This window comes from Alteromonas sp. BMJM2, assembly GCF_027257845.1.
Taxonomy (GTDB): Bacteria; Pseudomonadota; Gammaproteobacteria; order Enterobacterales; family Alteromonadaceae; genus Alteromonas.
In genome coordinates this window covers 1-57,671 of the sequence record NZ_JAPVOT010000016.1, presented here as the reverse complement: position 1 = coordinate 57,671, position 57,671 = coordinate 1, and the positions used below count along the sequence as shown (strand labels likewise).

Annotated in this window: 44 protein-coding genes (1 of these 44 running past the window's edge); 18 read left to right on the top strand and 26 right to left on the bottom strand. The window is 45.0% G+C overall.

What is annotated here, in order from left to right:
- Positions 1-792, top strand: the 3' portion of a protein-coding gene (locus O9X84_RS15250) for a GGDEF/EAL domain-containing response regulator (RefSeq protein ID WP_269520557.1). The gene continues 489 nt to the left of window position 1, outside the view; 792 of the gene's 1,281 nt are visible here — the last part of the coding sequence; the start codon falls outside the window, past its left edge; its stop codon occupies positions 790-792.
- 9 nt (positions 793-801) lie between these two features.
- Positions 802-2,022, top strand: coding sequence for an HDOD domain-containing protein (locus O9X84_RS15245; RefSeq protein ID WP_269520556.1), 1,221 nt, complete (start codon positions 802-804; stop codon positions 2,020-2,022).
- A 190-nt stretch (positions 2,023-2,212) separates the two neighbouring features.
- Here O9X84_RS15245 and O9X84_RS15240 read toward each other — a convergent pair whose 3' ends face one another.
- Positions 2,213-3,454 carry a lytic murein transglycosylase gene (locus O9X84_RS15240; protein WP_269520574.1) on the bottom strand — a complete coding sequence of 414 codons (1,242 nt, stop codon included), beginning with the start codon at positions 3,452-3,454 and terminating at the stop codon, positions 2,213-2,215.
- A 249-nt stretch (positions 3,455-3,703) separates the two neighbouring features.
- Here O9X84_RS15240 and mrcB point away from each other — a divergent pair, with 249 nt between their 5' ends.
- A complete protein-coding gene (mrcB, locus tag O9X84_RS15235; protein ID WP_269520555.1) occupies positions 3,704-6,064 on the top strand; it encodes a penicillin-binding protein 1B in 2,361 nt (786 codons plus the stop codon).
- Positions 6,065-6,337: 273 nt separating this feature from the next.
- Here the strand turns inward: mrcB and O9X84_RS15230 are convergent, their stop codons facing one another.
- The 3 genes from O9X84_RS15230 to O9X84_RS15220 all read right to left on the bottom strand — a co-directional run bounded on the left by O9X84_RS15230 (position 6,338) and on the right by O9X84_RS15220 (position 9,141).
- The gene (locus O9X84_RS15230) at positions 6,338-6,658 is read right to left on the bottom strand and encodes a hypothetical protein (RefSeq protein ID WP_269520554.1); all 321 of its coding nucleotides are present in this window, start codon (positions 6,656-6,658) and stop codon (positions 6,338-6,340) included.
- 574 nt (positions 6,659-7,232) lie between these two features.
- Entirely contained in the window at positions 7,233-8,153 is a 921-nt protein-coding gene (locus tag O9X84_RS15225) for a DUF808 domain-containing protein (protein ID WP_269520553.1), read from the bottom strand.
- Between the two features lie 115 nt (positions 8,154-8,268).
- Complete coding sequence (locus O9X84_RS15220; RefSeq protein ID WP_269520552.1) at positions 8,269-9,141, bottom strand: hypothetical protein; 873 nt, start codon at positions 9,139-9,141, stop codon at positions 8,269-8,271.
- Positions 9,142-9,545: 404 nt separating this feature from the next.
- Between O9X84_RS15220 and glnK the strand changes: the two genes are divergently transcribed.
- The 4 genes from glnK to O9X84_RS15200 all read left to right on the top strand — a co-directional run bounded on the left by glnK (position 9,546) and on the right by O9X84_RS15200 (position 14,218).
- Positions 9,546-9,884 (top strand): P-II family nitrogen regulator, encoded by a 339-nt coding sequence (gene glnK / locus O9X84_RS15215; RefSeq protein ID WP_032095165.1) that lies wholly within the window; start codon positions 9,546-9,548, stop codon positions 9,882-9,884.
- Between the two features lie 32 nt (positions 9,885-9,916).
- Positions 9,917-11,164, top strand: a complete 1,248-nt coding sequence (locus tag O9X84_RS15210; protein ID WP_032095166.1) for an ammonium transporter — start codon at positions 9,917-9,919, stop codon at positions 11,162-11,164.
- A 290-nt stretch (positions 11,165-11,454) separates the two neighbouring features.
- Complete coding sequence (gene ggt, locus O9X84_RS15205) at positions 11,455-13,137, top strand: gamma-glutamyltransferase (RefSeq protein ID WP_269520573.1); 1,683 nt, start codon at positions 11,455-11,457, stop codon at positions 13,135-13,137.
- Positions 13,138-13,285: 148 nt separating this feature from the next.
- Entirely contained in the window at positions 13,286-14,218 is a 933-nt protein-coding gene (locus O9X84_RS15200) for a Dyp-type peroxidase (protein ID WP_269520551.1), read from the top strand.
- A 62-nt stretch (positions 14,219-14,280) separates the two neighbouring features.
- On the opposite strand, the gene O9X84_RS15195 is transcribed toward O9X84_RS15200, so the two are convergent.
- From O9X84_RS15195 to O9X84_RS15180, 4 genes are all read right to left on the bottom strand, one after another.
- On the bottom strand, positions 14,281-15,363 hold the full coding sequence (locus tag O9X84_RS15195; RefSeq protein WP_442864547.1) for an adenylate/guanylate cyclase domain-containing protein: 1,083 nt from the start codon (positions 15,361-15,363) through the stop codon (positions 14,281-14,283).
- Positions 15,364-15,639: 276 nt separating this feature from the next.
- On the bottom strand, positions 15,640-16,920 hold the full coding sequence (gene hemL / locus O9X84_RS15190; RefSeq protein ID WP_269520550.1) for a glutamate-1-semialdehyde 2,1-aminomutase: 1,281 nt from the start codon (positions 16,918-16,920) through the stop codon (positions 15,640-15,642).
- A gap of 4 nt (positions 16,921-16,924) precedes the next feature.
- Positions 16,925-17,938, bottom strand: a complete 1,014-nt coding sequence (locus O9X84_RS15185; RefSeq protein WP_269520549.1) for an aspartate carbamoyltransferase — start codon at positions 17,936-17,938, stop codon at positions 16,925-16,927.
- Between the two features lie 130 nt (positions 17,939-18,068).
- A complete protein-coding gene (locus O9X84_RS15180; RefSeq protein WP_269520548.1) occupies positions 18,069-18,713 on the bottom strand; it encodes a TetR/AcrR family transcriptional regulator in 645 nt (214 codons plus the stop codon).
- Positions 18,714-18,832: 119 nt separating this feature from the next.
- Between O9X84_RS15180 and O9X84_RS15175 the strand changes: the two genes are divergently transcribed.
- The 3 genes from O9X84_RS15175 to O9X84_RS15165 all read left to right on the top strand — a co-directional run bounded on the left by O9X84_RS15175 (position 18,833) and on the right by O9X84_RS15165 (position 24,231).
- Positions 18,833-20,083: an efflux RND transporter periplasmic adaptor subunit gene (locus tag O9X84_RS15175; protein ID WP_269520547.1), complete on the top strand. Its 1,251-nt coding sequence runs from the start codon at positions 18,833-18,835 to the stop codon at positions 20,081-20,083.
- A complete protein-coding gene (locus O9X84_RS15170) occupies positions 20,083-23,235 on the top strand; it encodes an efflux RND transporter permease subunit (protein ID WP_269520546.1) in 3,153 nt (1,050 codons plus the stop codon). The genes O9X84_RS15175 and O9X84_RS15170 overlap by 1 nt, the downstream gene beginning before the upstream one ends.
- 297 nt (positions 23,236-23,532) lie before the next feature.
- The gene (locus tag O9X84_RS15165) at positions 23,533-24,231 is read left to right on the top strand and encodes a DUF2982 domain-containing protein (RefSeq protein ID WP_032095172.1); all 699 of its coding nucleotides are present in this window, start codon (positions 23,533-23,535) and stop codon (positions 24,229-24,231) included.
- Positions 24,232-24,304: 73 nt separating this feature from the next.
- On the opposite strand, the gene O9X84_RS15160 is transcribed toward O9X84_RS15165, so the two are convergent.
- A complete protein-coding gene (locus O9X84_RS15160; protein ID WP_269520545.1) occupies positions 24,305-27,442 on the bottom strand; it encodes a hybrid sensor histidine kinase/response regulator in 3,138 nt (1,045 codons plus the stop codon).
- A 263-nt stretch (positions 27,443-27,705) separates the two neighbouring features.
- Between O9X84_RS15160 and parC the strand changes: the two genes are divergently transcribed.
- The 3 genes from parC (at position 27,706) to O9X84_RS15145 (ending at position 32,760) form a co-directional block, all read left to right on the top strand.
- Positions 27,706-29,991 (top strand): DNA topoisomerase IV subunit A, encoded by a 2,286-nt coding sequence (parC, locus tag O9X84_RS15155; RefSeq protein WP_269520544.1) that lies wholly within the window; start codon positions 27,706-27,708, stop codon positions 29,989-29,991.
- A 61-nt stretch (positions 29,992-30,052) separates the two neighbouring features.
- Entirely contained in the window at positions 30,053-30,592 is a 540-nt protein-coding gene (locus O9X84_RS15150; protein ID WP_269520543.1) for a heme NO-binding domain-containing protein, read from the top strand.
- An 8-nt stretch (positions 30,593-30,600) separates the two neighbouring features.
- Positions 30,601-32,760 (top strand): putative bifunctional diguanylate cyclase/phosphodiesterase, encoded by a 2,160-nt coding sequence (locus O9X84_RS15145; RefSeq protein ID WP_269520542.1) that lies wholly within the window; start codon positions 30,601-30,603, stop codon positions 32,758-32,760.
- 221 nt (positions 32,761-32,981) lie between these two features.
- Here the strand turns inward: O9X84_RS15145 and O9X84_RS15140 are convergent, their stop codons facing one another.
- The 8 genes from O9X84_RS15140 to rpe form a co-directional block, all read right to left on the bottom strand.
- Positions 32,982-33,788 carry a DUF1338 domain-containing protein gene (locus tag O9X84_RS15140; protein ID WP_269520541.1) on the bottom strand — a complete coding sequence of 269 codons (807 nt, stop codon included), beginning with the start codon at positions 33,786-33,788 and terminating at the stop codon, positions 32,982-32,984.
- Positions 33,789-33,809: 21 nt separating this feature from the next.
- Positions 33,810-35,279 (bottom strand): succinylglutamate-semialdehyde dehydrogenase, encoded by a 1,470-nt coding sequence (gene astD / locus O9X84_RS15135; RefSeq protein ID WP_269520540.1) that lies wholly within the window; start codon positions 35,277-35,279, stop codon positions 33,810-33,812.
- Between the two features lie 14 nt (positions 35,280-35,293).
- Positions 35,294-36,331 (bottom strand): arginine N-succinyltransferase, encoded by a 1,038-nt coding sequence (gene astA / locus O9X84_RS15130; RefSeq protein ID WP_269520539.1) that lies wholly within the window; start codon positions 36,329-36,331, stop codon positions 35,294-35,296.
- Positions 36,332-36,354: 23 nt separating this feature from the next.
- On the bottom strand, positions 36,355-37,560 hold the full coding sequence (locus tag O9X84_RS15125) for an aspartate aminotransferase family protein (protein WP_269520538.1): 1,206 nt from the start codon (positions 37,558-37,560) through the stop codon (positions 36,355-36,357).
- A gap of 336 nt (positions 37,561-37,896) precedes the next feature.
- Positions 37,897-39,063, bottom strand: a complete 1,167-nt coding sequence (locus O9X84_RS15120; protein ID WP_269520537.1) for an HDOD domain-containing protein — start codon at positions 39,061-39,063, stop codon at positions 37,897-37,899.
- A 273-nt stretch (positions 39,064-39,336) separates the two neighbouring features.
- Positions 39,337-39,930 carry an anthranilate synthase component II gene (locus O9X84_RS15115; RefSeq protein ID WP_269520536.1) on the bottom strand — a complete coding sequence of 198 codons (594 nt, stop codon included), beginning with the start codon at positions 39,928-39,930 and terminating at the stop codon, positions 39,337-39,339.
- A 158-nt stretch (positions 39,931-40,088) separates the two neighbouring features.
- Positions 40,089-41,096, bottom strand: coding sequence for a tryptophan--tRNA ligase (gene trpS, locus O9X84_RS15110; protein WP_032095181.1), 1,008 nt, complete (start codon positions 41,094-41,096; stop codon positions 40,089-40,091).
- Between the two features lie 29 nt (positions 41,097-41,125).
- Positions 41,126-41,803, bottom strand: a complete 678-nt coding sequence (gene rpe / locus O9X84_RS15105; protein WP_269520535.1) for a ribulose-phosphate 3-epimerase — start codon at positions 41,801-41,803, stop codon at positions 41,126-41,128.
- A gap of 399 nt (positions 41,804-42,202) precedes the next feature.
- Here rpe and O9X84_RS15100 point away from each other — a divergent pair, with 399 nt between their 5' ends.
- The 3 genes from O9X84_RS15100 to O9X84_RS15090 all read left to right on the top strand — a co-directional run bounded on the left by O9X84_RS15100 (position 42,203) and on the right by O9X84_RS15090 (position 43,622).
- On the top strand, positions 42,203-42,928 hold the full coding sequence (locus O9X84_RS15100; protein WP_269520534.1) for a TorF family putative porin: 726 nt from the start codon (positions 42,203-42,205) through the stop codon (positions 42,926-42,928).
- A gap of 182 nt (positions 42,929-43,110) precedes the next feature.
- Positions 43,111-43,422 carry a hypothetical protein gene (locus O9X84_RS15095; RefSeq protein ID WP_032095184.1) on the top strand — a complete coding sequence of 104 codons (312 nt, stop codon included), beginning with the start codon at positions 43,111-43,113 and terminating at the stop codon, positions 43,420-43,422.
- A complete protein-coding gene (locus O9X84_RS15090; RefSeq protein WP_269520533.1) occupies positions 43,422-43,622 on the top strand; it encodes a DUF2970 domain-containing protein in 201 nt (66 codons plus the stop codon). Before O9X84_RS15095 ends, O9X84_RS15090 begins: the two co-directional genes overlap by 1 nt.
- A 101-nt stretch (positions 43,623-43,723) precedes the next feature.
- On the opposite strand, the gene O9X84_RS15085 is transcribed toward O9X84_RS15090, so the two are convergent.
- The 9 genes from O9X84_RS15085 to pilM all read right to left on the bottom strand — a co-directional run bounded on the left by O9X84_RS15085 (position 43,724) and on the right by pilM (position 52,930).
- Positions 43,724-44,626 carry a Dam family site-specific DNA-(adenine-N6)-methyltransferase gene (locus O9X84_RS15085; RefSeq protein ID WP_269520532.1) on the bottom strand — a complete coding sequence of 301 codons (903 nt, stop codon included), beginning with the start codon at positions 44,624-44,626 and terminating at the stop codon, positions 43,724-43,726.
- A 205-nt stretch (positions 44,627-44,831) separates the two neighbouring features.
- Complete coding sequence (locus O9X84_RS15080; protein ID WP_269520531.1) at positions 44,832-46,406, bottom strand: SPOR domain-containing protein; 1,575 nt, start codon at positions 46,404-46,406, stop codon at positions 44,832-44,834.
- A 91-nt stretch (positions 46,407-46,497) separates the two neighbouring features.
- On the bottom strand, positions 46,498-47,565 hold the full coding sequence (gene aroB / locus O9X84_RS15075) for a 3-dehydroquinate synthase (RefSeq protein WP_269520530.1): 1,068 nt from the start codon (positions 47,563-47,565) through the stop codon (positions 46,498-46,500).
- Between the two features lie 31 nt (positions 47,566-47,596).
- Positions 47,597-48,112 (bottom strand): shikimate kinase AroK, encoded by a 516-nt coding sequence (gene aroK, locus O9X84_RS15070; protein WP_269520529.1) that lies wholly within the window; start codon positions 48,110-48,112, stop codon positions 47,597-47,599.
- Between the two features lie 271 nt (positions 48,113-48,383).
- A complete protein-coding gene (locus tag O9X84_RS15065; RefSeq protein WP_269520528.1) occupies positions 48,384-50,156 on the bottom strand; it encodes a type IV pilus secretin PilQ in 1,773 nt (590 codons plus the stop codon).
- 2 nt (positions 50,157-50,158) lie between these two features.
- A complete protein-coding gene (locus tag O9X84_RS15060) occupies positions 50,159-50,683 on the bottom strand; it encodes a pilus assembly protein PilP (protein ID WP_269520527.1) in 525 nt (174 codons plus the stop codon).
- A complete protein-coding gene (locus O9X84_RS15055; RefSeq protein ID WP_269520526.1) occupies positions 50,683-51,294 on the bottom strand; it encodes a type 4a pilus biogenesis protein PilO in 612 nt (203 codons plus the stop codon). The genes O9X84_RS15060 and O9X84_RS15055 overlap by 1 nt, the downstream gene beginning before the upstream one ends.
- Positions 51,295-51,296: 2 nt before the next feature.
- On the bottom strand, positions 51,297-51,875 hold the full coding sequence (locus O9X84_RS15050; protein WP_269520525.1) for a PilN domain-containing protein: 579 nt from the start codon (positions 51,873-51,875) through the stop codon (positions 51,297-51,299).
- Positions 51,863-52,930 (bottom strand): type IV pilus assembly protein PilM, encoded by a 1,068-nt coding sequence (pilM, locus tag O9X84_RS15045; protein ID WP_269520524.1) that lies wholly within the window; start codon positions 52,928-52,930, stop codon positions 51,863-51,865. The genes O9X84_RS15050 and pilM overlap by 13 nt, the downstream gene beginning before the upstream one ends.
- 136 nt (positions 52,931-53,066) lie before the next feature.
- Here pilM and O9X84_RS15040 point away from each other — a divergent pair, with 136 nt between their 5' ends.
- Both O9X84_RS15040 and O9X84_RS15035 read left to right on the top strand, forming a co-directional pair.
- Positions 53,067-55,727: a penicillin-binding protein 1A gene (locus tag O9X84_RS15040; protein ID WP_269520523.1), complete on the top strand. Its 2,661-nt coding sequence runs from the start codon at positions 53,067-53,069 to the stop codon at positions 55,725-55,727.
- Between the two features lie 78 nt (positions 55,728-55,805).
- Positions 55,806-57,497, top strand: coding sequence for an NAD-dependent malic enzyme (locus tag O9X84_RS15035; RefSeq protein ID WP_032095195.1), 1,692 nt, complete (start codon positions 55,806-55,808; stop codon positions 57,495-57,497).
- The last annotated feature ends 174 nt before the right edge of the window (positions 57,498-57,671 follow it).

The following is a 57,671-nucleotide window of genomic DNA, read 5'->3' as shown; positions in this document are numbered from 1 at the left end:
CACTCCAGTCAAAATAGCGAGCTACTAGAACGACTAAAGTCTGCCATTTTTGAAGATGAATTTAGTTTAGTTTACCAGCCAAAAGTATGCGCAAAAACGGGAAGAATTGTCGGGTTAGAAAGTTTACTGCGCTGGAAGAGTGAGGGTTACGGCTCAGTATCACCAGAGATTTTTATTCCAGTCGCCGAAGAGGGAGATTTTATTCAAGAGATCGGCGAATGGGTGTTAAGAGAAACGGCACGGTTTCAAATACGATGGCAAGCATTTACTTTGCTAGATGGGTTTAAGCTTGCTTTCAATGTATCGCCAAAGCAGTTACACGATGATAAATTTGTCGATGTTGTAAAGGCCTTAATAGCTGAGGGAAACCTAGTTCCAGAAAATTTGTGTGTGGAAATAACGGAGTCAGCCGCTATCGAAGACTTCGATGGCTGCTGTAAACAGCTTAAGAGGTTAGAAAAGTTAGGTATTGATGTTGCCATTGACGATTTTGGTACCGGACATACTGCTATCAATTACCTTCTTAATTTGCCGGCTCAAGTGGTTAAGATAGATCGGAGTTTAATTGCCGGTGTAGATAGTGAAGAAAAGTGCTACAACGTGGTAAAAAATTTAGTGTCAATGGCCCAGTCAATTGGCATGAAAGTGGTTGCCGAAGGTATAGAAGTATCTCAGCACGCGTTGTGTTTACGGGATATGGGGTGTGAAGAATTGCAGGGCTATCTTTATAGTAAGCCGCTCGCAGAAGAGCCCTTGTTGAAAGTGCTGGCACAACAGCCCTATTTAATCTGAGGAGATAGGATGTCGAGTAATCAGGTTGTCATTGTTGATGATGAAGAGCTGATCCTTAAATCGTTGAAAAGAGCGCTGAGACGATTAGCGCCCTCATGGTCAGTCCACCTCTTTGATTCCCCAAAAGAAGCCCTTGATAAACTACAGCAGGGTGAAATAAAACCAGACCTCGTTATGTGCGATAGACTTATGCCAGGCACACGAGGTGACGACGTTTTGCTTGAGTGCAGAACTCACAACCCAGAGGCTATTCGTCTATTAATGACCGGTGACACTCGGGTTGATATGAAGGAGATAGTCGCCTCAAACGTGCATATTTTCATTTCGAAACCCTTTGAACACGACGATATTAGCGACGTACTTAATCGAGTGATGCGCATAAAAGCACTTCCCTTAACGCATTCACTAAGGCAGGCCCTTGGAAGGTTAAAAGGGTTGCCCGTACTTAATGAAACCTATCAAAAGTTAAACAAGCTTCTTAAGTGTAAGGACGCCGAACTTGATGAAGTGGCCAGGGTAGTAGGAAAAGATCCAACGCTGGTGGCAAATGTACTTCAAGCCGCAAACTCTCCTTTTCTTGGGTTTCGCGGACAGGTCTCCTCTGTAGATAAGGCAGTGAAACGACTGGGTCTGAATACTATTGCATCTATAGCGGTTGCCTCTAGCTTGAGTCAAACCTATAGCATTGACAGCAAAATGCACCGAGATGTCGTGGTAAGTGCACTTTCGTCTGCCTATATTGCAACTCGACTGATGCAGTTGCGAGGCTTTTCGCGAGAGCAGGCAGAGTATTCATTTTCGATGTGTTTACTTGCTTCTATTGGCGAACTGTATTTGGTGGATGCGCCTGAAACGGCAAATGATGTGGGGCTGCAGTCATCAACGAAGCCCATTAGTGCACTTATCACCTACTATCTTCTTACCGTATGGGGCATAGAGGAGCGATTGGTGGAAGATATTCTTTCGGCGTCATGTGAGGTGGCGAGTACTTTGCGCCCTCGTAAGGGTGCAGAACCGTCGGAAGAGCCAGACGATTCAGTAGAGGCAAAAGAAGCAGAAGGGCTATTAGCATCTCAAGTGTTTTATCTCGCCCGCCGCTTGGCGTGCGAAAATTTTGATGAGGCGCTGACGGATGTACTTAATATGGGAGATTTTGCCCAATGGTACCCAGCGCTTAATGCGCTTAAAGAAAACCCGCCTGAAGACATTAACTTAGCTGCGCCTCAGTAATCACTGACAATCGAGCCTATCGTGTTGAGGTGAGGCTGAGATAACACGCATTATAAATAGAACTGAGCAGCCATGGTAAATGCAAAATACGGGTTAATCCGAGGTATTGGTTAACCCGAAATACTGGCTATTTCAAAATAGTACCGATGGCTACTAGCGTTTATGCTGTCTAATTTATCATCTGTACAAATCAAGAGTGCTTATCAAGCGTGACATCAAGAGCGCTCATTACGTCTAGCCCTGGAAACCCATCAGCAATCATACTATTCGCTATTTGATAATTGCGAATACCTTCGCGGGTGGCGGGACCTATAATTCCGTCGGGCTTACCTACATCGAAGCCCAGAGTATTGAGCTTGCTTTGTAGCGCAATGATGTCCTTTCGGCTGTAAGCAGGAAGGTCTGGCAATGTGGCTTTTATGCCTGAGGCTCCGGTGATCTTATCAGCTAAAACACCGACTGCGATGGCGTAAAACTCAGAATTGTTCCAACGCATGATCACTCTAAAGTTTTTATAGGCGATAAATGCAGGCCCTTCGTGACCGGCAGGTACGATGACATAGGCAGAGGTATCTGCATTACCCAGTTCGCCGCCGTCTGCTCGCATTACCCCAAGTGCGTTCCATTCGCTAAGAGGCTGACGGTTTTTGTAGCCAGAAAGTCGATAGTCAAAGTTCTCAGGTAGCGTAATTTCCCGCCCCCAACGAAAGCCGGCATCCCACCCCAAGCTTGCAAGAAAGTTAGCAGCAGAAGACAGTGCATCTTCTTCACTGGCCCATAGGTTAATTTGACCGTCGCCATCACCATCTATGGCGTAATGAGTATATGCCGAGGGCATAAACTGAGTGTGCCCCATGGCGCCTGCCCAAGAGCCTACCATTTCTTCCCGTTCTAGCTTTTCTCTTTCAAACAGCTTAACCGCTACTAAAAACTCTTTTGTAAAATACGTGCTGCGGCGCTTATCGCAGGCTAATGTGGCCAGTGAATCGAGTACCGGCATCTTGCCTTTATAGTTACCAAAGTTTGTCTCTAATCCCCAGAATGCCAGCAGATAATGTGGCGGCACGCCATACTCGTCACTTAACTTGTGCAGTAAGGTTTTGTGCTTCGCGTACATTTCTTTACCTTTGTTCGTACGCCACTCGGTAACGCGCTTACTGAAGTAACCTGGAAATGTCTGCACGAACTCGGGCTGACTTCTGTCATACTTAATTACGTTATCTTGGTGTACCAATGTAGGAAATATGGCATCAATGGTTTGTTGGCTAACACCTTGTTGCATCGCTTTTCTTTCGAGGTCTTCCGTGCAGGACGCAAAGTTTTCGTTCGCACTGGCAGATGAAATAGAAAAGCTGGTAAACAACACGGCTAAAGAGACAGATGCAATTATCCGTGTTGCTGAAAACGCAGAGCGACTCGCCACAAATGGCATTGTCGAATGAAAAATAGATGAAGAAAAAACTGAACGCATAGTAAATTTCCTTTGTTACTTGCTTGCATGCTATCGCATTGTGACTGCAAAGTGCGAGCTAAATTCCACTGTAGGTCAGGGTTTCGAGTAGGTGCTTGCTATTTAGGTGTTGTTTAGCTGTTGTTGCATCAAGGGTGCAGTGGTAATGTTCACTGCATAAATTTAAGGGACGGTAAGCGGTACGCGCTTACCTTTTTATGGCGCTTCCTCGTGGCAAAAAGACAATCAAGTAACAGCTCAACAGCAAAAAATACAGCAAGAAAAAGCAATTTAAACACAAAGCAAAAAACCAAAGGGAGTTGGGTATTCGGTGCATTCTGGCGACTATCATTAGTTGCGCTTGTGGTACTTGGTGCATACGCATTCTATCTCGATGCACAAATCAAAAAAGGCTTTTCAGGCAATAAGTGGGAAGTGCCTGCACAAATTTTTGCGCGTCCGCTAAGCCTGAGTAAAGGCGAAGAAATCACACCCTCAGAGGTAATTGATGAGTTAGACCTTTTAGGCTATCGAAAAGTGGCGTTTGCCAATAAAAGTGGTGAATACAGCTATCAAAACCGAGTGTTAACGGTACAGCGCCGGGCATTTCAGTTTCCAGAAGGAGCAGAGCCACTAAGGCATCTGATTGTCACCTGGGAAGGGGCAAGGGTGTCTGAAATTTACGATAAAACTGAAGAGCGTCAGTTTGGCACAATCAGGCTAGAGCCATGGCTAGTAACTCGTATGACAAGTGGTTCTAGTGAAGATCGCATGCTGGTGTCACTCGATACCATTCCAGAACTACTACCTAAAACTCTGACGTTGGTAGAAGACCGTAATTTTTATAATCACCACGGGGTAGCGCCGCTTTCAATCGTGCGTGCCTTGGCGGCAAATATCGCCGCCGGAAGAACCGTACAAGGCGGCAGTACGTTAACGCAACAGCTAGTTAAGAATATGTTTTTAACCCGAGAGCGATCGCTAGTTAGAAAAGCGAAAGAAGCAATAATGGCGGTGATTATCGACGCTCGATATAGCAAATCTGAGATAATTGAAGCCTATTTAAACGAGGTCTTTTTAGGCCAAAACGGCAGTATGGCCGTGCATGGTTTCGGCTTGGCAAGCTACTTTTACTTTGACAGACCCGCCAATGAATTAAGCGTTCCTGAAATTGCGACCTTAGTGGCTATAATCAAAGGGCCGTCTTATTACAACCCTCGAAAATATGCACAGCGCACTAAAGAGCGAAGAGACTTGGTTTTGCGCATGTTGTTTGATGAGAATGAAATTAATCGCGATGAGTACGAGCGCTACATAAATATGCCGCTTGGTTTGGCCAGTGGAGCGAGTTTAGCCAGTGGAAAGCACCCTGCGTTTATGGAGCAAGTGCGAAGAGAGCTGAACGAAATATTAGCAGAGCCCAGCTTAAGAGATTCAGGGGTTAAAGTATTTACTACCCTTGATATTGTTGCACAGCGTCGTGCGGAGCGGGCTCTGTCCACTACCTTAGATGGACTTCAAAAAGACAGAAAGGCTGAACTACAGGGCGCAATGGTGGTAACCGATAGCGCAACAGGTGAAGTAAGGGCGATCATCGGTGATAAGAACGCAGCGTACAAAGGGTTCAATCGAGCGTTAGACGCCAAGCGCCCTATAGGATCGTTAGTGAAACCTGCGGTATATCTTACGGCTCTCGAAGATCCCACTCAGTATAATCTGGCAACACCGATAGAAGATAAGCCCATTACTCTTGAGAGTAAAAACGGTAAACCGTGGTCGCCACAAAACTACGATAAAGAATTTAGAGGGCAAGTGCCATTATTGCAGGGACTCACCGAGTCACTCAACATTCCCACAGTGAACTTAGGAATGCAGGTGGGCTTAACGACGCTAGCCGATACCATAGAGCGCCTTGGGGTAACCACTCCACTAGATAAAGTGCCTTCAATGACACTCGGGGCGTTTGAATTAACGCCATTTGCGACTAACCAAATGTATCAAACTTTATCTAACGGCGGGCGCTATATTCCACTGCACACGGTGACCTCGGTAGTGACATCAGAAAACGCGCTGCTGTGGAAGAAAGCGGAGTTTTACTCTCAACGAGTAGATGAAGCGGCGACTTATCTTCTCAATTACGCGCTATATAAAGTGACTACGCAGGGAACAGCAAAGCGAATAGGGGCCACCTTTGGCAGCGTCAATATGGCGGGTAAAACGGGGACGACGGACGATTATCGCGACAGTTGGTTTAGCGGTTTTGATAGAAATCATGTAGTGACAGTTTGGGTAGGAAATGATGATAACCAATCAGTTAATTTAACCGGCGCTGGCGGTGCACTGCCGGTGTTTGTTAACTACATGAAGTCACAAGCGCCTAAATCACTTTCCAGAAGATTCCCCAGAGGTTTAGGTATTGCGCACTTTGATGCAAAAACGGGAGCCGTGGTCGTTGCAGGTTGCGCGGGAAGCTTAAGTGTTCCTGCCATACTAGATGTACTTCCTGAACCAGAACAAGACTGCAGCGGGCGTCCGGTAGACGATGCCAAAGACGGTAAGAAGAAAAGCTGGTGGGAACGTATATTTGGATAAAAAAATGCTCCAGTAAGAAGATAGAAAGCAAATATTTACACTAGGGTTCTTTATTCCCTAAGGAGATTCCCTAAGGAGGGCCAATACCTGTTGCGTAATGTCTATCTTCTACCGGAGCTAAAAGCCCAGGGAGGCTTGGGGAACAAAAATGGTTAATGTCCTTTTTGAAAAAACAGGCGCGCGGTTGAAAAAGCGATAGCGCTAACTGCGAAAGCAATGAAAGGACCAAGTACTAACATCAGTAAGGTACTGGCAGCAATCATGACTGTCTCCTTACGCATCGTTATCGTCAGAAGCTTCAGGTGAATCCTCTGAAGCTAGCTGCGACATTGGCGTACTCAATATATCCACAACTTGTATATCCGCAATCAATGTCGTTGACTCGTCTGCGTCAGGCTCGAAGGTGTGGCTTGCCGTCATAACGTCAAACGTAATACGTGTTGAAGTTTCTTGTCTCACTTCGTTAATGGCGCTTGCCACTAAATAATCGGTATGCGACTGCAGCGCAGACACATTGTCGTTAGCCATTAATGATGCGCTGAAAGTACCAGAAGTCAGTAGTAATGCAGTGATAAGGTTGCGACGCGTAAACATAATATTTTCCTATTAATAAAAGTTGAACACTGCACTGATACATACTGCGTGGCAGCTTTCGATATTGTTAAAACTTGTGATGCTTAACGTAGAGCACGTTTGTTTCTCATTACCATTAACGTATTGCGAGTGTTGTGCCACTTTTATTATTCAATTTAACTATATGATTTTATTGATTTAGTTTGGTTTGGCGTAAAAGGCGATGAACGAGAGAAGAATAGTGGAAGACTAAAAAATAGTGTTTTTGACACTGACTTGATGAAATTCGCCAATCTTAAATTGGCCATTTGAATCTACTCAATGAAATGTGGTCTATGGCCTATTCATTACGATCTATTACATAGAGCCTATTAACTATGTCGACTAAACTTGGCCTACTAGTTTTGCCTTTTGGATTTATTCTATTGGATTGACTCTACCAAAATAAGATAAGAAGTAAGGTAAGAAGTAAGGAAAAAAATAAGGTTAGAAATAAGGTAGAGACGGAATACCACAGTGAGGTACGAGAGAAGGTTAGCCTTCCTTGCCACAAGGCTAACGATCAGCAGGATTATAAATTCGGTTGCAGTAAAAGCTACGATGAAGCTTTAAGCTTAGCAATGGCTGCTACCGCAAAAGCAATAATAGCTCCCGCCACCACGCCAACTACCCCATCGGCTAAAATAGACATAGCAAAGTCAGCACTGGGCACTAGCTCTGTTGCCCACACGGTTACGTGATGCAAAAAACCAATACTGTGAGTGAGGATGCCGCCGCCCACCAGGAACATGGCTATGGTGCCTACCACCGCAAGGGTTTTCATAATAGCCGGAGCTGCTACAAGAAGAGTTCGTCCAATTAAGCGCTGCATTGTGTTCATAGTGCCGGTGAGCGATTTGCGCAGCATATAAAGCCCCACATCGTCCATTTTTACCAAGCCTGCTACCAGTCCATACACACCAACCGTTATGGCTAAGCTCAAAGCAATTAAAACGCCCACTTGGGTTATTAATGTTGCGTCGCTAACGGTGCCTAAGGCAATCACTATAATTTCAGCTGACAGGATAAAATCGGTGCGTATTGCGCCCTTTATCTTTTTTTGCTCGAAGGCCACCATATCAACATTTTCATGAGCAATGGCTTCTATTCGCGCTTCCCGCTCCTGAATTTGATCTTCGTGAGGGAGATATTTATGCAACAGTTTTTCAGCCCCTTCAAAGCATAAATACAGCCCGCCTAATACTAACAGTACGGTAATCAGCGAAGGGACAAAAGCGCTAATGGCTAGGGCTGCAGGCACCAATATGGCCTTATTCAGTAACGACCCTTTTGCCACCGCCCACACAACAGGCAATTCTCTGTCTGCCTTGATGCCTTGCACTTGGTCTGCGTTTACCGCCAAGTCGTCACCCAAAACGCCAGCGGTTTTTTGGGCCGCTACTTTTGACATGGTGGCAATGTCGTCCATTAAGGTGGCAATATCGTCAAGTAAGGCAAGTAGATTAGCTCCAGCCACAGATTATTCCTTTTTAATGAGAGAGTTATTAAATTATTGGGCTACCAGATTATTAGATAGGCAGAATACGCTCTAACGCCAATGTTTGGCAACACAACATTACTCAAGCGATGCGTTAATTGGTTTGCTCGTCGTTTTCAGGTTTCTTATTTATACGAGCATCGATAAACCGTTTGTGCTCATTTCTTTTCGAGCACCTTAGGGTGCCTCCAGCCATTGTGCTAAGCGCAGCAAAAAGTGTATTAGTTGTGCCCGTGCAGTTCACGATTTTTACTGGACGCTGATTGTATAATTTCTCATCTCTATCTTCGCCTTTTCTGGGGTCGATAATGTTTGGGCTTCTTTTTTTTGCTGCATATGAAGAGGCAGCATTAGCAGATTCTTCGCCAATGCGGGCTTGATTATAGCTGTCTAAATAGTCGGTCGCGGCCTGTGCGCTAGACACATTTAAACGACCGGCTTTGCGGTTGATGAGGGGCTTCGAAACTTCTGAAGGTGCTTTTTTTGAAAGTGCCTCTTTTAGCTGTGGTGGGTGAGCGTCTGGCAAGGGCTTAGTTTCTGAAGGTTGCTTGGGCTCAGCGTTTGGCTTGTCCAGAATGTCAGCCGTGCTAGAAGTCTGTATTTCGCTGTCTGCTGATTCCTCCTCGCTTGCATCTACATTGACTACCTCTGACTTTTGCTTGCCTACCTCTTCCTTGTCGACCGTTTCTTTGTTTTCTGCTTCTTTGTTTAATAAAAGGCTAGGCTCAACAGTTTTTTTTGCGGGTGGCTGAAACAGCACGGCCTGTATTGTGGGGGCAGGGGAAAGCTCAGTAATAGCCGCTTTCTTTTTTTCAATACCATACTGGCTTACTACAACAACTGTGATGATTGCCCCAGCATGAATAAGCAGTGACGCCAATGCGGTACGCCATGCATAACGCTGTTTGCGTGCATGGTCTTGTAAGGGGCGCTCCGGCGCGAAAAACATCGCTGTATTTGTGCTCATTAGAACTAACAGACCCAGTAACCTAATGATAGTTCCGCTTCAGCGAGCTTTTGTACGCTGCGACGTTATGCTCTTTTTCTCCTTCGATAAACGGACTCGATTTTGTGCATCAACATTAAACAATTCGCGTTACCTGAAAAGCCCTTAAGCGTTGATAACAGGATATGAAATGGTCAATAGACGCTTCTACTCGTCTTAATTTATGGTGAATTGACCTTGTGCGCGTCATTGTTGGGCATTCCTTCCGCGCTGCACCTTAATGGTGCGTTGTTTTTGATTTATCTTCCTCTGATTTCGATTATCTATATGATTTTAATGCATAATTATTTGTGGCATGGCTCTTGGTATAGTAATCGTCAAGTACGCATTTTTGCAGAATAATCACAATAAACTGGGAGCATCACATGAAATTAGTCACTGCTATCATCAAGCCTTTTAAGCTAGATGATGTTCGTGAAGCCATTTCAGAAATCGGGATTGACGGTTTAACCGTTACCGAAGTAAAAGGCTTTGGACGTCAAAAAGGTCACACCGAACTCTATCGCGGCGCGGAATATCAGGTAGATTTTTTACCCAAAGTAAAATTGGAAATTGCCGTACAGGACGATCAGGTAGAGCGTTTGGTCGAGGCCATCGTTGGTGCTGCTAAAACAGGCAAAATTGGTGACGGTAAGGTCTTTGTGTACGACCTAGAACATGCCGTTCGTATTCGAACTGGTGAGTCGGATACCGACGCGCTGTAAGCCACAACGATATATTTGCGGAGAAAACCATAATGGAAATCACTTTTGAACTTGGGTATGCGCTAGATACCTTTTACTTCTTAATTTGCGGCGCGCTAGTTATGTGGATGGCTGCAGGTTTTGCAATGCTTGAAGCCGGCCTAGTTAGAGCCAAAAATACCACTGAAATTTTGACTAAAAACATCTCATTATTCGCCATTGCCTGCACCATGTATATGGTTTGTGGCTACGGAATCATGTACGGCGGTGGCGACTGGGGTCCTTTCCTTAGCGGCATCCTAAGCGACGGCGCAACGGGTGTTTCAGAAGACCCAGCAACTTATGCGCCTTCTGCAGACTTCTTCTTCCAAGTCGTCTTCGTGGCAACGGCTATGTCTATCGTGTCTGGTGCGGTTGCTGAGCGTATGAAACTTTGGGCTTTCTTAGCGTTCACCGTAGTAATGACTGGTTTCATCTACCCGATGGAAGGTGCATGGACTTGGGGCGGTGAAGCGGTATTTGGACTGTACACGCTAGGCGATTTAGGTTTCTCAGATTTTGCAGGCTCGGGTATTGTTCACATGGCGGGTGCAGCAGCTGCACTGGCGGGTGTGTTAATTCTTGGTGCTCGTAAAGGTAAATATACTGCAGATGGTAAAGTCAATGCTATTCCAGGTGCTAACCTGCCTCTAGCAACGCTAGGTACATTTATCTTGTGGATGGGTTGGTTCGGGTTCAACGGCGGTTCGGTACTAGCTACTGCAACAGTTGAGAGTGCAAACTCTGTTGCCATCGTATTTATGAACACTAACGCCGCTGCAGCTGGTGGTACTATTGCTGCGCTTATCGTGGCGCGTATCTTATTCGGTAAAGCTGACTTAACAATGGCACTAAACGGTGCGTTAGCAGGTTTGGTTGCTATTACAGCTGAGCCGTCTACGCCTAGCCCATTAGAAGCAACCTTATTCGGTGGTCTTGGTGGGATCTTAGTAGTACTTAGCATTGTTGGTCTTGATAAGCTTAAGATTGATGATCCAGTAGGTGCTATCTCAGTTCACGGTGTTGTTGGTTTACTTGGACTTCTACTTGTTCCAATTACTAACGACGGTTCAAGCTTCTCTGGTCAGCTTATTGGTGCGGCAACTATCTTTGTTTGGGTATTCGTAGCCAGCTTAGTAGTATGGTTAGCGCTTAAAGCAACGATGGGTATCCGTGTTACTGAAGAAGAAGAGTTTGACGGTGTAGACATGAGTGAATGTGGTTTGGAAGCATACCCAGACTTCACCAGCGGACGCTCATAAACACACGTATCAATTTACATTGATGTAGGCAGCGACAAAAACACAATAATGCCTAACTACCATCACTTAAGCCTCGCATTTGCGAGGCTTTTTTCGTTCTGCGATAAACCTAGGCGTATTGCGCCTTAAACGCTACACTAGAAATGGAAGTTCAAAGAGGTTTCAACACGAAACTGCCAATGGCTAACGTAAGCACACTAACATTGTTTATAAAAAACGTGCGTTGAATCAAAAAGAGAAACGACGGGATTACTGAGATGAGAGCTAAACTAATACACTCACTTTTCGCGATGACGTTCGCAATTACACTATGCAGCACGCTTTGTATATCGTCTTCACAGGCTTACGACAGAGTAACAGGCAAGCCATTCGCCAGCCGGTCGGAGGTTATAGCGCAGCATGGCATGGCGGCAACCAGTCAACCCTTAGCAACGCAGGTCGCTCTGGATGTGCTTAAGCAAGGTGGAAGTGCTGTCGATGCGGCTATTGCAGCAAATGCTATGCTTGGCCTAGTAGAGCCTACAGGGAGTGGTATAGGAGGAGACTTATTCGCCATTGTATGGGATGCCAGTGAACAAAAGCTAGTTGGTTTAAATGCATCAGGTCGTTCTCCCCGTTCACTGACTAAAGCGGTGTTTGCAGAGCGCGGATTAAATAAGATCCCCAAGTTTGGTCCTTTACCTGTATCTGTTCCTGGTGCGGTAGACGGTTGGTTTGAGTTACATGAAAAGTTCGGCAAGTTACCCATGTCTACTCTTCTTACTCCTGCTATCGAATACGCGAAAAATGGCTTCCCAGTTTCAGAATTAATCGCGTATTACTGGCAAATGAATAAAGACAGAATAGGCCACTACGATGGATTTGCAGAAACCTACCTTGTTAACGGCAATGTGCCTAAAAAAGGCGACATATTTAAGAATCCTGGGCTTGCGGTTACCTATGAAAAAATAGCGACCGGTGGCCGTGATGCGTTTTACAAAGGAGATATTGCTCGCGCCATTGATGCGTATATGGAAGCTCAGGGCGGATTTCTTTCTTATCAAGATTTAGCGTCTCATACATCACAATGGGTTGAGCCAGTATCAGCAAATTATCGTGGTTACGATGTGTGGGAACTGCCTCCAAACGGACAAGGTATTGCTGCACTGCAGATCCTCAATGTACTCGAACGCTATGATATAGAGGGCATGGGGTTTAATTCTGCCGATTATATTCACACCTTTGTAGAAGCAAAAAAGCTGGCATTTGAAGATAGAGCAAAGTTTTATGCTGACCCAGACTTCAATGACATACCTGTAGACTGGCTAATTTCCAAAGAGTATGCCAAAAAGCGACAAGCGCTCATTGATATGGAAAAAGCAGCGTCCCGGGTAGATGCAGGTATTTATGAGGGCGATACTATTTACCTAACTGTGGCAGACAAAGACGGCAATATGGTGTCGCTAATTCAAAGTAATTATCGCGGAATGGGGTCGGGTATGACGCCGCCGGGTTTAGGTTTTGTACTGCAAAATAGAGGTGAAATGTTTACGCTAGAAGAGGGGCACTACAACGAGTATCGCCCCGGCAAACGTCCCTTTCATACCATTATTCCGGCTTTTGTTACCCGAAACGGTCGCCCTGTGATGAGCTTTGGGGTAATGGGCGGTGGCACACAGCCTCAAATGCACGCACAAATTATTGTGAATATTCTGGATTTTGGGATGAATTTGCAAGAAGCAGGTGATGCACCACGGATTCTCCACAGTGGCTCAAGCAGTCCAACGGGTGAATTAATGTTAGACGGCGGCTATGTAAGCTTAGAGTCAGGGTTTGATGAGGCGGTGCAGCGCGAGCTTATGGAGAGAGGCCATAAGCTGCAGCGTGTAGTCGGTGCATTTGGCGGCTATCAAGCCATTGCTTGGGATGCCAAAAAAGGGGTGTATTTTGGCGCCTCTGAAAGCAGAAAAGATGGACAAGCTGCGGGGTATTAAGCACACTGATAGCGCTCATCACAGCAAGGGATTTAACCGCTTTTAGCAGAAGTTGTATTACGCTTGTCAAAGCGGTTAATAAGCGCTGTTTGAATGAGTAGTTTTTATAAGTGCTTTAAGAAAACTTCAAATAATAACAAGAGCTGCAATGACACAACCACAAAAAGGCATATGCGCAGAGCCAAATTTGCATGCGCAATATTTGATGCTCAATGTTGTCGACGAAGACAGCGAAGCCGTAAGAGCAAAATTAGCGAGAGTGCTCGATATTTTCGAACATTTTGAAAATGAGCATTACGAAGCCATGATTACCGGTGTGATTGCGGTGGGCACCAGCTATTGGGCCGATGTATATCCCGGGCTAATTCCCGTTGAGCTTGCTCCTTTTCCCGATATGCAGTGTGAAGACAGAAGCGCCCCAACTACCCCTTGCGACTTATTTATTCAGATTAGAGCAGACCGGCTTGATATTTGCCACGCCGTTGGTATTGAGGTGATGGACCTACTGCGCATCCACGTTGAGTTGGTAGAGCAGGTGCGGGGTTTTCGCTACCTCGACGGTCGCGACCTCAACGGCTTTCTTTACGCTACTGATAATCCTAGAGGAATGGCTCGCAGAAAGGTCGCTATCATTAGCGAAGAGGACGACCCCGATTTTCAAGGGGGAAGTTATTTACACGTGCAGCGTTATCGTCATGATCTCAGGCGCTGGAATAGCTTGTCTGAGCGACAAAAAGAACAGGCGATGGGAACCACTCAGCAGCACAATTTGCCTAGTGTTGAACAGTCTCAGTCGTCCCATTGCCTTCGCGCGACAAACTCATCTCATGAAGACGAAAGCCCTAAACTTATGAAACAGGGAATGCCCTACGGGGATATGGCATCTCAAGGTTTATTCTTTGTGAGTTGTAGCGCAAGTGCTCGGCCTTTTAAGCACATGCTGCAAAGCCAAATTTACGGAAATGGAGAAGGGGATTATGACCGCTGGCTAGACTTTACCAGTGCAGAAACCGGCGCTGCATTTTTCGCACCCTCAGTTAACTTTATAAAAGCGCAGGCGATGCTATCCAAAGATGGTTGAGCGGGTAAGCAAATTAGAAAAACAGTAACGGCTAGGGCGTGTTGGTCTTTATTGCCCTACGTTTATTGAAGAACGAGTGCACCGTCCCAGTCATCATCTAAGTCTATATTTCGATATATACGGCATACGTCAATATGATGTTGAGCGAGGCTATCGTTTGGGTTTTCGTCTAACGCCTTTTCAAAGTAAGTAATCGCTTCGTCCCACTGTTTATTGATACGACATGCAAGCCCTGCAGCAATTTTGGATTGAACCGAGTATCGAACTTCTTGTTCCGCGTCGCTAAGGTGACTCAATACCTCATAGATTTCAATTGGCGCCTGTCTGCCTTTCACGCGTACCCAATCAAGCAAGCGTGTTTTAATGGGGTAGCCTGCCCCCAAGGTTTGAAGCACCTGTGCACTCACAATGATATCTGCTTTATATTTTGGTGTTAGCGCCTCAAGGCGTGAAGCTATATTAACACTATCACCGATAACGGTGGTATCCATGCGATCCTCAGACCCCACTGTTCCCATAATGACGGTGCCAAAATGTATCCCTATACCCATGTTCACGGCGGCATAGTCACTGTTTTTTCTATGTCCATTATAAATAGTCAGTGCTTTCCTTAAGTCTATTGCCGCATTTAATGAATCGATAGCTTTGTCTCTTGCCGTACCCCCCGGATGGTCGAATAAGGCCATAATTCCATCGCCCATGAACTTGTCAATAAAGCCGCTGTTTTGATGGATAGGATCGTTCATACGGGTAAAATATGAATTCAAAAAGTTCATCAATTCTTGAGGTGTTACGCGCTCAGAAAAGCCGGTAAATCCTCTAATGTCGCAAAACATGATAGCGACTTCATTTTCGGAGGCGTAGCCTAAACCAAGGTTTTCTACATCGGAATTGGCCATGTGTTCAACAAACTGTTTGGGAACAAACTTTTGGAAGGTCTGGTTTAATCGCATGGCCTCATCAGCAGCCTCTTGAAAACGCATTTCTTTTTCAATATCCAAGTCAGTACTGCGCCTGTCCTTTTTATACTGGGCTACCCTTCGCGCAAATCGTCGGCTGCGTTTAATAAGCAGTATTGTTATAACGGCGCTATAAATGAGGACTAAAACTATCCCTATTCCTAAAAACCATTCCATAGATGACATTAGCTAATCTTATTTTAAGTGACTTTCACGGTGAAAACGATTGCGTCTAAACAACATAATACGAAACTATTTGGATTGTACGACTTCATTTCTTGCACTAAGGTAAACGTATATCCCAGTGAAATTCAAGTGAACAATTGTTGAAAAAAGAGATCGATACAAAAGGATTGCTGCGACAAAGAGTTCGAGTCGTATTAGTCTTTTCATTTTTTTGTCAATTAAAGAGCACAACATTTGAGGTGCTCTTTACGTCAACACATTTAGTGTAAACAGGCTTTACAGCGTGGCAAATACCTTATCTGCCGCCGCGAGTGTTTTTTCAATAACACTTGCGTCGTGAGCTTTAGATACAAAGCCTGCCTCATAAGAGGCTGGGGCTAGGTATACCCCCTCGTTCAGCATGCCGTGATAAAACTTATTAAATTGCTCGGTGTTGCAATTAATGGCCTGTTTATAGTTCGTCACCTTCTGAACGTCGGTGAAGAATATCCCAAACATACTGCCTGCAACATTAGTAGTTAGACTAATATTGTGCTTGTCGGCCAGTGCCTGCATGCCATCTACCAGCGCCTGCGTATTCTCAAAGATTGAGTCATAGAGGTCTTCTTGCTGCAGTTGCTCCATAGCGGCAAGGCCTGCGGCCATCGCCACTGGGTTGCCCGAGAGCGTTCCTGCTTGATATACAGGACCAGTGGGAGCTATATGAGTAATAATATCTTTTCTGCCGCCAAAGCAGCCTACCGGCATGCCGCCGCCGATAACTTTGCCAAGGCACGTGAGGTCGGGTTTAACACCGTATCTCTCTTGTGCACCGCCACGAGAAACACGGAAGCCCGTCATGACTTCGTCAAAAATCAGTACGCTCTCGTACTCATCGCATACCGCCCGAAGGCCTTCAAGAAAGCCATCTACCGGTGGAATACAGTTCATGTTGCCAGCAACTGGCTCTACAATAATACAGGCAATGTCGTCGCCATGAGCCTTGAAGATCTCTTTAACCGATTCGATATTATTGTATTCAACGGTGAGCGTGTGCTCCGCCACATTCGCAGGTACGCCAGGGGAGCTTGGTACGCCCAGTGTCAGCGCACCTGACCCCGCTTTTACTAACAATGAATCGGCATGCCCGTGATAGCAGCCTTCAAATTTTACAATTTTGTTGCGACCTGTATAGCCTCGAGCTAGTCGTATTGCCGACATTGTTGCCTCGGTGCCAGAGTTTACCATGCGCACCATCTCCATGGACGGCACCATTTTACTCACGGTTTCAGCCATAATAACTTCGGCTTCAGTAGGCGCGCCAAACGATAAACCGCTGTAAGAAGCCTCTATGACAGCCTCTCTTATCTTGGGATTATTGTGCCCGAGCACCATTGGGCCCCATGACTGAATGTAGTCAATGTACTGTTTGCCGTCTACATCCCACATGTATGCACCATCTGCTTTAGTAATAAAGCGAGGTGTTCCACCTACTGCTTTAAAAGCGCGCACGGGTGAGTTTACACCACCTGGTATGGTAATTTGAGCTCGGGCAAATAGTGTTTCAGATTTTGTCATGTAATTACTTACTCTTATTGCTGTACCAAACGACGTCACGTTCGTATTTTGTGACCAAATGCTCTACACCAAGAGTGAGGGCAAATAAGGCCATTCTTACCAACACACCATTATCGGTTTGTCGGAAAATGGCTAGGTTTGGATTAAGGTTTAAATCGTTGTCTAGCTCGTTGGCTTCCATACGAGAATCTCGAGGAAGTGGATGCATAATAACGGTCTTAGACTGAAAGTGCCGTGTGTAAATCGATTGATTTAACCGAAACTTTCCGCGGTATTTGTTGGCTTCATCTTGTGAAGGAAATCGCTCTTCTTGAATACGGGTTTGATAACAAATATCTGCATCCATATTGCCCTCTAGAGTATCGGTAATAGTGAGCTGGTGACCTGCCTGCTCAATAGCATCAATAACCGGCTGTGGCATGGCTAATTCTTGCGGCGATATTAAGGTAAAACGAACGTTATTAAATAAACACAGTAAGCGGGACAATGAATGGACGGTTCGGCCGTAGCGCAAATCGCCTATCATGGCGATATGAAGACCGTCGATACCTTGACCGTTGTATTCTAACTCGCGTTTAATAGTAAATAGGTCTAATAGAGCTTGAGTAGGGTGCTCGTTTGCACCGTCGCCGCCATTAATAACTGGAACCCGGCTACCTTCAGCAAACTCTGCTACAGAGCCCGCAGCTGGATGACGCATGGCAATAATATCAGAATAACCGCTCAACACTCTTGCTGTATCGTAAAGAGATTCGCCCTTTGCCAGCGCTGAACTCGACATTCCTGTGGTTTCTCGCACTTCACCGCCTAATAAATTAAAAGCGGTACCAAAACTCACTCGAGTTCGGGTGCTAGGTTCAAAAAAAAGATTACCAAGAATGGCACCTTCTAACACCGTAGTGCGCTTTTCTCGTCTTGCATAAGGTTGCATGGAATCGGCTACTGAGAATACCTTCTCAATGGCCTCCCGATCAAATTGATTAACCGAAAGAATATGGTTACCCGTAAAGTCAGACATGAGCCACTCAATCATTAACGAAAACGTCGCTAGTGTATAACAAACCGCGGAATAAGTAATCTTTCAAGGGTAAACACTAACCATATTACGGGAATGTAATTGACTCACTTGTTGCAGCTCATCGTGAGCATTATTTATTGCGATAATAGGCAAGCAAAACGGCTATTTTTTCTGCGGCTAAGCTTACGTGTTCATGAATATGTGCATCATTCATCACCGAGTGAATTCCGCACAATAACATGGTGTGAAATTCACCTTTCAGTAATGCGCAATAATCGATGGCAAGTTGATTTGCTTGCTCTGACGTTAAATCACCTTTGCCTAATTGCCAAATTGTATGACCAAGAGCGTCTAGTGAGCGTTTCGGACCGGCTTGATAAAATAGCGACGCCACGTGAGCGTTATTAACAGCCTCGGCAATGATTACCCTAAATATACCCACGGTCTCGGGGTCTTGAATAAGACGTATATATTGTCTGCCAATCTTATGAAGACACTCTGTAATGCTCGGCTCGTGTTGTGCTGACTCAAAAACTTCAGGGGTATCGAGCTGGTATGCCCGGCACTTAGACGATATCGCTGATTGAAATAGAACGTCTTTATTTTCAAAATGAGAGTAAACCGTTTGCTTTGAAACGCCAGAGGCTTTAGCAATACCGTCCATAGACGTCTTAGTAAAGCCATCCTTCAAAAAAAGTCGCGATGCAGCCTGTAAGATAAGCCGAGATTTCTCTTCACTTTTCGGTCTTCCTTGTTTTCTTATTTGCGACACCATGATCCTCGCTTGTGAAATAAAAGAATATAACGAATAAATAATATCATACTGGACGGTCTAGTATTTATATACTAGCATCGCACTATGCATTTGCAAACATCATCACTGAGTGTAAAAACATGAATATGAATTCTGCTGATACCTCGTCAACGGCAAGTAAAGCATCCTTATACGTTGCAATCGTCGTTTTTACTGCCGCGCTGGTGCTGCTGTTGGTAGCAGCTGGAATAGGTAATGCCGCGCAGAAACCTCAGGCGAGAGCGCCCCTGTCTGTCGTTACCGGCACAGTAAAGGTGCAACAGCAATTTGAAACACCCATCAATGTTTTTGGTTTAGTGGAATCTCCAAAATCAACCTCATTGTCATTCGACACTGGCGGTCAACTGGAGGAGGTGCTGGTTGAAGAGGGTGATGTGGTGTCTAAAGGGGATGTTGTCGCTCGGCTAGATACTCAGCGCTTAAAAGCACAGCAAGAGGAACTAAACGCCTCTTTAGTGCGAGTTAAAGCAGATTTGAACTTAGCCAAGATTAATAACGATAGAACACAATCATTGGTAGACCGAAAGTTAGAGTCTGCACAGCGACTGGATGAAACAAATGCTTCCCTTAGTGTGGCCAATGCCAGAGTAGACGAAATTGAAGCATCCCTTAATTCGATGAATGTGGCACTTGATAGAGCCGTACTTTATGCGCCATTCGACGGTCAAGTAAATCAACGCTTCTTTGATGAGGGAAGTGTTGTCAACGCCGGGATGGCGGTCATTGGTATTACGAGTAACGAGCAATTTCAAGCTCGCTTTGCAGTGCCAGCAGATATTATTGACCAGTTTGATATTGGTGAATCTGTCACTCTTCGAATTGGTGAGCAAAATGCAGCGGGCGTAGTCACTCAACGCCTTGCTGTGAGAAATATACAAACCAGAACCGTTGATATTCTGGTAACCCTGAACAGCAATGACAAAGTACGACCTGGTGATATGGCTATTTTGTTTGGTGCGCGCTTGCACAATGAACAAGGTAGCTGGCTACCTGTGACAGCATTAAGCAACGGGCTACGTGGCCTATGGCGAGTATTTGTATTAGGCGATGCAGATCAAACTGAGAGCGGCACAGCGCTTGAAGCAAGAGTGGTGGAGGTGGTTTACACCGACGGGAACAACGCCTTCGTCCGTGGGGCGTTAAAAGAAGGCGACCGCTATATCGTAGACGGTACCCACAAGCTGTCACCTGGACAGCGGGTATCCGCAGCCAGTGCGTCAACTCAAACGCAGACACAAACAGAGCGTAAACCTTACTCTGTGCGCAGTTCCCTAGAAAGCGGCGGTCAAAGCGGCGCTCAAAACAGCGCGCAATACGCTGGAGCGCAGTAATGAAAACCCCTCACGTTGGTGTAAGTAAAGACTACCCATGGTATACGCTTTTTTATCGTCGGGGACATCTGCTGGTATTAAGTTTGGTGATCATCATTGTCGCCGGTCTATCAGCGCTAGGCTCGTTACCACGTATTGAAGACCCTAGGATCGATACGCGCAATGCGCTAATTATCACCCAGTATCCAGGGGCGTCGGCAGAGCGTGTAGAAGCGCTTGTCAGTGATGTTTTAGAGGACAGGCTGCGAGAAATATTTGAAATCAAAGAGGTAAAATCTACATCTCGGGCGGGGATTTCAGTCATATTAATAGAAACCCAAGATTGGGTTGATAACAGCACTAACGAAGAGCTATTCAGCGAGATTCGAGATGCCATTGGGGCTGCGTCAGCGCTTTTCCCTGAAGGTGCCTTAGACCCTGTCTTTGATGAAAAGCGCGGGGCAACCGCCTTTACGCTGCTACTTTCCCTTCGTGCCGAGTATCCGGACACAACGCCTGTTACAGTCACGTCTCGCCTTGCTGAGGAGCTTACCGATCGTCTTCGAAACGTTAACGGCACTGAATTAGTTAGGGTATATGGTGAGCCTAACGAAGAAGTGAGCGTTAGCGTAGACCCCATTAAGTTAGCGGCTACAGGTTTAACGCTGCAGCAGGTTAGCACTATTATTCGCAATGCCGATCCTAAGCTGCCCGCAGGCATGTTAAACACGCAACAGAGCAACTTACGCTTTAGTGTGGGCGAGGGGCTCACCGGCGTTGATATGATTGCATCGGTCCCATTAGTCAATCGCGACGGTCGCTACTTACGCGTTGAAGACATTGCGAGCGTCACTCGTAGTTACAGTACGCCACGCAGTGAAATTGCATTTTTAGATGGCGAAGAATCTATTTTTGTTGCGGCTAGAATGCAGCCCTCATTACGTTCTGATGTGTGGACTCAAAATGCACTTGCAGAAGTCGAGCAGTTTAATCGCGATTTTGGCGGTACGCTTACCGCGTCAGTCGCTTTTGAGCAAAACGAATACACGGCCACCCGTTTAGCCGATTTATCAATGAATTTGTTGATGGGTTGTGCGGTGGTGATGTTGGTTATTTTGCTATTCATGGGCTTTAGGGCTGCATGGATTGTGGGCTTAGCGCTTCCGCTATGCGCATCTTTCACGTTGTTCTCGCTGAGTTTTTATAACGAACAAATTCATCAGATGTCCATTTTTGGCATGATCATCGCCATCGGTCTTCTCATTGATAACGCTATCGTTATAACAGATGAGATTCGACTCAATTTACAAGACCCTCAGCTTACCCGAGTAGGGGCAATGGCGAAAAGTGTGGCGCATTTATTCGCGCCGCTACTCGCCTCAACTCTCACAACGGTGTTGGGTTTCATGCCAATATTTTTGCTGAATGGGAACATTGGCGACTTTATTGGGCCTATCGCTATTAGCGTGGTAATGGCCCTAATTGGCTCCTTGTTTATCTCTCTTACCATTATTGCTGCGCTGGCAGCGCGCTTTTTACCGAAAAATGACGGCGTTTCATTGGATACCACGAAAGCTGCTGGCTCCCCGTGGTGGCAGGTGGGCATTCAGGCACCGGCGTTAACGTTAGCTTTCAGCCGCCAGCTAGGACGCTGGATAAAACAGCCGAAGCTCGTTATTTCAGTTATTTGCATACTTTGCTTATCAGGGTTTGCCTTGTCTACACGCTTAGCGAATGTGTTTTTCCCCAGTGCCGACAGAGACCAGTTTGAAGTGTATCTGTGGACGAAAGAAGGCAGCAGTATTAACAATACTACAGACTATGCGTTGAACGTGGATGCCAAAATTCGCCAGTATGAAGGCGTGAATCAAGTCACCTGGCTAGTGGGCGGTTCCGCGCCCTCGGTATATTACAATCAAACCATGACACGAGATAACATGCCGTACTTTGCCAATGCGGTGATAACCACCAACACTGTTGAAGGGGCCTCATCGCTCGTCGGCAAGCTGCAGCAAGATTTAGATAGCGCATACCCAGAAATTCAAATTGTGGTGAAAGGGTTTGGGCAGGGGCCGCCCATTGCTGCGCCGGTGGAAGTCGAGATATTTGGGCCTGACCTAAACGTATTGAACGAGTTAGGGGAGCAGGTAAGAGCGCTGATGTCAGAGGTTGACGGCATTTCTCAATCAATAGCCAGCATTTCTATGGGCGAGCCAGAACTTAACGTTGTTACAGATAGCGATAGCTTGTCGTATTTAGGGATATCTTTGGCCGATCTTGCTGCGCAGATGCAAATCAACTTCTCTGGGATCACCGGTGGATCAGTATTAGAAAGTACTGAGGAGGTCCCCGTCAGAGTGAGGTTGGCAGAGTCATTTAGACAAGATGTCTCCGATGTCGACGCTATGCCCATACCTGTGGCTAATGATAGCGTTCTCTCATGGTCACCTTTGGCGGCGGTGACATCGCTTTCGCTAAAGCCGGCTACTAGCAGTATTACCCGTATTAACGGCGAGCGCCTTAATCGTATTCAAGCATTTTTATTACCCGATGTACCGGCAATAGATGCGAGCAATACGTTGAGAGAGAAGCTCAATGAGCATTTGGTGTTACCCCAAGGCTATCGAATTCATTTAGCAGGGGATGCCGATGAACAGCAACAAGCGTTAGGTCAGCTTGGGACCTACGCGCCTGTATTGTTGGTATTAATGATTACAACGCTTATTCTCACTTTCTCAAGCTTAAGAATGGCAGGGGTGATTGTGCTAGTCGCAATGTTATCCGTTGGTCTTGGTATGTTCAGTTTGTGGCTTTCCGGACTCCCCATAGGCTTTAATCCGCTGCTTGGCTGCGCCGGACTTATCGGGGTTGCTATCAATGGTTCTATCGTGGTGATAGCGGCAATTAATGCTAACCCGCAAGCGAAGCAAGGTGATACGAAAGCCATAGTGGAAGAAACAATGAGCTGTAGCCGACACATATTATCGACTACATTTACAACGGTGGGTGGACTCATACCGCTATTGTTATTCAGTGAGGGAAGTTTCTGGCCTCCACTTGCTGTTGTTATTGCGGGCGGCGTGGGTTTCTCGGTCATTCTATCTCTGGTATTTACCCCAACCATTGTGGCCGCATTTAAGCGTAATCAGCACAAAAGGTTAGTGAGTGAATAATACAACGCCACAGGCTGATTGGTTTAGATAGCAACGGATTTAAGCAGTAATGTGTTTAAGTAGTCATGAGCTTAGGTAAACTATCTGTTTTTAAATCGCGTATATAGAGATTATCTTAACGTCAGCACGTCAGCACGTGAGACGTGATGGGATTGTACATTTTGTCATAGGAAGCGTCGGCACATATGCAAAAAAAGCCTTTTCTTTTTTTCCGCTGGTGGAAGACCGATTGTGCTAAGTGCAAGCGTGTACGTTTATACCTTCTTTGGGCCGTTATTATGTTGGTAGTGTATTTTTATGTCTGGCAGTAGTGCAGAACCCATTTATATTAGAGCCGCTTCTAAAAGCAATGGTTTAACGAGCATTGTGATTGGCTGCGTGGGGTTAGTTGTGTCTGCCCTGTGGCTTAGCTTTCTTCCGGAATGGCTGTTTTTGGCGGGTATTTTCATGACCAGCGCAGCACTGGTGTGCTTACTTATCGGTTACTTTAAAATACGCGAACCTAACTACAGCTTAGAAATTGCCAAAGACTACATCACCTACCGACACCGGTTAGGCAGCTGGCGTATTCATTGGGATAATTTACAGCGAGCTGATTGTCCACGTATTCGCCATGGACTTGATCAGGTGGCGCTTGAAACCGTGGGTTTTAAGGTGAAAAGTTATACCGACTTTTTGAAAACCATTTCACCGCGCTTGGCCACTCACTTGCTCATGGAGCAACGTCCTTTGCTGCTGCATAACTCGGACAGTAACTGTGCGACGGGAAGCTGTTACGAACAATCTATGTTCGACGACAAGCACTTTGTTTTAGAAGATGGCACGCCTATCACCGGTATCAAAGCAATGTTGGCTCACCGTATGGTAGAGCTTAGAAAACGTTTGGGCTACGATATCTTCATAGCAAGCTCTGAACTTGATAGAGAAGCCGTAGATTTCGCTGCATTAATTGTTCAGTGTCAGCACGCACGCTCTGCTCCTGTTGAAGAAAGCTGAGGCTCTCGTTGAAAAGAGCTGAGGCTCCTAGAGAGAAAAGCAAAAGTCTCTGACTTGGTAAAGCGCCCTAGGGTTAATGCAAGGCGTTAACGTTGTTTTCCTCAATGATTTTTTGCGCCTCTTTAACCAATGCCGGCAATAACTCTTCTACCAAATCTGTATGATTCAGTTTAAGGGCTATTTCCAGTTCTTTGGCTAGGTTTTGTAGCCGTGGCAAACCGGTATAGCAGCAGGCTCCATGAAGTTTATGCACTTCAGCAGAAAGCTCGTCAAATGCGAGCCTTTCCATTTGCGACTCTAGGGCATGTAGGGTATCTGGCAGCATTGCAATGAAGTCGTTTAATAACTCTTTTGCCGCGGCTTGGTTTTGATTTGCACGCTTTAAAGCCAACTGCCAATCTACCGAAGGGAAGGTAAGCTCGCCTGGCTCTATGTCATGACACCACGACTTGATTAGAGTGAGTAACGACTCAACGTCAATAGGTTTAGATAGGTAATCATCCATCCCAGATGCAAGTAACTTTTCCTGCTCCTCTTTTAACGCATGAGCTGTAACGGCCACAATCGGTGTCCCCATATTTATCGGCGACTGACGAATTTCACGAGTAGCGTGTACACCATCCATTCCCGGCATCTGAATATCCATCAAAATCAGGTCAAACTCTTGGGTTTGACATTTATTGACCGCATCTTGGCCGCTTATTGTGGTCGTCAATTCAATAGCTGAGTCGTCAAGCCATGTATGGAGAAGTTTCAAATTCATTTCAATATCATCAACTGCAAGCAACCTCGCCTTCGGTAAAGTATCTATTTTTTCTTTCAAAGGATTAGCGGCTGAAATAACTTGCTCTTTCATTAAACTGCCTAGCTTAGTGATCGTCATAGGCATGCGAACTTGGCAGTGGAAATGCTGGTATAAGTTGGGGTATTTCATGAATGGGTCCGGCCCCGAATACCAAAGCACTCTATTTTTAGCAGGAAACTCGACGAACTGACGTAAATGATTAAGCCTTGAGTCTAGATGACTGACAGGTACGGTAGCCATGATGTAATCATATTGTCCCTTCAGACCACTAAGGTACTCGATAGATTCGGCGCAGGTAATTTCTGCACCCAACAGTTTGAGTATTTTCGCACTGGCCTGGCGTGTTGAGGGAATAGGATCGAAAATAACCACTTTTTTACCCTGCCAGTCGGGATTGGAAGACAGTGCATATTTTTGGCTAAGTTGATTCATCCGCAATGATACGTTAAATATCGACCCTTGCCCGGGAGTGCTTTTCAGCGTCAGCGTGCCGTCCATCATATTGACTAATTCACGACTAATCACAAGCCCAAGACCCGTGCCTTGATAGTTCCTATTTAACGCATCGTCCACTTGTGAAAATGCGCTAAATAATTTTTTCTGATCTTGTCGGCTTATACCAATACCTGTATCGCGAATCACAATATTGACTTCGTGAATGCCGTGGTCGAGTGAACGGCCGCTAACGGATAGGGTAATACTTCCTGTTGATGTAAATTTCAGGGCATTACTGAGCAGGTTATTCAGTATTTGTTTAATTCTAAATACATCACCTAACAGCTTTTCAGGTAGAGGAGCGAGTTCAAAAACAAACTCAATGCGTTTGCTATGCGATGACTTGGCCATAATTGCCACCATTTCTTCAAATAGCTTATTTGGCGAAAAAGGTTGGCTATTTAAACTCAGCTTACCGGCTTCTATTTTTGAAAAATCGAGCACGTCGTTAACAATGGTGAGCAAACTATCAGCAGCAGTATTGACAATTCTTACCTGCTCTTGCTGGTCAGGGGGAAGCGATGCGTTGTTCAATTCTTTACTAAAACCTAAAATGGAGTTTAGCGGGGTTCTTATCTCGTGACTCATATTGGCTAGAAACTGAGATTTAACATGGCTGGCTTTTATGGCGTCTTTGCGAGCAATATCTAAACGAACGTTTTGCTCTTCAATTAACTCCATATTGTTGTGCAAGTCGTTGGTAGCCTGTTCTACATCATATTCCAACTGCCCACGACTTTTCTCCATCAATGCAATGGAGAACAAGCTTGCTTCTAGGAATACTCCAACTTGAAAACAGTAGGTGGTGAATTCGTTCACAGGCGCAACGCCTAATAAACTCAGCATACCAATAGTGGCACCAGTAGCTAATAGCCCCCAAGCAAAAATAAAGTACCTAGCAGGTTTAAACCTGTTGAAGTAAGCCTCAAAGCCTGCAGATATATAACTTAATATTGAAACCAACCCCACACCATACACCAAGTTGTTTTTCCACATTGGCGGCAAAAGATTAGCAAAGCAGACAATACCAATTATAGTTTGCGTAACCAGCATAAGCTGTAAGATGGAATGTAGGGTTGGTGCATGTTTTTCGCTTTCTAAAAACGTAATGGTAAACAGGCCAGAGGTAATGCCAATAAGAACAAAAATAAGCTCAGTATGCCCTACTAACCACGCCGGAATGCCGTGAGCAAAAATAAAATGCGTGTGCCCACCCCAGACTACCTGCCAGAGAATAACGGTGAAGATATAGCCAACGTAGGTTAAAACACTTTTCTCCCTAACAGCGAAGTAAAGAACGAGGTTGTAAATAGCGAGAATTAATAAGCCGCCATAAAATACACCCCATAACAGACTATCAATCTGAAAATAACGGCTGTGTTTTTCTGCTGACTGGGCGCGCAAGGGGACAATAATACTGGAAGACTGACTTTCAACTCGAATGTAGAGGTCGACGGGGCTTGCTGATTCTATTCGAGTGGACAGTGTGGGTATGCGAAAGCGCTGCTCTTTTTGTAATTTGCCCTGATGGCTTTGCGCGATGACGTTGCCATCTTGGATAAGGTAAAAATCAACTTTATCCAACTGGCTAAAATTAATAGAAAATACCCAGTCGGATTCATTAGATACGTTGGTTACCGACTTAAGGAGCCAAACCGCGTTATCTTGAAATCCAAAATTAGGGTTTTTGCCCGAGTGCACTAGAAAATCATTCTTACGCCTGGCAATGTCACGAATGCTTAATTGATAGTTAGTTTCGTATAGATAGTACAATGAATCGGAGAGCTCGTGTGTGGAATTCTCATCATACAACTGCTCAATATGCTGGGCACGAGCAATAGAACTGAATAAACAACCGAGGGCGACGCTCACAATACAAAAAGTCAAAAGCAAAGCGCGAAAAAAAGGCATGACTATATATTCGTTTTTAATTTTATAATATTAAACCACTGTTTTCTCTGTATAACAAAGGATCGCGAGTAAAACTAATAGTGATAAGCCCCGAGCTTTTTTATCATTTCATTTATTCGTATTATTTGCACCGACAAGCGGTTTACCCCACAATGAAGTAATACGCTCTTGTACTTACCCAAAAAAGGCGTGCTATCTCACTTTTACAGCGACCTCGCAAAAAACAAGCGCATTGGTATTAATAACAAAACGAAAAAATTATCATGAGTGACGAGATCATTATTAGTAACGACGGTGTGGAACAGCTCCCAATGAGGCGTTTCGCGGAAGATGCTTATCTTAACTATTCCATGTATGTAATTATGGATAGGGCGCTTCCTCATATTTCTGATGGTTTAAAGCCTGTTCAGCGGCGTATTATTTACGCAATGTCAGATCTTGGACTAAGCGCTAACGCGAAGTACAAAAAGTCTGCGAGAACCGTAGGTGACGTACTTGGTAAGTTCCATCCCCACGGTGATTCGGCTTGCTACGAAGCTATGGTGTTGATGGCGCAGCCGTTTTCTTACCGCTACCCGTTGGTAGACGGACAAGGAAACTGGGGAGCACCGGATGACCCCAAATCATTCGCGGCTATGCGTTATACCGAAGCTAAGCTGTCTCGTTTTGCTGAAGTACTATTAAATGAATTAGGCCAGGGCACCGTCGATTGGGTTCCAAATTTCGACGGTACGTTGAATGAGCCTAGTACACTGCCTGCGAGGCTTCCTCACATACTCCTTAACGGTGTCACGGGGATTGCAGTAGGAATGGCAACAGACATTCCCCCTCACAATGTGAGAGAGCTAGCAACAGCCTGCGCCATGCTGCTTGATAACAGTAAAGCAGATTTAAACGATGTGCTTGAGCATGTTCAAGGGCCAGACTATCCCACAGACGCAGAGGTGATCACGCCGAAAGCGGATATTCGTAAGCTCTATGAAACGGGGCGCGGTTCAATAAAAATGCGTGCTGTGTACCACGAAGAAAATGGTGATATCGTCATAACAGCATTGCCTCATCAGGCTTCAGGCGCCAAGATTCTAGAACAAATTGCGTCGCAGATGCAGGCGAAAAAACTGCCAATGGTAAGTGATTTGAGGGATGAGTCTGACCATGAAAACCCGACGCGCTTAGTGGTTACCCCTCGGTCTAATCGCATTGATGTACTGCAGCTTATGCAGCATCTTTTTGCCACCACGGATTTAGAAAAGAATTATCGTGTAAACCTGAATATGATTGGGCTAGATGGACGCCCTCAAGTAAAAGATTTACGTACGATTTTGGCAGAGTGGCTACAGTATCGAAAAGATACCGTAACCCGTAGGTTGCAGTATCGATTAGACAAAGTGCTAGCCAGACTGCATATCTTAGAAGGCTTACTCATCGCCTTTTTAAACATCGATGAAGTTATCGATATTATTCGCACCTATGATAAGCCAAAACCAGAATTGATATCGCGCTTTGGTTTGAGCGATACGCAAGCTGAAGCTATTTTAGAGCTTAAACTTCGCCATCTTGCCAAGCTGGAAGAAGTGAAAATTAAAGGTGAGCAAGAAGAGCTCGCGGCAGAGAGAGATAAGTTACAAACCTTATTAGGCTCTGAACGACGCTTAAAAACACTGATTAAAAAAGAAATCTTAGCCGATGCGGAAAAGTATGGCGACGATAGACGTTCGCCAATCATTGAGCGCGGCGAAGCAAAAGCATTGTCTGAAAAAGAGCTAATACCTGCCGAATCAGTAACAGTGGTATTGTCAGAAAAAGGTTGGGCTCGCTGTGCTAAAGGCCATGATATCGATGCTGAAGGGCTAAGCTATAAAGCAGGAGATGGATACCTCGGTAGTGCTGAGGGTAAGAGTAATCAACCTGCGGTATTCATGGACTCATCAGGACGAACCTTTTCCTGTGATGCTCACGGTCTACCGTCGGCAAGAAGTCAGGGAGAGCCGTTAACCGGACGATTTAGCATTGTCGGGGGAGAGTCTTTTGAACACGTTATTATGGCCTCAGATGACAGTAAATTCTTAGTAGGCTCTGACGCTGGCTACGGCTTCTTGGGAACGTTCAAAGATATGGTAAGTAAGAATAAGGCTGGTAAAGCTTACCTGTCGTTACCCAAGGCGGCGAAGGTAATGACTCCCATGCCGGTAAGCGATCCTGAAACAGACCTTTGCTTAAGCATTTCTAATGAAGGTCGTATGTTAATGTTCCCACTACGTGATTTGCCTAGTTTAGGCAAAGGCAAAGGCAACAAGCTCATCAACATTCCATCAGCGAAGTCTCAGGCAAGAGAAGAGTTCGTCAAAGTGCTTACCGTTGTGCCTGAAGGTGCATCGATTAAAGTGGCCGCCGGTAAACGAAATATGACTTTGTCTGCTGAAGACTTAGCGCATTACCAAGGTGAAAGAGGACGAAGAGGGAATAAGCTCCCAAGGGGGTTACAACGTGTGGATAGTGTAGAAGTTGTCATTGAAAAAACGAATAATCAAGACGAAAACCTATTATAAATTTTGTTGTTAACAATGTGTGTGAACTACACTTTCGTTAGAGCATTGAAGGAAACCGTATATGTTGGGTATTGTTTTTACGTCGCTGATCGATATGTTAGAAGAAAACGTGTCGCCAGAATTTGCCGATGACGTCATTGTGGAAGCAGAGCTAGAAAACGAGGGCGCCTACACAGCAGTAGGTTATTACCCTTATGAAGATATGGAGCGGCTGTTGGGTGTGCTGGTGGAAAAAACCGGGAAATCTGCCAACGAGCTGCTGTATGATTTCGGTTATTTTCTTTTTGGAAAATTAGGGGCCGCTCATGGTGATGTGCTAGCAAATACCGATAATATGCTGGATATGCTGGGCCACCTTGACGACGATATCCATGTACAGGTTAAGAAGCTCTATCCTGACGCAGACTTACCACGCTTTAAGGTGTTGTCGAGAACCGACACGACAATGCGATTACAGTACTACTCTGAACGCAATTTATTTGCCCTTGCAGAAGGTCTTATGGATGGTGCCGCCGACTACTTCAATTGTAAATTAGAGCGTGAGACACACCAGCTGAGTACTCCCCATACTTACGAATTCAGCATAGCTGTAGTGGCCTAGGCTTATTTATGCCGCACAATTACACGGACAGTGAAAGGCAAATAGAGTTACTTGAGCGCCGTTTAAAGCGTGAAAGAAATGCACGCAAAGAAGCTGAAGGCTTACTTACAAAAAAGTCGCGGCAGCTATATGATGCGCTCCGTGAAAGTCAGCAGTCTCAAGTCGACTTAGAGCTAGCGTTATGGGCTTCCCAAGAATCTTTTTGGAGTTGGCAAGCTGATGGCGACATTATGGAGATCCGTTCGTTTTCGCTATATAGTGGCAATAGCTCAACGTGGTCTGGCACTATCATAGAGCTAATGGCACGTGTGCATGAAGATGATATTGAAAACCTGCAGTTTCATTGGTCTATGGCGATACACGGTAACCGAGATCGTATTGAGGTATCGTTTCGCTTACTCTTCAAGGCTGATTATCAGTGGATACGGCTACGAGGGCGGGTGCTAAAAAGAGGAAGTGTTAGTGAAGCGCTCAATATTGTTGGCACCACCAAAGATATCACTCAACAGCGTAAAGCAGAGCAATCCTTTGATTTAATGGCATCTGCATTTGCCAGCTCGCGAGAGCCTATGCTGGTGTTAACTCCCGACCTTGTCATCACCGAATGTAACGACGCCTTTATTCGCTTGTTAGAGGCCCCGGTAAAAGAAAAATGCATTGGCGAAAACTTTAATGAGCTATTGGCAACTGCTAAGGTGAATGAACAGCAGCTTATGTGCGATAAGCAGCTGCGCTTTGAATCAAAGATAGATTCGTTTTCTGGTAAAACACGCGTCGTCGATATTTCTATAGCCGTGTTCGAGGCATATCGGCAAACCTCCTCTTATTTGATCGCTACACTACGTGATGTTAGCGACAAAAAGCGCAATGAAGCGCGATTGAAACAGTTAGCACAGCATGACGATTTAACGGGCCTGTCTAACAGAAATTGGCTCCGCGAGTCTATCGAATCGTATGCAGCAAGCGGCGAGCCTTTTCTCCTTATTTTCCTTGATTTAGACGGCTTTAAAGCCATCAATGACACCGCAGGTCATGATAAAGGTGATGAGGAGCTTCAGCGAGTTTCCGCACTGTTAACCGCTATGTTTGGACCTATTGGCGAGGTTGGACGATGGGGTGGTGATGAATTTCTAGTGGTGCTCAAAGAAGAAGCCTCTGGCAGCGTCAAAGAAAAATGTGAGAGGCTAATAGAGCAAATCGAAGAGGATGTGATTTATGCCAAAGGCACTGAGTTGCGATTATCCTCAAGTATCGGTATTGCCGCATATCCACAGCACAGTAACGGAATAAAAAGCCTCATTCAATGCGCTGATGCCGCCATGTACAGAGCGAAAGAGTTGGGTAAAGGGCGCGTGTTTGTCTACGAAACTGGCCTCTACGAGAGTATGACGCAGCAGGTAAGCATGGTGAACGACCTGCGTAAAGCGGTAGAAAATCATTTGCTCGATTTTTATATACAAGGGAAATACGATCTTCACGGCAACTTAAAGGGTGGGGAAGTGCTGTGCCGCTGGATTTCAGGTCTACACGGAGTGGTATCGCCTGGCATATTCATACCTATTGCCGAGGAGCATAACCTTGACAGCGCCATTGGCTTACAAGCAATCGAAGCGGCCTGTGACTATATTTCAATAATGGAATCACAGCAGGGCGAGGCTATTCCATTATCAGTGAACATTAGTGCAAACCAAATGCTCGATGAAACGTTTCCAGAGAAAGCGTTAGACATCTGCCTTACAAGTCACGTCTCTCCCGAGTACATTGAGTTAGAGCTTACTGAATCGGTGTTTGTAAGGGATGAAAAAACCGCATTACGTTCATTAAATACACTGCGAGAGCTTGGATTCCGGCTCTCATTGGATGATTTCGGTACCGGTTTTTCGTCATTAAGTTACTTGCGAATGTTTCAGTTTCAGGTAGTCAAAATCGATAGAAGTTTAGTGAGTGGAGTACATCGAGACAGCAAAGCTTATGCGTTATTTAGCGGTATAGTGACTATGCTTCGAAGCCTAGAAATTGAGGTTGTAGTGGAAGGTATAGAGCTGGAAACTTACTTGCCCTTTATGGAGCAGGCCGACGTGAAACTTATGCAGGGTTTCTATTTCGACAAGCCAATGCCGTATGACCAGTTTCTAGCACGCCATACTTCAGGCTCTAAGCGCTATTGATAGTCTTGCGAATAAAAACTTTGAATAGCGGTGATGTACACCCAAGTTTATATAGAGAATCGTAAATAAAGGCATTAATAACTCAGGCTCAATAAAAAAGCCCAGCGTCACATGTTGTGACGCCAAGACTTTTTTTTATCGCGTTTTCTATAGTACGGCTTCACCGTATTAAGACTAAAAGCGCCATCAAAACACGCAGTAAAGAGGGCTAAACAGTCGTCTTACTTTGCGTTAGTACTTTCAAAAATCTTGTCTGCAGAGGCTGCAACAAAACCCTGATAGCGCTCGCCGTTTGGCATGTCGTAGCGCTGAGCAAATTCATAAAAGCAGCTTGGAATAGACAGCGTTTCTTCGCTAAATGAAACGTCGCTACGGTCGGCCATTGTCGATGACTGGGCTAGGAAAACCTCAGCGCCACCTTTTATTTCGCCGCCGGATGTATTTAAAACAAACCCTGCTTCTTTAAGAAGGGTGTTTACATCACTCAGTTCATTAGTGCGACTCAAATGGTTAACACTTACCGTGAAATGATTCGCTCTGAAGCCCCACGCAGCCATCCAAGCAGCGTATTCAGATTCATTGATGAGCGTATCGTATTCGGCTTTACTCACATCCCAGTGCTTACCCGAGTACAGGAAATTGTCTGCATCAGTAATATCACTTGGCATTTGTGCCACTAGCTTTTTAATAATTGCTTGAACGTCGCCAGACAGTTCATCAACGCGAAGTTCGCTAATAAACACTTTAGGCTTGGTATCGTCTGGGTGCTCAAAGTGTTTAGCCGTTAGCTTTTTCGCTTCAAAGTCGTAGTCGCCTTTTGCTTCATAGCCCAGTGCTAGGAAGTGAGCTGCTAACTTATCAAGTCGTGTCTTATCTAACGCAAAGGTTCTAAACGCAACGTGGTCGTTAACAATATTGCTATTGTTTTCTTCACCGGCAAGCAGAGTATGAATCTTGTGCGCAGACGGCGTTATCTTTACGTAGTCTTCCCACATATTGGCAAATAAAGTATCGATATTACTATGCATTTAAGTAGGGTCCTTGCATTTTTATAGTGATAAGCCAGGGCTTAATTTGCCCGGTAGCGTAACTTTATCGAGCTCGACTGATGCCACTGGGTAGGCGCAATAGTCAGCGGCATAAAACGCACTGGCACGATGGTTACCGCTATCGCCAATTCCACCGAATGGAGCAGCACTGGTTGCGCCGGTAATCGGTCTATTCCAGTTAACAATCCCTGCACGAATGCGTGCAAAGAAATAGCGATAGTCTTCTTCGCTATCACCGAGTAAACCTGCTGATAAACCGAAGCTCGTATTGTTGGCTTCTGCAATGGCATCGTCAAAATCGGTGTATCGAATCACTTTCAATAGCGGGCCGAAATGCTCTTCATCAGGCAGTGCGTCAAGCATGTCAGTTACGTCGATAATACCCGGCGTGGCAAACCCTTTTTGCGAGTCTGGTTGTTCTAATCGAACGAGCACTTTACCGCCTAATGCTTCAAGCTCGCTTTGCGCTGCAACCATAGAAGCTGCCGCTTTGCTTGAAATCATCGCGCCCATAAAGGGTTGCTCTTGTGCATCATAATCGCCCACTTTGATATTCTTAGTCATGGCAATTAAGCGCTCGAGGATTGCATCACCTTGCGCGTTTGCTGGCAAAAATAAGCGACGTGCACAGGTGCAGCGTTGTCCAGATGTAATGAAAGCCGATTGCACGATGTCATGAGTCGCGGCATCTATGTCACTGACATCTCTAACGATGAGAGGGTTGTTACCACCCATTTCAAGGGCAAGAATTTTGCCAGGATGACCTGCAAACTGTTCGTGTAGCACTCGACCGGTGCGTGAACTACCGGTAAAAAATAACCCGTCAATATCGTTATGAGCGGCAAGTGCTTTACCGGTTTCCACTTCACCTTGTACAAGGTTTAACACGCCTTTAGGTAAGCCTGCAGCATCCCACAGTTTCACCATTTCTTGCGCTACCATAGGGGTAAGGTCGCTTGGCTTAAACACGACGGTGTTTCCCGCAATAAGTGCAGGCACAATGTGACCATTTGGTAAGTGGCCTGGGAAGTTGTAAGGCCCGAATACGGCGACGACACCGTGAGGCTTATGACGTATAAACGCCTTACCCACCGGCATAGGGTTTTCCACATCGCCGGTACGCTCAAAGAATGCTTTTTCAGAAATGCCAATTTTACCCATCATGGCGCCAACTTCGGTGGCCGTTTCCCACTCTGGCTTGCCCGTTTCTTTCGCCATTACTTTAGCGAGGTGTTCTTTCGCTTCTTCAAGCTTTCTGCCGTAGGCTTTGATGATGTCTAGACGTTGTTCTACGGTTTTTAAGCTCCATTCAACAAGGGCTGCTCTGGCTGATTTAATCGCCGTATCTATCTGTGATGCAGTAGCAGATTTCCCTTCCCAAATTACTTTGTTTTTAGCTGGATCAATTGAGGCAAGGTCGTGACCTTCTCCGGCAATCCACTCACCGTTGATATAATGTGTGTGTAGCATAGGGATGTCCTTTATTAGTCGCGAAACGTAACGGGCGCAAAGCGCACCGAGTCGCCTTCATTAACATTTAAGGCAGCAGCAGCTTGACGAGAAAGCACCGCAACACGTTGCTCTTCACTTACGGTCATCTCTGCGGCAACTGCGCGAAACTCGCTGATAGATGTGTTGATGATGTAGTGCGTTTGCCCTTGAGCAGCGGCCATGTCGTCAATAACAACAGGTAACTTAAGGCTAGACTGGGCGGTTCGAATATGGCTGAGATTTGCTTCTACCGTAGGACCTGCATCGAAAATATCCACATAGCCCCTGCACGAAAAACCTTCCTCTTCAAGAAGTTGAAGAGCAGGGCGTGTTTTTTCATGAACCTTTCCAATGACATCTTGTGCGGCCTGACTGAGCAAGTTCACGTAAATAGGGTATTTCGGCATAAGCTCGGCAATAAACACCTTATTACCAATTCCTGTGAGGTAGTCAGCAGTCGGAAAGTCCATTGAGAAAAAGTGTGTTTCTAACCACTCCCAAAATGGAGAGCGGCCTTGTTCATCACTGACACCGCGCATTTCTGCGATGACGGTTTCAGAAAAGCGTTCGCGATGTTCCATCATGAACAAAAAGCGAACTTTCGATAAGAATCGACCATTTATGCCGCCTCTTGCCTGCTCACGCAAAAACAGTGTGCAGATTTCTGTCACGCCAGTGTAGTCGTTACAGAAAGTAAGAATGTCCACGGTGTTGTGAATATTCAACTCACGAGAAGCGTGCACCACTTTGCTCAAGTGATAATGATAAAAAGCATCATCTATACCTACTGCGGCTTCAATGCCAGTCGTGCCAACGACTTCGCCGGTTGCAGTATCTTCCATAACAAATAAATAAGACTCATCGCCTGGTTCAGTCACATTCGTTTTGTTAAACGTACTGTCGGCGCGGTCTATCTTGCGCTGTAAAAGCTCATCGTTAACGGGCAAAGACGTAAAGCCAATGCCCGATTCGACAGCGATATCCTTAAGCGCACTGTAATCCGCTTTTGTAATAGGGCGAATGATATTCATATTCACTACTCTGGTAGAGGTAATTAGGCGTTTACAATAGCGGCAACTGCGCGCTCGAAACGTGCAAGACCTTCTACGATATCCTCGTCAGGAATGACAAGTGATGGTGCAAAACGAATGACATTCATACCAGCAACTAGACACATTAAGTGCTCTTTAGTCGCTGCGGTCATAAAATCTTTCGCACGGCCCTGATATTTTTCATTCAGTGCGCATCCAAGAAGCATACCTTGGCCACGAATTTCTTCGAAAACGTGATATTTATCGTTTATTTCGCCAAGAATTTTGCGGAACAATGCCTCTTTCTTCAGCACGCCTTCTAGCACTTCAGGTTGGTTTACAATATCTAGCGCTTTTTCTGCTACTGCACAGGCCAGCGGGTTACCACCGTATGTACTACCGTGAGTTCCAGGCTTGAGATGTGCCGCGATGTCTGTAGTCGTCAACATGGCGCCAATTGGGAATCCGCCGCCCAATGATTTGGCGGTAGTTAAAATGTCAGGCGTTATGCCTAAACCCATATAAGCATACAGATGACCAGTACGACCAACACCAGACTGAACTTCGTCTAAAATGAGTAGTGCATTGTGCTTGTCACACAACTCGCGTACGCCTTTAACAAATTCAATGTCAGGCGTAATGATACCGCCTTCGCCCTGTAGCGGTTCCATCATTACCGCACAGGTTTTGTCAGAAATCATGGCTTCAAAAGCGGCAAGATCGTTGAAGTCACAGTGGTCAACGGCGCCTGGCTTAGGTCCAAAACCATCAGAGTAAGCTGCTTGTCCACCTACGGTTACAGTAAAGAATGTACGGCCGTGGAACCCTTTGTTAAACGCGATGATTTGATTTTTATCTTCGCCGTGTTTATCAAGAGCCCAACGGCGTGCAAGCTTAAGAGCTGCTTCGTTAGCTTCTGCACCGGAGTTTGCGAAATATACCTTATCGGCGAACGTCGCATCAGCCAGCTTTTTCGCTAAGCGTAATGATGGCTCGTTAGTAAAAACGTTGCTTAAATGCCAAAGCTTTGAGCCTTGTTCATTGAGGGCTTTAACAAGTTCAGGGTGGCAGTGACCTAAAACATTTACTGCAATGCCGCCTGCAAAGTCGACGTACTCAGCACCTTCTTGATCCCAGACGCGCGAGCCTTCGCCGCGAACCGGTACCATATGAGCCGGGTTATAGTTAGGAACCATTACATCGTCAAACGTCGCGCGAGTTACCTTCATTATCACTACCTCTGCATTGAGCGCATTGCACCAAATATGGTACGAAAAAGCGCAAAAAATAAAACTATACTGGAGCATAGTATGCCATTTTTTTAAACATTTGTCTTGTCTTAGGGATGCTCTAGCCCTTTGTTTACAAGGACTGTGGCTTAATTTGCAAGAAAAGTGAATAACTATTAACTGCTAAGCAATATCATTTGGTAATAGAGATTTTTAGTAGTTGATTTTAGGCTGAGGCATGCAGCAACGGTGGCGCTGAGTCTTAAAATGGGTGACTAATTTTTGTTTAAACGATTATCTCTTGTGCTGGCGGGCTGCATGAATATCCACTAAAAATTAATCTTCGGCATCACTTTTTACGAGAGGAAGTGTGAAAATATCGATGTTTTTCAACTTTGCTAACATGCCCTGCGGGTATTTTAATGCTGACAAGGCTAATTTTGCCGTATTTGCGTCGGTGAGCTTATTTTGGTGCAGCGCTCGAACTTGAGCATATAATCGCGCTTGTGAAAGCGTATCGCTTAATACTGAGGGTTCTGCGTGTGATGAGCCTACGATTGCCCGCATAGCAGGCGTGATAAACAGTCGTTTCAATGCCAGTTCGTCTAACACATCTGCAGTTAACGCATCGGCAAAGGTTTGCTGTAGCGCAATGAGGTGGTTGGCCGATGGCACTATTTTAATCAAAGCATCGTGGCGCTTGTGCTCCTTGTCTTTCTGGCATTCTTGTAAAAGGTGCAACTGCACTTTGTCGAACATTCTAAAATAGAGTCGAATAACAGCGCATCGGCCTAAGTTGCCTAGCATGCCAAGCATGTAGGCATCGCTCTTGTTGATTCCCTGCGCGATGGCGATATGTTGCGCCGTTATCGCTACACCCGTTGAGTAACTAGACAGCTTTTGTTTAATCAGTGGGAAGGGATCGGTAATTTGTGGCGTGGCGCGTTTTACAATGAGCGATGGGATGAGCAGTCTTAGATTATCAATACCCAAAAAACTGAGTGCAGTTCGAAGTGTTTCAACAATAATTATACGGCCACGAGAGTCCTTTCGTCTAAAACGAGGTGTATTTACAATGCTCGTAAGGTCGTCAACTAGCCATGACATGGTGGCAACAATAGGTTCAAGCTTTGATACAGAACAGGCTCTCACCGCCAGTGCATCTAGCAACATTCCAATATTGTGCGGCAGATTGAGCAGGTTACCCATTACAGCTGGTATATCTTTTAAATACTCAGACATTTCTTCAATGATAATGTCGTGAAGCTGGTAACTAATAGACTCAATGTAAGAAGCTTCAGACGTTTTGCGCAGCCGTTTATTTTCAATAGCTACTTTTTCTACGTGCAGCAGTTGTCTGCGCGCATCGCCTTGCTCCGATTGCTCAAAGGTAACACTGCCCACCGGAGATTTTCCCAGGATCTCAAACACACGGTCGGTTGAGATGATAAAATTTTCAAAACAGTCGCTAACAGTAGGCTGTTCCGTAGGTTCTTTGGGCACGTGCAGAAGGCTCCGATGCTTGGTAAGCTCGTATATTGCTGTATTGTCATACATTTTATAACACTTTCCTACTTCAATTATTTTGTCAGCTTTTTTTCACTAAAAAGTAGCGCAATAACTTGCTGTTTAGGCATTCAGTCAAGAAAGGGTTTTAGCAATATACCCAATCAAACAAAACGATTTGCAATTTACGTAAGGGGTTCACTTCAGTAAAAACAAAAAAGCAGGGTTTCTCAGCTTGCTAAAAGTTTTATCGGCAATAGATACAATTACTTAAGACGTTACTTGTTGCGATAAGGCAATAAATGTTGTCAGCACATCGTGACCGTATTCAGTTAAGAGTGATTCGGGGTGATATTGCACTCCCCAAACAGGCAACTCTTGATGAGAGATGGCCATTATTTCTTTTTTACCGTCATCGGTGGTGCACCATGCATCAGCATTTAGGCATGTGGGAACGCTTTCGGGTTTTAGTACCAAAGAGTGATAACGAGTAACGTTAAATGGGTTTGGAAGTCCCTTTAAAAGGCCCGTATCGGTATGGTGTAGTTTCGATACTTTTCCATGTTTTATTTCTTGTGCTCTAACCACGCTAGCACCAAAAACTTGACCTATAGCCTGATGTCCTAGGCACACACCTAAAATAGGAATAGTTCCTGCAAATCGCTTTATCGCCGGTAAACTAATGCCCGCTTCGTTAGGTGTACAGGGGCCCGGTGATATAACAAGCTGAGAAGGCGCTAGATGAGCGATGTCATCTAGCGTAATGGCATTATTTCGCACTACTTTTACGTTTATCCCTAACTCGAGAAAGTACCGAGCTAAGTTGTGAGTAAAAGAATCAAAGTTATCAATCAACAATAACACGGGAGTGCTATACCTCTGTGTGATATATGGCTATGTATTTTATAAAAACGAGTATGAAACACGTAGCATCATCAGTAACTACTGATAATCAACAAGTATCATGGTCAACAAGTACGATGATAAACACGTGAGTGGGTTACTTTACGGTAAAAGCGAACCTATGGTTTAGGAATGAAACCCACCGCATCATACACTTTCTTCAATGTCACACTTGCTCGTTCTGAGGCCTTATTGGCACCACTTTGCATTACCTCGTTAAGGAAAGCTCTGTCGGCACGGATTTTTGCGTATTCTTCTTGAATCGGTGTAATCAATGAAACGACCGCTTCAGCAACATCACCTTTGAGGTGTCCATACATTTTGTCGGTGTACTCAGGCTCCAGCTCTTTTATCGATTTTCCTGTAGATAAAGAGAGCAAGGTAAGTAGGTTAGATACGCCCGGCTTCTCCTTAGGGTCAAAATAGATATTAGCCTGCTCGTCTGAGTCGGTAACCGCGCGCTTTATTTTCTTCGTCAGCTTTTTAGGCTCTTCAAGTAAACCAAGAAAGTTATTCGGGTTTGTATCCGACTTAGACATCTTTTTCTCAGGCTCTTGTAAGCTCATGATTCGAGCCCCAAAATCTGGAATATACGGGTCAGGTAGTTTAAAAACATCGCCGTAAAGATTATTCACCCGAGTAGCGATATCGCGAGTTAGCTCTAGATGTTGTTTCTGATCTTCACCAACGGGCACTTTGTCTGCTTGATAGGCCAATATATCTGCAGCCTGCAATACCGGATAGCTATATAAGCCTACGTTGATATTGTTTTCGTTTTTGGCAGACTTATCTTTAAACTGAGTCATTCGGTTGAGTTCGCCCATTTGAGCGTAACAGTTTAGCACCCAAGATAGCTGCGCATGCTCAGGCACGTGAGACTGCATAAAGATAGTGCTTTTTTGCGGGTCGATACCACAAGCAAGGTAGAGCGCTAGGCCATCTAAGCAGGCTTCAAATAACTGCTTGGGATCTTGGCGCACCGTAATCGCATGCAAATCGACAATCATATAAAGACAGTCGTAATCAGCTTGCATGGAAACCCATTGCTTAAGCGCACCCATATAGTTACCTAGGGTGAGTTGTCCAGAAGGCTGACAGCCACTTAATACAACGGGTTTATTACTCATTATCTTTACCTGTAATTGTGTTTAATAAATTATGCTTTAGACAGCGATGCAAGCTCTTGTCGCATTTCGCTGATGACTTTTGTGTAATCGTCTTGAGAGAAAATGGCGGAGCCAGCTACGAACATGTCTGCGCCCGCTTCCGCGATGTCGCGAATGTTATCTACTTTTACGCCACCGTCAATTTCTATTCTTATATCGTAGCCACTTTCTGCAACGCGCTGCTTAACTGCACGTACTTTATCCAATGTCGATGGGATAAAGGCCTGTCCGCCAAAGCCTGGGTTAACCGACATTATAAGAATGTGGTGAAGTTTATCCATCACATGATCTAAGTAATGTAGCGGTGTCGCTGGATTAAAGACCAATCCTGGCTTACATCCTGAGTCGATAATAAGCTGCAAAGATCTATCAATGTGTTCAGATGCTTCGGGATGAAAACTGATGTATGACGCACCTGCATGGGCAAACTTCTCTATCAGATCATCGACTGGCTTCACCATCAAATGCACATCAATAGGCGCCTTAATACCGTAGTTTCTTAATGCATCACAAATCATAGGTCCAAAAGTAAGGTTTGGAACATAGTGATTATCCATAACGTCAAAATGAACAACATCCGCGCCCGCGCTGAGCACTTTTTCTACGTCAGCTCCAAGTCTGGCGAAATCTGCGGAAAGAATAGAGGGCGCAATTAAAAACGGTTTCATTTTTTATCCTTAGTCATTGATGCATACAAAACGATTGACTATGCGTTAATGGGAAAGTTTAACGAAATCCGCCGTGCTTTGCTACGAACTCTACATATCCTTCAAATAAATCAAAACGCCTTCCTTTTTCATTAAGTGCTCAAATGCTTCACAGTCTGCCCAGTTTTGGGGAGTGCGCGTTAATCTGGTGCATTTTTATTCATTAAAGTTGCATGAGTATTTTGGTCGCAAGCCGTTCATTATGAAATAAAGCTATAATAATCAGTAATTTAAAAATATTTTAAGTTTCTTTTTACACATGCCGTAAACGGGCATCAGTTTTGCGTTAAGTAGTGCAAATATAAAAATACAGACAGAAAAACTAATTAAAACAAATTGGAATTTGACTGGAGAACACACATGAAAACGTCTACAAAAAGAACTCTACTTGCCGCCGCTGTATCAACAGCGTGCCTTTTCACTGCAATGCCTACATATGCAGAAGTTACTGCGAACGCAAGCTTTACAAGTAACTACATCTGGCGTGGTCTTACTCAAACAACGAATGATGCAGCTGTTCAAGGCGGTATTGACTACTCGCACGAAAGCGGTTTTTACGCAGGTACATGGGCGTCGAATGTAAACTACGGCGCCGACGATATTTATTCCTACGAGCACGATCTTTATTTTGGTTTCTCAGGTGAGTTGGACGAAGGTATCTCATACGATGTGGGTTACTTATACTACAACTATGACTCAGAAGCTGAGTTTGATTTTGCAGAGGTATATGGCTCAGTAGGTATGGGCGGTCTTAGCTTAACTGTTTCATTACTTGCGCATACCGAAGCGGATGAAGGCGAAGGACAAGACTTTGGCTTTGGTAAAGCAACCTATGTCTCATTAGATTACGGCATGCCAGTGCTAGACGGTGCCGAACTTGGTTTCCACGTTGGTTATCATCAAGGCGACTTCGCTGAAGCGTTCAACGGGGTTCCAGATGGTTACGCAGATTACGGTGTTTCACTATCTAAAGACGGTTTTAGCTTTGCGATTACAGGCACCGATTTAGACGACACTGGCGCAGATGCTTACGACAACGATGCAGTAAAATTCACTGTTAGCTACGGTATGGACTTCGAACTATAAGTGTTTTGAAAAGTCTGTTTAATAAAGACTTTTCGGTTAATTGATAAAAAGCCCAGCATCATTACGCTGGGCTTTCTCAATGAATTCGTGGGATAACAGCAGGTTAAAATAATTAGCTTGTTCATTAACCTATTTAGATTATACTAAGATGGAATTTTAACCGAGTGATAGGAGTGTTCAGGATGAAAGTTCTCCCATTTTTTGCCTTGTGTGGTGTCGTTGCGCTTGCTAGTGCGACAATGGTTTCAGCACCCAACGCTCGCTCGTCTGTCTGTGACTTTCAGCCTGTGACAGAGTTCAACCCCAAGCTACCCGCTAGTCATGTCATGAATCAATGTGCTCGTTATCAAGAAGGCGTTGAGGAAGTCAGCTGGCTCTCGTGGGTTGCAGGTAAATCATCGTCATTCCAGTTTCACTTCCTCGATTTATTAGAGCTGTTACACAGCGACAATTCTCACCAAGACTTTTCTTCGTCTCCTAAAGACGCTCAGTAATGAGTCACAAGTCCGACTCTGGCTTATGGGCGATAGTTGGCAGCGTTTTAGCTAGCTTGTTTGGCGTACAAAGCCACAAAAATTACGAACGGGATTTTACGCAGGGTACATTTATTACCTATGCGGTAATTGGTGTGGTTATGGTGATATTGTTTGTGGTGAGCTTGTTTACGTTTGTTAAATGGTACGTAGGTTCGTAAAATTTACTTAGCCCTGCTTCGGTTAGCTTAGCTCAATTTACGCCTACCTAATCTCTCCATAACGTCGAACTCTATGATGTCGAGCCTATGATGTCTTGCTTTTACTTTTTCTGCACTGCTGATAAATTCAACGCAGTCTTCGTTGCTTTTCTCACTACCTTCGCCTTTTTCGCTGACGGCATCACCGGGGGGAAAAACGCGAGTATTTCATCGACAGGATTGCGCTTTGCGCCATTTTGACTGATGGAGCGTTTTACAGACAACATGCTGAAATCTGCCCCTTGATACAAGTCTCTGGTTAATGGCAGGTCGTGATTTGAGACTAGCACTGGGATCCCTCTTTTTTGCGAGGTTTTAGCTGCAAGCTTCGCCAATTTTTCCTGCGCGTCTTGGCCAAAACTATGACTGGCGTAACTGGTAAATGCTGCAGTTTTACTTATCGGTGCGTAAGGCGGGTCACAATAAATCACATTACCCTGCCTTGCTCTGGAAAATACCTTTTCAAAGGGCAAGCAGGTAAAGGTCGCTTTTTGAGATTTTTCCGAAAACACAAACATTTCATGCTCTGGAAAGTAAGGCTTTTTGTAACGGCCGAATGGCACGTTAAATCTGCCTTGCAAGCTGTAGCGACACAACCCATTGTAACCGTGTCTATTCAAGTAGAGAAATAAAATGGCACGGTAGTATTCGTCTTCTGTCTTATTAAACTCTTCTCGCAACGCGTAATACATGGGTTCACTGTTGCGAGCAGTGCTAAAAAAGTCACGAGCATCATTGATGAGGGCGTCTGGCTGCGCTTTGAGAAAATTATACAGATTGATTAAATCTGGGTTTATATCGTTTAAGAGGTAACGTTTGTAGTGCGTATTCAAAAACACAGATCCTGCGCCGACAAAAGGCTCAATAAGCTTATTTGCTTGCGGTAATCTGGCCTGAATATGCTCAACCAAGCTGTATTTGCCACCGGCCCACTTCAAAAAAGCACGGTTCTTTTTTTGCATCATGCGTAAACGTTACTACCTACACGGAATGAAGACGGTGGTTGTTCCTAACGTCGCCGTTCTAGGCGTATTGCTGGGGAAGGGAGCCTCTTGGCATCACCACACTAATCGGTAATTGTATCTTTCATCGTTTAAACGGACAACCGGCAAGTGCCGGCCTTTTGATATCTTTTTCAAATCGACTAAAAAGCCTGCAGCTAGTGCCCATTTACTGACTTTCAGATAGTGCTATTTCCTGCAATATTTGTTGTCCATTTTTTACAAAAGCTGACCCATTGCCTGGGTAATCAGGCAGCGCTTGTTTGGCTTGCTGAGCCTGCGTAGCGGATGCAAACGTTTGGGCATATAGCACGACATACCAATCGCCGCCATAGCGCCGTGTTTTGTAAACTCGGGTTTGCTCGGCCAAGTTATTTTCTTTAATAAAGTCGTTCAGTACCTGTTCGTTTTTCATTGCTAGCATTTGCAATGCAAACTCGGTGGGAGCAATGAAGGGGGCTTCTGTACTACCAGTTATATCCAACTTAGCTTCAGTGATTGATATGTCAGTCACAGGCGGTTCAGTGTCGAGACTAACTTGTGAACCGTCGATATTAGACGCATTAACCGCACTTGTGTTTTTGCTTGCACCACTGGCAGCGTTTTTTGTCTGGGGTGAGGCACTGTCTTTATTCGATACATCGTCAGTATCTTTTGATATGGCATTTTGCCAACTGGTGATTAAGGTCTCTGGCTGATTTTGAGCGGTCTTACCGGTTTGCGTGTTCTCGTAGCCGTTCACTGCATCAGCAGATGGTGTCTGACTATCATTGATTTCGTCAGCGCCATTGACGATGGCAGCCCCACCGATTGAAGAGCCCTTAGCGGCTGATATAGAGCCCTCAGCGGCAGATAAAGAGCCCTCAGCGCTAGACATTGAACCTTCAGTGGTTAGAGATACTTCAGATTGAGAATAGAGACCATCAGTATTAAGCACTATTTCATTGTCGTTAGCTTCTGCTGCTATCTGATCATAGGCAGAGCCAGGCGCCAAAAGATTAGCATCAGCCATATCTGCGTTGTCTATTGGCGCGAACAAAGAAGCAATGTCGTCGCCGTATTGCCAATAGACTAAACCTGAAAATGTGCTAACAAAAACGCAAAGTAACAATACGTATAGCCATCTCGACTTTAGCGGGTTGGAAAAGGTCAAAGCGTTTTGCTGCTGTCGGTTTTCAAGATGCGCTTGAAATGCCTCGCGACGTGTTGCAATCATTTTATCTAGATCAGATGCAAAGTTAGGTTGCTCATCGATGACAGATTGACTGCTAATAATCAAAGGTGTCTCAGTATTTTTGGCGGGGAGCCACTGCTTTGCTCGCTCTGCCCACTGGCTATCGGCAAACAGTAATACGTTTAAATGTTGCTTATTACCGGCAAATCGACTTTGAAGAACAAGGTCCCACAACTCTTGTAAAAAACTATCCGGTAGGTGGTGGGCCTGAGTGATTGCAACGAGAATAGGCCCTTCATGATTATTTAAATCAACAAGTAGTTCGTTTAGCGGTCTGACAAAGCTGCCCACAACTTGTCCTAACAACTGTCGGCACAGTTGGCGACGATAATCAGATACATCCATCGTTTCTTGGGCAGTTAAATAGGCAATTTCAGTATCATCATGCTGCTGAAAGACAAAGGCCTCTAGGGTTTTTTGTTGCTGAGCAATAGAGTCGCCACTGACGAAGATCAACTGCGACGAATAGTTAACTAAATACTCCAAACGTTCATGCAGTTCATTTTGCATGTGTTGGCCCCTATGTAAACCGCACGGTAAGTAGAAAATAATAACACCGCAAACTAGTAAATTACTTCTTTGCAGCGTCGAATTTTTAAGGCTAGGGAAGCACTTTAGAAAGTATATCGTCGGTCACTTCTTTAGTAACCACGGCATTACCAATACCTTGAGGAAGCACAAATCTTATACTACCTGCTTCTACTTTCTTATCTCGCTTCATGTGCTTGAGGTAATCAGCTTTACTCATACTTTTAGGGCCATCAACGGGAAGGTCAAAGGCGTTAAATAGCGCAGCGACACGACGAGTTTCTGACGCTTCAAACCAATCTAGCTCTTGTGCAGCTAAACAAGCAATTATAGTACCAGCTGCTACGGCCTCACCATGTAACCAGTTACCGTAACCCTGTTCAGCTTCTATAGCGTGACCAAACGTGTGACCTAAATTTAGAATGGCCCTGAGTCCACCTTCTCGCTCATCTTTTGCTACCACGTCTGCTTTAATTTCACAGCAGCGATGGATAGTTTGGCTTAATACATTGTTGTCGAGAGCTTTCAGCGGCTCCACTACAGATTCAAGCCACGCAAAGAAGGGAGCATCGTAGATAATGCCATACTTCACTACCTCTGCCATTCCCGCTGCAAACTCACGCTTAGGTAGGGTAGATAATGAGAGTGTATCGATTGCCACAAAAACAGGTTGGTAAAACGCACCAATCATGTTTTTACCAAGTGGATGATTGACTGCAGTCTTTCCACCCACTGATGAATCAACTTGGGAAAGTAATGTAGTAGGAACCTGAATAAAAGGGATACCGCGCTGATAGGTTGCTGCTACAAAGCCAGTAAGATCGCCAATGACTCCACCACCTAATGCAATCAAGGTAGTGTCTCTAGCAGCATTGAGCTCTAGCAAACGGGTCATCACAACCTCGAATTGTTCGAGGTTTTTATACTGTTCACCGTCTGGCAGAATAATGGTTTCTACGTTAACGTCGCCACAGGCCGCTTTAGCCTTGTCGAGATACAGTGGAGCAACGGTCTCGTTGGTAACAATAACAGCGAGAGGCCCGTTTATGTGAGGGCTAAAAAGAGCAGACTTAGACAGCAAGCCTGCTTCTATCTGTATTGGATAGCTACGGTCTCCAAGTTCCACAGTTAAGGTTGACATTGGCGCAGCACCTCCTAATACATTATGCTGTTTAAAGACCGATTTTACTGATTATTTGGTTTGCAACCGCACGTGCAGACTGGTCGTCGGTATCAACTACGTAATCTGCTACCTCTTCATAAAGAGGATTGCGTGAGTCAGCGAGGTCGCGAAGTACCTTCTCAGGATCTTCGTTTTGAAGAAGAGGACGACGCTTGTCACGTTGTGTACGAGCTACTTGTTTGTCGATAGTAGTTTGCAAGTAAACAACGATTCCGCGGGCAGATAAACGGTTGCGTACTGCTTTAGTCACGATTGAACCACCGCCAGTGGCAAGTACGATACCTTGCTTGTCGGTTAAATCGTTGATGACGTTTTCTTCGCGAACTCTAAAACCATCTTCACCTTCCAAGTCAAAGATCCAAGCGATGTCAGCACCAGTGCGGCGCTCAATTTCCTGATCCGAATCAAAAAAATCCAAGTGAAGTTCGTCTGCTAGATGTCTACCGATAGTGCTTTTACCAGCACCCATCGGGCCAACTAAAAAGATATTACGTTTTTCAGCCATATTTGCTTATATCACAACTTTATCATGTTAGGGGCGTGCACTGTTGCCTTACCAGCCTACCCATTGACTCGTGCCTATTTAAAGTCCAATAAGCACCACTCCTTAAACCTCGTTAGTATTTCGAGGCGGCGATTATCTCAGTTTCCTGCAAGGCGTTGCAAGTTTTGTTACCAACAATATGCATATACCTGTAATTTCGTATAAAAAAATAGGCTAAAACAAAAAAACGTGCAAAGAGATGCACGTTTTTTTAAGTGGTTACCAAAAAACGCTACGGTCGTTCAGTGATGATTTTCGGGGTTACGAAAATGAGCAACTCTCGCTTTTGTTCCAGTTTAGTTGTATTTCTAAACAGCGCTCCAAGGACAGGAAGGTCGCCGAACAGCGGAACTTTATTAACGCCGTCACTGCTTGTCTGCTGGAAGATACCGCCAAGAACAATAGTTTCACCATTCTCTACAAGTACCTGAGTCTGAATTTCTTGTGTATCGATTGCTACGGCATCACCCGTTGACGTTGATACCGTGTCGCCTCGGGTATCCTGCGTTACTACTAAATCGAGAATAATTCTATTATCAGGCGTGATATGTGGCGTTACTTTAAGCGATAGTACTGCCTTCTTAAATTCTACCGCAGTTGCACCACTTGATGTAGCTTGCACAAATGGTATCTCAGTACCCTGCTCAATGTACGCTTCGTGTTGATTGGCAACTGTGATACGCGGGCTAGCAATTATCTCGCCTTTGTTCTCTGACTCTAGTGCTGAAAGTTCCAAATCTAGAATTGTACCGTCTATTAAACTGGCGATTTGAAATCCAATAGTACCTGCGGCACCGCTTGCAGGTAAATTCACATTGAGTCTATTGTCAATACTAGGAACAATTCCACCAGCGATAGTATCTGCGCCTTCGAGAGAACCTGATACGCCGTTATCATCTTGTCTATCACTAAAGCCCCAGCGAACGCCAAGTTGCTCGTCAACATTGTCTCTAACAGTAACCATGCGACTTTCAATTAGCACCTGCTTAACTGGGATGTCGAGTACTTCGATGGTCTTTCTCGCTTCATCGATAGATTCTAGCGTATCTCTGATCAATAGTGTGTTGGTACGCTCGTCAACTGTGACACCGCCTCTATCAGAAAGGATGCCCCCTTCTGATGACTTCAATATTGCAGCTAGTTCAGATGCCTTAGCATAGTTTATTGCAATATCTACGGTCTGTAATGGTGCCAAATCAGCCACTTGCTGGAGCGACTGAAGAGCTTGTGTTTCTCTCGCAGAAAGCTCCTCTGCAGGGGCGATAAGCAGAATATTACCCTCTAAACGCTTATCTAAACCTTTAACTTGCATGATCATATCGAGGGCTTGATCCCACGGTACACCAGAAAGGCTTATTGTGACATTGCCTGTTACCGAGTCGGTTGTAACAAGGTTAAAGCCGTTAACCTGAGCAATTATTTGTAAAACCTGACGTACTGGAACATCTTGAAAATCGAGAGATATCGGGTCGCCAGTGTATTTCTCTTCGCTGTTGACGACGTCCTGTTGCTCTTTGCTCACTGGCATCACTTCAATGCGCAGTTGATTTCCCTTTATGAAATTTTTAACAACAACTGCACCCTCGTAGTTCACTTCGATGCGCGCAGATTTATCGTCTTCAAATGTCTCGATGGTAGAAACGACAGTCCCAAAGTCAGCGACATCAAGCTCTATGAGTTGTTCCTCTCCCAGCTGTGTACCCATTAAGGTGACAGACACCTTTCCCTGAGATTCAACAAGCTGCGGCTTCGGAGCTTGACCTTCAAACGTTATCAAAGTAACTGCCGCGTTATTTGAGTTTTGGCTAAAATCAACATCAGTGATCGTAGTCGCAATAGCCGCTGCATCGCTTATAGATTTGGGGTCAACCAAAATCGGTTCTTGTGCAATTGAGGGGGCGGCCAGTAAAAACGAAGAAAGCAGTGCTGCACTTACAGTTGTTAACTGATACCACTTAGGGCTGCGGTGCCCTCGAGACTTATTAATAATATTTTGTACGTCCATGTTTACTCTCCCGCCTGTGATGCTGTAGTCATTATTGTTGTTTTCCTCTGCCAGCAGCCAGCACCATCTGGCAATAACTGTTCTATGGTAATTGATTCTGCGTCAATTTGCGAAACGCTGCCATGAAAAAGCCCAATTCTGCTTTTCTTTTTCACCTTATGCAGCGCACCGTCGTTACTTTTTATAAGCGCCCATTTTTCGCCCTTAACAGTAAAACTTCCTGTTAGTGCAAGCGCATCTAGCCCGTAGCTTTCGAGCGCTTGTTTGGGGCGCTGAAAGTCAGGTTGTAAACAATTTTCTACCCGAGTTTGAGACACTACCTCCGGCATCTCTTTTGGCTGTTTAAATGGGCTAGGTAATGAACCTGCGCTATATACAAAAGGTGGTTGAGTTTCAAACCTGATATAGGGCTCCACACTTGGCTGTGCTCTGCTCTTTACGCTTTCAGTGTAGGCTTGCAAGTCGTTTAGTTCAGGCGCGCAGCCTGAGATAATAACAAAAATTGATAAAGATAAAAGATATCTCATTATTCTTCTGCTCCCTCTAAAAGTGAGGGATTATCAGAGCGATACGTTTTTGCCTGTAATCTTAAACTTAAGCTATCCTCACCGCGAGTAATTTCGAAGTCGTGAAGTGTTACAATGCGCGGAAGGTCAGCTACTTTCGATACAAATTCCCCGAAATTGTGATAGCCCCCGCTGACTTCCATCTCAATGGGTAGTTCCGTGTAAAACTCCTTTGGGATTTCCTGCTGCCAATTGAGAAGTTTAAAAGTCAATCCTGCCGACGTTCCTACATAAGTAATATCATCAAGCAGTCCTGGTGTTTCGTTACTGGTCGGTAAGCTTTTCAGTAGGGAGGAAAAATCTTTTTTGATTTGTTCTAACTGTGCTTGATAGGCATCTAGGTTTGCCGCAATTCGGTATTTTGCTTCAAATTGCAGCTTTAATTCGTCCTCTTTTAATTTCGCAGTATCTAAAATAGGTAGCTTAGGGTTTATCAACAGATAATAGCTCAACGCCCCAATGGCAATAGCTACAAATGCGGCAACCACAATACGTATTTCATTAGGCCAAATGGCAATCTGTTCGAAATCGAGTTCGTTAAGTTCTTTTAGTTTTGAGACATCAAATTTCATTGCTATTGGGCCCCTTTTTCTACATCTGCCACTGGCGCTACATTTTGGGTGATGGAGAATGTCAGTGTAAAACTACTCACCGCACGCGATGCGTTATTATCAGATTTGATGGTGGACAACTCTGCAGCGACAAAAGTCTCTGAATTATCAAGCGCGCGCATAAAATCAGATAATCTGTTGTTAGAGTCGCTCGTCCCTTCGATTTTTATTCTGTTTCCAGTGCGAGTCATAGTGTCGAATACAACACCGGAAGGCGCTAATTTCGCTAGCGCATCAAACGCAATAGGAGACACATTGCGACTCGCTTGGAGTTGCTTAATCAGGGTCATTCGTTGCTCTATAGCACTTTTATTTTCTTTCACTTTCTTAATGTCGCCAATCTGCTTATCTAGCGCAGAAATTTCACGTTCTAGATATTGATTTCGCGAGTTTTGATTACTTATTTGTTGATCAATTGCTTGTCCGACAAACCAAAATATTAAACCCACGATAGCCGCAACAGCGACTAAACCAGCGAGGTACTGTTGTTTTTGATACTGGCGCTGTTTTTCGCGCCACGGAAGTAGGTTTATATGTGCCACGGGGTAAAACTCCTACTCGCTAGTCCAGCCGCAATGACTAACTGGGGCGCTAATTTTTGCAGCTTTGCCGCGTCTAATTTTGGATTTATCGTCATATTTGCAAATGGGTTGAAACGAACGACCTCAAGGCCTAAATCTTGATTTAAAATATCAAGTAAAGGCTCTATAATTGCAGCACCTCCGGTGAATAAAATTTTCTGAGGGCGCTCAACGTGTAAGGTATTCATGTACATCTGAAGTGCACGATTAATACTTTGCTGAAGGTTAGCGGCAAAAATGGGTAGTGTGTCCTCAACCCAATTATCCGATAATGTACCGTCTAGTAGCTGTCTTTCAGCAGCTTCACGTTCAATCATATGAATGGCACTGATGTCGTTTATCAAATTGTTAAGTCCAAAGGCGTGCTCTTTGGTGTAGATAACCTCGCCATTTTTGACTACACATACTTGAAGTAAAGATGCGCCAACATTAATGCAGCATGTTGATTCGTCTGTAGCTACTTTAGGGAGAAAAAATCCTATGGCATTGCCGATGGCATAACTTTCCATATCGACAATTTTAGGTTCAAAGTTAGCTTCTCTTGTTAGTAAAAGTCGACTTTCTACCAAGTCTTTATGCGCAGCTGTTAGCAGCACGTTAACTTTGCCCATGTGAGTTGTACTTGGACCCATTTCTTCAAAATCCAAGTAAACTTCTTCTAAGGGATAGGGAATGAGACTATCTGCTTCTATTTCAATTTGATTCTCTAATTCGAAATCGCTTTGCTCAGGTTCCATGTAGACTACTTTGCTAATCACTGATGTGCCGGCAACAGCTACGTTGGCTAACTTAGATTTCGTTTTTAATGTTTTTCTAATTTTTTTAAGTGCAATACTGACTGATTCATAATCCTTTATGTCGCGTTCTGAAAACGCAATTTTACTAATGGGTTCGCAGGCGTAGCCTTGTAGTATAAACCCTTCTTTTGCTCTCTCTATCCATACCGCTTTAATTTGACGCGTGCCAATGTCTAAGCCAACTATGGGCGGCAGCTTTTTTTTCAGTAGCGATTTCATTTTTTCGTGCCTAGTTCCAATGGTAGTTCCTCTACAGTACAATATTACGCAATATTATTCATATACGCGGTATATAGATAACACATACGTATAAAAATTACGTCATTTCATCTTAAAAAATTTGGTGTTTATTATAGTGAAGTACATGAAACCATTCATTCTTTTTAGTTTTTTATCAGGTCTTCTAGGCTTCGCTGCGTTAGTTGGTATTTACTTCTATATCAAACCTGACTTACCGACTGTCACTGTTCTTAAGGATGTTCGTCTGCAAACTCCAATGCAGATCTATACGAAAGATGGAAAGCTTATTTCTCAGTATGGCGTTAAACGGCGAATACCTGTGAAGCTTGAGGACGTTCCTAAGCAATTAATTGATGCGATTATTGCTACCGAAGATAGCCGCTTCTACGATCATCACGGTATTGATCCCATTGGTATCGTTCGAGCTGCGGTCAGTTTGGTATTAACCGGTGAAAAGCGACAAGGCGCGAGTACGCTTACCATGCAGTTGGCGAGAGGTTTTTTTCTGTCTCGGGAAAAAACATACATCCGGAAAGTGAAGGAAATTTTTATTGCGCTTCATATGGAGCAAGAACTCTCGAAGCAGGAAATCTTGGAGCTTTATTTAAACAAAATCGAATTAGGACACCGCTCTTTTGGTTTTGGCGCCGCGTCACAAGTCTATTACGGAAAGCCACTTACCGAGCTTTCTTTAGCGCAAATTGCCACTATTGCGGGTCTTCCCAAGGCGCCCTCAGTGCTTAACCCCATTAGCGGACCAGAGCGCTCTGTTGAAAGGCGACGGGTGGTTTTATTGAGAATGCTCGATGAAAACTACATTACCAAAGCGCAGTTCGACGAAGCTGCTAGTGCTCCCGTCACTGCCCGTAAACACGGCGCTGAAATTGAAGTCGATGCGCCATACCTAGCAGACGTTATTTATTCCGAGATGGTAGAAACCTACGGGAAAGAAGAAGCAGAAACAGGTGGGTATCAAGTCTATGCGACGGCCACATCTGAGTTACAGCTTGCAGCTCAAAGAGCTGTGGTTAGAAATTTACACGACTATGACGAACGTCACGGTTATAAAGGGGCATTAGGTTATTTGTGGGATATACCTAAAGCAGAGTCAAAAGACGAGAAGATACCGTTATTATCATTGAGTTTCGACGTGAGTAATCGAACTCAGCGAGCGACGTGGGACGATGCCTCGTTAATATCAGTTTTAGAAGAGATTCCCTACATAAAGCCGTTAGTGCCCTCAGTGGTCAAGGTGGTAAATGAACGGTCTATTGAGGTGCTTACCGTCAATGGTGACACTCTTACAATAGGATGGGGTGGTCTAGACTGGGCGAGAAAATACATTACAGACTTTAGACAGGGCCGCGACCCAGATACTGCCTCAGACGTAACGCGCGAAGGAGCGGTGATATATATTCGCGAGCAAGACAATGAGTGGCGGATTGCGCAAATTCCCGAAGTAAGCGGTGCGTTTATCGCACTTAATCCTAAAAACGGTGCTGTGGAAGCCGTTGTGGGCGGCTATAGCTTTTATCAAAGCCAGTTTAATCGCGCCACTCAAGCTAAGCGTCAAGTGGGTTCGAATATTAAGCCTTTTGTTTATTCAGCCGCAATCAACAGTGGCTATACACTAGCGTCTATCATTAACGATGCTCCGATAAACCAGTGGAATGCTGCTACTGGTGTGGCATGGCGGCCACAAAATTCACCAGCTGAATACGATGGTCCTATTCGTATGCGAAAAGCATTGGGTAAATCGAAAAACGTGGTGTCAGTTCGACTGCTTCGCGGCGTAGGATTGCGCGAAACAGCGAACTACCTTACTCGTTTTGGTTTTAACAAGGAGGATATTCCTCTTGATGAAACCGTATCGTTAGGTTCGAGCTCTCATACACCTCTTGAAGTGGTACGCGGTATGTCGGTCATTGCCAATGGCGGTTATCTGGTAAACCCTCACTTTATTAGTGAAGTGCTCGACGAGAACGGTGAACAACTATGGCAGACAAACCCGGTATGGGCATGCCATCGCTGTGAAGAGGAAGACCAGTCTTCAACGTCACAGCCCTTAGATGAAGATGATATTGAGGCATTGCTTGCTGCTCAGCTTAATGAAGATGCCGGCACGGTAGATTTGACTAATGACGTTGAAGAAAAAACCATAGCGCCTCAGGTTATCAGTGCACAAAATGCATTCCTCGTCGCTGAAATGATGCGAACAGGCGTAAGGGCCAACGGTGATTGGAACAAGAAAACCTACTGGCTAGGAACCGGCTGGCGAGCTAGAAATATATTGCAGCGCACGGATATTGCCGGTAAAACCGGTACAACTAACGACTCGAGAGATACCTGGTTCAGCGGTTTCCACAAAGACATCGTGGCCACCGCTTGGGTAGGTTTTGACAATATGAGCCGCCAGCTGGGACGCGCCACACGCAACCAAAACTTAATTAATAAAGACCCTGAGAAGTTTAATTGGATTGGTAATGCGCTTATTGGAACAGAGGATGGAGCTAAAGCTGCAGGCCCTGCCTGGATCCGCTTCATGGAATATGCACTGGCCGACAAACCTTATTCTCCGATACCTGTGCCTGAAGATATCGTCCGTGTGCGCATTGATCGTACCAGTGGAAAGTTGACCAATCGCACAGACCATACGACACTATTCGAATACTTCCTTCAAGGTACAGAGCCTACCGTATACGTTCGTGACAACGATGTGGTCGACCCAGCCGAGCAGGATGAAACAACAACGCCAGAGTCAGAAGAAATATTTTAAAAAAAGGGAAGGACGTGTAAAACCACGTCCTTTCAGGCTTTGGCGCTCCATTTGCCTGAACCCATAACCGGAAAAAACATGTCAGAAGATTCACAGCGCTATCTCTATATCCCACATTCCGGCCCTTCATTGCTGGAAACTCCGCTACTTAACAAGGGCAGTGCCTTTACTGCCCGAGAAAGAGCTGCATTTAACCTAACGGGATTAGTGCCGCCGCGGTATGAAAGCATAGAAGAGCAGGTTGAACGCGCTTACATGCAGTACAGCAGCTTCGACGAGGCATTGAATAAACACATTTACTTGCGTGCAATTCAAGATAATAACGAAACCTTATTCTATCGCCTCATTCAGAAATACATTGATGAAATGATGCCGCTCATCTACACCCCTACTGTTGGGGATGCCTGTGAGCAGTTTTCAGATATTTATCGCAGCTCTCGTGGTTTATTTGTGTCTTATGAAGAGCGTCACCAGATAGATGACATTGTTCGCAACGCCACAAAACGCAAAGTAAAGGTCATCGTTGTGACGGATGGCGAACGTATCTTAGGTTTAGGTGACCAAGGTATTGGTGGCATGGGTATTCCTATTGGAAAACTGTCGCTGTATACCGCCTGTGGCGGTATTAGTCCAGCCTATACATTGCCGGTGATGCTCGATGTGGGCACCAATAATGAAAAGCTGCTTAACGATCCTATGTACATGGGAGCTCGACACCCTCGTATTGAGCAAAAAGAGTATGACGAGTTTGTCGACTTGTTTGTACAAGCAGTCAAACGACGCTGGCCTGACGTGCTTATTCAGTTTGAAGACTTTGCTCAGCCAAACGCCATGCCGTTACTGAATCGCTATCGCAATGAAATCTGTTGTTTCAATGATGATATTCAGGGCACCGCGGCAGTTACTCTAGGCACAATATTAGCCGCCTGTAGAACAAAGCAACAAAAGCTCAGTGAGATGAAGGTTGTTTTTGTGGGCTCTGGCTCGGCCGGTTGCGGTATTGCTGAAATGCTAATTCAGCAAATGGTATTTGAAGGGTTAAGTGACGAGGAAGCGCGAAAGCAAGTATTCATGATCGATCGCTTTGGCCTTTTAACCGAAGGTATGGAAGGGCTACGTGACTTCCAAGAGAAGCTTCAGCAAAAACAAGAAGACCTTGCCGATTGGACCTTCAGTGGCGATTATGCGTCGCTTCTTGATGTTATGCATTGTGCACAGCCCGATGTGCTCATTGGGGTGTCTGGCCAGCCAGGTCTATTCACTGAACAAGTCATTCGCGCCATGAAGCAAAACTGCGAATTGCCTATTATCTTTCCGCTGAGTAACCCTTCACGCCAAGTAGAAGCGCGGCCAGAGCAGGTGATTGAATGGACAGATGGAGAGGTGATCATTGCCACCGGAAGCCCATTTAAGCCGGTTGAGTACAATGGAAAGGTGTTCCCTATTGCCCAGTGCAATAACTCTTATATCTTTCCTGGCATTGGTCTCGGCGTTGTGGCTGCAAAAGCGAAACTAATCAGCGATGAAATGTTAATGGCTGCCAGTAACGCCCTCGCTAAAGCGTCGCCATTAGTCAACACTGGTGAAGGCTCGCTGTTGCCATCCTTGGTACAAATTGCAGAGCTTAGTCGAGATATTGCTTTTGAAGTTGGTAAGGTAGCAATGCAGCAAGGCTTGGCCTTAGAAATGTCTGAGGAAGCACTTCGTGCAAGCATTGAAAGGAATTTCTGGAAAGCCGAATATCGACCCTACAAGCGAGTGAGCATTTAACTAACCTGAATCCTGTTTAAGAAACGGCGCTCAGCACCACTAGAAACGCGAATTACTGCGTTGCAAAAGTAAGTAATAGAACAACTATTACGTGACTTTTGCGCCTTGCACTTCGCATTTCTAGCAGTACTGAGTTTGAAATTTTAATTTATATTTTATAGAACAAATGCTTGC

Coding starts and splice junctions, on each gene's coding strand:
- O9X84_RS15245 (WP_269520556.1), top strand. CDS start 802: ATGTCGAGTAATCAGGTTGTCATTGTTGATGATGAAGAGCTGATCCTT.
- O9X84_RS15240 (WP_269520574.1), bottom strand. CDS start 3,454: ATGCCATTTGTGGCGAGTCGCTCTGCGTTTTCAGCAACACGGATAATT.
- O9X84_RS15230 (WP_269520554.1), bottom strand. CDS start 6,658: ATGTTTACGCGTCGCAACCTTATCACTGCATTACTACTGACTTCTGGT.
- O9X84_RS15220 (WP_269520552.1), bottom strand. CDS start 9,141: ATGAGCACAAATACAGCGATGTTTTTCGCGCCGGAGCGCCCCTTACAA.
- glnK (WP_032095165.1), top strand. CDS start 9,546: ATGAAATTAGTCACTGCTATCATCAAGCCTTTTAAGCTAGATGATGTT.
- O9X84_RS15210 (WP_032095166.1), top strand. CDS start 9,917: ATGGAAATCACTTTTGAACTTGGGTATGCGCTAGATACCTTTTACTTC.
- ggt (WP_269520573.1), top strand. CDS start 11,455: ATGACGTTCGCAATTACACTATGCAGCACGCTTTGTATATCGTCTTCA.
- O9X84_RS15200 (WP_269520551.1), top strand. CDS start 13,286: ATGACACAACCACAAAAAGGCATATGCGCAGAGCCAAATTTGCATGCG.
- O9X84_RS15195 (WP_442864547.1), bottom strand. CDS start 15,363: ATGTCATCTATGGAATGGTTTTTAGGAATAGGGATAGTTTTAGTCCTC.
- hemL (WP_269520550.1), bottom strand. CDS start 16,920: ATGACAAAATCTGAAACACTATTTGCCCGAGCTCAAATTACCATACCA.
- O9X84_RS15185 (WP_269520549.1), bottom strand. CDS start 17,938: ATGTCTGACTTTACGGGTAACCATATTCTTTCGGTTAATCAATTTGAT.
- O9X84_RS15180 (WP_269520548.1), bottom strand. CDS start 18,713: ATGGTGTCGCAAATAAGAAAACAAGGAAGACCGAAAAGTGAAGAGAAA.
- O9X84_RS15175 (WP_269520547.1), top strand. CDS start 18,833: ATGAATATGAATTCTGCTGATACCTCGTCAACGGCAAGTAAAGCATCC.
- O9X84_RS15170 (WP_269520546.1), top strand. CDS start 20,083: ATGAAAACCCCTCACGTTGGTGTAAGTAAAGACTACCCATGGTATACG.
- O9X84_RS15165 (WP_032095172.1), top strand. CDS start 23,533: ATGTCTGGCAGTAGTGCAGAACCCATTTATATTAGAGCCGCTTCTAAA.
- O9X84_RS15160 (WP_269520545.1), bottom strand. CDS start 27,442: ATGCCTTTTTTTCGCGCTTTGCTTTTGACTTTTTGTATTGTGAGCGTC.
- parC (WP_269520544.1), top strand. CDS start 27,706: ATGAGTGACGAGATCATTATTAGTAACGACGGTGTGGAACAGCTCCCA.
- O9X84_RS15150 (WP_269520543.1), top strand. CDS start 30,053: ATGTTGGGTATTGTTTTTACGTCGCTGATCGATATGTTAGAAGAAAAC.
- O9X84_RS15145 (WP_269520542.1), top strand. CDS start 30,601: ATGCCGCACAATTACACGGACAGTGAAAGGCAAATAGAGTTACTTGAG.
- O9X84_RS15140 (WP_269520541.1), bottom strand. CDS start 33,788: ATGCATAGTAATATCGATACTTTATTTGCCAATATGTGGGAAGACTAC.
- astD (WP_269520540.1), bottom strand. CDS start 35,279: ATGCTACACACACATTATATCAACGGTGAGTGGATTGCCGGAGAAGGT.
- astA (WP_269520539.1), bottom strand. CDS start 36,331: ATGAATATCATTCGCCCTATTACAAAAGCGGATTACAGTGCGCTTAAG.
- O9X84_RS15125 (WP_269520538.1), bottom strand. CDS start 37,560: ATGAAGGTAACTCGCGCGACGTTTGACGATGTAATGGTTCCTAACTAT.
- trpS (WP_032095181.1), bottom strand. CDS start 41,096: ATGAGTAATAAACCCGTTGTATTAAGTGGCTGTCAGCCTTCTGGACAA.
- rpe (WP_269520535.1), bottom strand. CDS start 41,803: ATGAAACCGTTTTTAATTGCGCCCTCTATTCTTTCCGCAGATTTCGCC.
- O9X84_RS15100 (WP_269520534.1), top strand. CDS start 42,203: ATGAAAACGTCTACAAAAAGAACTCTACTTGCCGCCGCTGTATCAACA.
- O9X84_RS15095 (WP_032095184.1), top strand. CDS start 43,111: ATGAAAGTTCTCCCATTTTTTGCCTTGTGTGGTGTCGTTGCGCTTGCT.
- O9X84_RS15090 (WP_269520533.1), top strand. CDS start 43,422: ATGAGTCACAAGTCCGACTCTGGCTTATGGGCGATAGTTGGCAGCGTT.
- O9X84_RS15085 (WP_269520532.1), bottom strand. CDS start 44,626: ATGATGCAAAAAAAGAACCGTGCTTTTTTGAAGTGGGCCGGTGGCAAA.
- O9X84_RS15080 (WP_269520531.1), bottom strand. CDS start 46,406: ATGCAAAATGAACTGCATGAACGTTTGGAGTATTTAGTTAACTATTCG.
- aroB (WP_269520530.1), bottom strand. CDS start 47,565: ATGTCAACCTTAACTGTGGAACTTGGAGACCGTAGCTATCCAATACAG.
- aroK (WP_269520529.1), bottom strand. CDS start 48,112: ATGGCTGAAAAACGTAATATCTTTTTAGTTGGCCCGATGGGTGCTGGT.
- O9X84_RS15065 (WP_269520528.1), bottom strand. CDS start 50,156: ATGGACGTACAAAATATTATTAATAAGTCTCGAGGGCACCGCAGCCCT.
- O9X84_RS15060 (WP_269520527.1), bottom strand. CDS start 50,683: ATGAGATATCTTTTATCTTTATCAATTTTTGTTATTATCTCAGGCTGC.
- O9X84_RS15055 (WP_269520526.1), bottom strand. CDS start 51,294: ATGAAATTTGATGTCTCAAAACTAAAAGAACTTAACGAACTCGATTTC.
- pilM (WP_269520524.1), bottom strand. CDS start 52,930: ATGAAATCGCTACTGAAAAAAAAGCTGCCGCCCATAGTTGGCTTAGAC.
- O9X84_RS15035 (WP_032095195.1), top strand. CDS start 55,806: ATGTCAGAAGATTCACAGCGCTATCTCTATATCCCACATTCCGGCCCT.